The organism is Candidatus Poribacteria bacterium, from assembly GCA_026702755.1.
Lineage (GTDB): Bacteria > Poribacteria > WGA-4E > WGA-4E > WGA-3G > WGA-3G.
This window is the reverse complement of record JAPPBX010000027.1, coordinates 1-57,671: the sequence shown is the minus strand read 5'-3', so window position 1 is coordinate 57,671 and position 57,671 is coordinate 1. Positions and strand designations below refer to the sequence as shown.

Annotated in this window: 48 protein-coding genes (1 of these 48 running past the window's edge); 31 read left to right on the top strand and 17 right to left on the bottom strand. The window is 47.1% G+C overall.

Translation table 11 applies throughout. The features are described from left to right. The 10 genes from OXH39_05265 to OXH39_05220 all read left to right on the top strand — a co-directional run. Window positions 1-75: the 3' end of a YCF48-related protein gene (locus OXH39_05265; protein MCY3549850.1), read on the top strand. 699 nt of this gene lie to the left of the window's left edge; 75 of the gene's 774 nt are visible here — the last part of the coding sequence; the start codon falls outside the window, past its left edge; it ends in the stop codon at window positions 73-75. After that, complete coding sequence (locus OXH39_05260) at window positions 50-1,555, top strand: YCF48-related protein (GenBank protein ID MCY3549849.1); 1,506 nt, start codon at window positions 50-52, stop codon at window positions 1,553-1,555. Before OXH39_05265 ends, OXH39_05260 begins: the two co-directional genes overlap by 26 nt. 66 nt (window positions 1,556-1,621) lie before the next feature. Beyond that, window positions 1,622-2,125, top strand: a complete 504-nt coding sequence (locus tag OXH39_05255) for a YCF48-related protein (protein MCY3549848.1) — start codon at window positions 1,622-1,624, stop codon at window positions 2,123-2,125. A gap of 35 nt (window positions 2,126-2,160) precedes the next feature. Beyond that, window positions 2,161-2,937, top strand: a complete 777-nt coding sequence (locus OXH39_05250; protein ID MCY3549847.1) for a hypothetical protein — start codon at window positions 2,161-2,163, stop codon at window positions 2,935-2,937. Window positions 2,938-3,046: 109 nt separating this feature from the next. After that, window positions 3,047-3,295 carry a hypothetical protein gene (locus OXH39_05245; GenBank protein MCY3549846.1) on the top strand — a complete coding sequence of 83 codons (249 nt, stop codon included), beginning with the start codon at window positions 3,047-3,049 and terminating at the stop codon, window positions 3,293-3,295. Window positions 3,296-3,600: 305 nt separating this feature from the next. Then, entirely contained in the window at window positions 3,601-4,560 is a 960-nt protein-coding gene (locus OXH39_05240) for a DPP IV N-terminal domain-containing protein (GenBank protein ID MCY3549845.1), read from the top strand. Window positions 4,561-4,926: 366 nt separating this feature from the next. Beyond that, window positions 4,927-5,898 (top strand): DPP IV N-terminal domain-containing protein, encoded by a 972-nt coding sequence (locus OXH39_05235; GenBank protein MCY3549844.1) that lies wholly within the window; start codon window positions 4,927-4,929, stop codon window positions 5,896-5,898. Between the two features lie 44 nt (window positions 5,899-5,942). Then, window positions 5,943-6,734 (top strand): LamG domain-containing protein, encoded by a 792-nt coding sequence (locus tag OXH39_05230; protein ID MCY3549843.1) that lies wholly within the window; start codon window positions 5,943-5,945, stop codon window positions 6,732-6,734. A gap of 77 nt (window positions 6,735-6,811) precedes the next feature. Beyond that, a complete protein-coding gene (locus OXH39_05225) occupies window positions 6,812-9,079 on the top strand; it encodes a T9SS type A sorting domain-containing protein (GenBank protein ID MCY3549842.1) in 2,268 nt (755 codons plus the stop codon). A 67-nt stretch (window positions 9,080-9,146) separates the two neighbouring features. Beyond that, complete coding sequence (locus OXH39_05220) at window positions 9,147-12,485, top strand: hypothetical protein (protein MCY3549841.1); 3,339 nt, start codon at window positions 9,147-9,149, stop codon at window positions 12,483-12,485. Here OXH39_05220 and OXH39_05215 read toward each other — a convergent pair. Beyond that, on the bottom strand, window positions 12,482-15,499 hold the full coding sequence (locus OXH39_05215) for a hypothetical protein (protein ID MCY3549840.1): 3,018 nt from the start codon (window positions 15,497-15,499) through the stop codon (window positions 12,482-12,484). The two genes, OXH39_05220 and OXH39_05215, sit on opposite strands and share 4 nt — an antisense overlap. Window positions 15,500-15,739: 240 nt before the next feature. Between OXH39_05215 and OXH39_05210 the strand changes: the two genes are divergently transcribed. From OXH39_05210 to OXH39_05200, 3 genes are all read left to right on the top strand, one after another. Beyond that, window positions 15,740-16,870, top strand: coding sequence for a Gfo/Idh/MocA family oxidoreductase (locus OXH39_05210; protein ID MCY3549839.1), 1,131 nt, complete (start codon window positions 15,740-15,742; stop codon window positions 16,868-16,870). A 57-nt stretch (window positions 16,871-16,927) separates the two neighbouring features. Continuing rightward, window positions 16,928-17,608 (top strand): O-methyltransferase, encoded by a 681-nt coding sequence (locus tag OXH39_05205; GenBank protein MCY3549838.1) that lies wholly within the window; start codon window positions 16,928-16,930, stop codon window positions 17,606-17,608. Between the two features lie 69 nt (window positions 17,609-17,677). Further along, on the top strand, window positions 17,678-18,304 hold the full coding sequence (locus OXH39_05200) for a DUF3137 domain-containing protein (protein MCY3549837.1): 627 nt from the start codon (window positions 17,678-17,680) through the stop codon (window positions 18,302-18,304). 32 nt (window positions 18,305-18,336) lie between these two features. On the opposite strand, the gene OXH39_05195 is transcribed toward OXH39_05200, so the two are convergent. The 4 genes from OXH39_05195 to OXH39_05180 form a co-directional block, all read right to left on the bottom strand. Continuing rightward, complete coding sequence (locus OXH39_05195) at window positions 18,337-19,257, bottom strand: alpha/beta hydrolase (GenBank protein MCY3549836.1); 921 nt, start codon at window positions 19,255-19,257, stop codon at window positions 18,337-18,339. 29 nt (window positions 19,258-19,286) lie between these two features. Further along, window positions 19,287-19,796 (bottom strand): DUF1854 domain-containing protein, encoded by a 510-nt coding sequence (locus OXH39_05190; GenBank protein MCY3549835.1) that lies wholly within the window; start codon window positions 19,794-19,796, stop codon window positions 19,287-19,289. 26 nt (window positions 19,797-19,822) lie between these two features. Continuing rightward, a complete protein-coding gene (locus OXH39_05185) occupies window positions 19,823-22,294 on the bottom strand; it encodes an ABC transporter transmembrane domain-containing protein (GenBank protein MCY3549834.1) in 2,472 nt (823 codons plus the stop codon). Window positions 22,295-22,433: 139 nt separating this feature from the next. Further along, window positions 22,434-22,739 carry a ribbon-helix-helix domain-containing protein gene (locus tag OXH39_05180; GenBank protein ID MCY3549833.1) on the bottom strand — a complete coding sequence of 102 codons (306 nt, stop codon included), beginning with the start codon at window positions 22,737-22,739 and terminating at the stop codon, window positions 22,434-22,436. Window positions 22,740-22,951: 212 nt separating this feature from the next. On the opposite strand from OXH39_05180, the gene OXH39_05175 reads away from it, so the two are divergent. Genes OXH39_05175 through OXH39_05160 form a run of 4 tightly spaced genes read left to right on the top strand, consistent with a single transcriptional unit; the run spans window position 22,952 to window position 28,971 of the window. Continuing rightward, a complete protein-coding gene (locus OXH39_05175; GenBank protein MCY3549832.1) occupies window positions 22,952-24,118 on the top strand; it encodes a tetratricopeptide repeat protein in 1,167 nt (388 codons plus the stop codon). Continuing rightward, window positions 24,084-24,914: a formylglycine-generating enzyme family protein gene (locus OXH39_05170; protein MCY3549831.1), complete on the top strand. Its 831-nt coding sequence runs from the start codon at window positions 24,084-24,086 to the stop codon at window positions 24,912-24,914. The genes OXH39_05175 and OXH39_05170 overlap by 35 nt, the downstream gene beginning before the upstream one ends. Continuing rightward, complete coding sequence (locus tag OXH39_05165; GenBank protein ID MCY3549830.1) at window positions 24,904-27,051, top strand: FG-GAP-like repeat-containing protein; 2,148 nt, start codon at window positions 24,904-24,906, stop codon at window positions 27,049-27,051. The genes OXH39_05170 and OXH39_05165 overlap by 11 nt, the downstream gene beginning before the upstream one ends. Window positions 27,052-27,060: 9 nt before the next feature. After that, complete coding sequence (locus OXH39_05160) at window positions 27,061-28,971, top strand: hypothetical protein (protein ID MCY3549829.1); 1,911 nt, start codon at window positions 27,061-27,063, stop codon at window positions 28,969-28,971. 767 nt (window positions 28,972-29,738) lie between these two features. Here OXH39_05160 and OXH39_05155 read toward each other — a convergent pair. The 7 genes from OXH39_05155 to OXH39_05125 form a co-directional block, all read right to left on the bottom strand. Further along, the gene (locus OXH39_05155) at window positions 29,739-31,082 is read right to left on the bottom strand and encodes a DUF1552 domain-containing protein (protein MCY3549828.1); all 1,344 of its coding nucleotides are present in this window, start codon (window positions 31,080-31,082) and stop codon (window positions 29,739-29,741) included. Window positions 31,083-31,228: 146 nt separating this feature from the next. Next, window positions 31,229-32,269 carry an SMP-30/gluconolactonase/LRE family protein gene (locus OXH39_05150; GenBank protein ID MCY3549827.1) on the bottom strand — a complete coding sequence of 347 codons (1,041 nt, stop codon included), beginning with the start codon at window positions 32,267-32,269 and terminating at the stop codon, window positions 31,229-31,231. Further along, the gene (locus OXH39_05145; protein MCY3549826.1) at window positions 32,266-32,469 is read right to left on the bottom strand and encodes a hypothetical protein; all 204 of its coding nucleotides are present in this window, start codon (window positions 32,467-32,469) and stop codon (window positions 32,266-32,268) included. Before OXH39_05145 ends, OXH39_05150 begins: the two co-directional genes overlap by 4 nt. A 53-nt stretch (window positions 32,470-32,522) precedes the next feature. Then, window positions 32,523-32,924, bottom strand: a complete 402-nt coding sequence (locus OXH39_05140) for a hypothetical protein (GenBank protein ID MCY3549825.1) — start codon at window positions 32,922-32,924, stop codon at window positions 32,523-32,525. Continuing rightward, complete coding sequence (locus tag OXH39_05135; GenBank protein ID MCY3549824.1) at window positions 32,921-33,259, bottom strand: type II toxin-antitoxin system RelE/ParE family toxin; 339 nt, start codon at window positions 33,257-33,259, stop codon at window positions 32,921-32,923. Before OXH39_05135 ends, OXH39_05140 begins: the two co-directional genes overlap by 4 nt. Window positions 33,260-33,385: 126 nt before the next feature. Continuing rightward, window positions 33,386-34,492 carry a hypothetical protein gene (locus OXH39_05130; protein ID MCY3549823.1) on the bottom strand — a complete coding sequence of 369 codons (1,107 nt, stop codon included), beginning with the start codon at window positions 34,490-34,492 and terminating at the stop codon, window positions 33,386-33,388. Next, window positions 34,492-36,930 carry a DUF1592 domain-containing protein gene (locus OXH39_05125; protein MCY3549822.1) on the bottom strand — a complete coding sequence of 813 codons (2,439 nt, stop codon included), beginning with the start codon at window positions 36,928-36,930 and terminating at the stop codon, window positions 34,492-34,494. Before OXH39_05125 ends, OXH39_05130 begins: the two co-directional genes overlap by 1 nt. 244 nt (window positions 36,931-37,174) lie before the next feature. Here OXH39_05125 and OXH39_05120 point away from each other — a divergent pair, with 244 nt between their 5' ends. From OXH39_05120 to OXH39_05110, 3 genes are all read left to right on the top strand, one after another. Then, complete coding sequence (locus OXH39_05120) at window positions 37,175-38,245, top strand: Ldh family oxidoreductase (protein ID MCY3549821.1); 1,071 nt, start codon at window positions 37,175-37,177, stop codon at window positions 38,243-38,245. A gap of 299 nt (window positions 38,246-38,544) precedes the next feature. Further along, a complete protein-coding gene (locus OXH39_05115; protein ID MCY3549820.1) occupies window positions 38,545-39,483 on the top strand; it encodes an ornithine carbamoyltransferase in 939 nt (312 codons plus the stop codon). Between the two features lie 10 nt (window positions 39,484-39,493). Then, window positions 39,494-40,645 (top strand): threonine synthase, encoded by a 1,152-nt coding sequence (locus OXH39_05110; GenBank protein MCY3549819.1) that lies wholly within the window; start codon window positions 39,494-39,496, stop codon window positions 40,643-40,645. Between the two features lie 112 nt (window positions 40,646-40,757). Here the strand turns inward: OXH39_05110 and OXH39_05105 are convergent, their stop codons facing one another. Further along, complete coding sequence (locus OXH39_05105) at window positions 40,758-41,486, bottom strand: hypothetical protein (GenBank protein ID MCY3549818.1); 729 nt, start codon at window positions 41,484-41,486, stop codon at window positions 40,758-40,760. Window positions 41,487-42,217: 731 nt separating this feature from the next. Between OXH39_05105 and OXH39_05100 the strand changes: the two genes are divergently transcribed. From OXH39_05100 to OXH39_05060, 9 genes are all read left to right on the top strand, one after another. Then, window positions 42,218-43,183 (top strand): hypothetical protein, encoded by a 966-nt coding sequence (locus OXH39_05100; protein ID MCY3549817.1) that lies wholly within the window; start codon window positions 42,218-42,220, stop codon window positions 43,181-43,183. A 115-nt stretch (window positions 43,184-43,298) separates the two neighbouring features. Next, window positions 43,299-45,734 carry a YdjY domain-containing protein gene (locus tag OXH39_05095; GenBank protein ID MCY3549816.1) on the top strand — a complete coding sequence of 812 codons (2,436 nt, stop codon included), beginning with the start codon at window positions 43,299-43,301 and terminating at the stop codon, window positions 45,732-45,734. Window positions 45,735-45,745: 11 nt separating this feature from the next. Next, window positions 45,746-45,928, top strand: a complete 183-nt coding sequence (locus OXH39_05090) for a zinc ribbon domain-containing protein (GenBank protein ID MCY3549815.1) — start codon at window positions 45,746-45,748, stop codon at window positions 45,926-45,928. Window positions 45,929-45,957: 29 nt separating this feature from the next. Continuing rightward, window positions 45,958-47,370 (top strand): DNA polymerase III subunit delta, encoded by a 1,413-nt coding sequence (gene holA, locus OXH39_05085; protein ID MCY3549814.1) that lies wholly within the window; start codon window positions 45,958-45,960, stop codon window positions 47,368-47,370. A gap of 80 nt (window positions 47,371-47,450) precedes the next feature. Further along, entirely contained in the window at window positions 47,451-48,221 is a 771-nt protein-coding gene (locus OXH39_05080) for a tyrosine-type recombinase/integrase (GenBank protein MCY3549813.1), read from the top strand. Window positions 48,222-48,377: 156 nt separating this feature from the next. Beyond that, the gene (locus tag OXH39_05075; GenBank protein ID MCY3549812.1) at window positions 48,378-48,590 is read left to right on the top strand and encodes a hypothetical protein; all 213 of its coding nucleotides are present in this window, start codon (window positions 48,378-48,380) and stop codon (window positions 48,588-48,590) included. Between the two features lie 13 nt (window positions 48,591-48,603). Continuing rightward, the gene (locus OXH39_05070) at window positions 48,604-48,966 is read left to right on the top strand and encodes a hypothetical protein (protein MCY3549811.1); all 363 of its coding nucleotides are present in this window, start codon (window positions 48,604-48,606) and stop codon (window positions 48,964-48,966) included. A 157-nt stretch (window positions 48,967-49,123) separates the two neighbouring features. Beyond that, window positions 49,124-49,360, top strand: coding sequence for a hypothetical protein (locus tag OXH39_05065; protein ID MCY3549810.1), 237 nt, complete (start codon window positions 49,124-49,126; stop codon window positions 49,358-49,360). A gap of 14 nt (window positions 49,361-49,374) precedes the next feature. Further along, complete coding sequence (locus OXH39_05060; GenBank protein MCY3549809.1) at window positions 49,375-49,719, top strand: hypothetical protein; 345 nt, start codon at window positions 49,375-49,377, stop codon at window positions 49,717-49,719. Between the two features lie 156 nt (window positions 49,720-49,875). On the opposite strand, the gene OXH39_05055 is transcribed toward OXH39_05060, so the two are convergent. The 4 genes from OXH39_05055 to OXH39_05040 all read right to left on the bottom strand — a co-directional run bounded on the left by OXH39_05055 (window position 49,876) and on the right by OXH39_05040 (window position 54,721). Beyond that, a complete protein-coding gene (locus tag OXH39_05055) occupies window positions 49,876-51,063 on the bottom strand; it encodes a metallophosphoesterase (GenBank protein MCY3549808.1) in 1,188 nt (395 codons plus the stop codon). Window positions 51,064-51,069: 6 nt separating this feature from the next. Next, window positions 51,070-52,401 (bottom strand): histidine--tRNA ligase, encoded by a 1,332-nt coding sequence (gene hisS, locus OXH39_05050; GenBank protein MCY3549807.1) that lies wholly within the window; start codon window positions 52,399-52,401, stop codon window positions 51,070-51,072. Between the two features lie 16 nt (window positions 52,402-52,417). After that, window positions 52,418-53,197, bottom strand: coding sequence for an ATP phosphoribosyltransferase (gene hisG / locus OXH39_05045; GenBank protein MCY3549806.1), 780 nt, complete (start codon window positions 53,195-53,197; stop codon window positions 52,418-52,420). An 87-nt stretch (window positions 53,198-53,284) separates the two neighbouring features. Then, window positions 53,285-54,721 carry an ATP phosphoribosyltransferase regulatory subunit gene (locus OXH39_05040; protein MCY3549805.1) on the bottom strand — a complete coding sequence of 479 codons (1,437 nt, stop codon included), beginning with the start codon at window positions 54,719-54,721 and terminating at the stop codon, window positions 53,285-53,287. A 460-nt stretch (window positions 54,722-55,181) separates the two neighbouring features. Here OXH39_05040 and OXH39_05035 point away from each other — a divergent pair, with 460 nt between their 5' ends. Then, entirely contained in the window at window positions 55,182-56,813 is a 1,632-nt protein-coding gene (locus tag OXH39_05035; protein MCY3549804.1) for a hypothetical protein, read from the top strand. Between the two features lie 5 nt (window positions 56,814-56,818). After that, window positions 56,819-57,671 (top strand): cohesin domain-containing protein (locus OXH39_05030; GenBank protein MCY3549803.1); only part of this gene is annotated, 853 nt, incomplete at its 3' end.

The following is a 57,671-nucleotide window of genomic DNA, read 5'->3' as shown; positions in this document are numbered from 1 at the left end:
GAAACATGGCATCGTGGGGAACCGGGTATTGCGGATACACACGCCATCTATGATCTCTGTTTCCACAGACCCTAAAAAAGGATGGTTGGCAGCACAGGCTGGCGATGTGTTGCACACACAGGACGGTGGACAGACATGGACCGTCCAACAGACGGGTACACGCAGCGATCTGATGGCTGTCCATTCTCCTGATGCTAAACATATCTGGGCAGTTGGCAGCTACGGAACGATGCTGCATTCTACCGATGGCGGAAAAACGTGGACGATTGATGCGGAAAGTAGTGCCGAACCTTTAGCAGGTGTGGAGATAGCAGAAGGTGGACGCGGCTGGGCTGTCGGGCATCGCGGCGCCATCTTTCGGATCGAGAACGAAGGACGCTCTTGGGAACGGCAGGAGAGTGGTCTCTCTGTCGGCTTAAATAAAGTAACCGCAGTGAGCGAAGAAGAGGCGTGGGCGATCGGCGATTCCGGCTATATTCTACATACCAAGGACGGAGAAACATGGGAAATCCAAAAAGGATATGACTGGATCGGCTTGCACGATGTGCAGTTCCTAAATAGCGAGCGTGGCTGGGCGGTCGGTGATATGGGCGGTATCTTCTATACCAACAACGGCGGAGAAAACTGGATCGAACAACGCGGGTATATATTTGAGCTCTTAAAAGGACTCTGCTTCATCTCACCGAACGAAGGGTGGACCATCGGTTGGCCCGGCAAAATCCTACACACTATTGACGGCGGGAAAACGTGGGCACCCCAAGAAAGCGGAACATTTAACGAACTCTACTCGATTTACTTCATAGATGCCGAACACGGTTGGATCTCTGGACAGTATGGCCTCATCCTGCATACCGCTGATGCTGGAAAAACATGGGAGACGCAATACACACGTACACAGGCGAATCTCAACAAAATCTTCTTCGCTTCTCCCACTGTAGGCGTAGCGGTTGGGGACGAAGGAACACTCCTCCTCACACAGGATGGCGGTAAAACTTGGACACGGGAAAATAGCGGAACGGACAAAAATCTTAGCGACATCAGTGTCACAGAGGATAAGATATTCGCTGTCGGTGAAGATGGCATCGCTATCGCCTATACAATTCCCACAATATCAAAATACACGCCGCGTAAGCGATCCTTTGAGGAGATCGAAACTGAACTCCCGAAGGTAGATGCTGGGTGGGATATCTTACGTAACGACGGACCCTTCCGAATAATGGGTGTGGATTCCGACATGAAATCAGCGGATATTTCCTTCATCAATCCTATTGAAGGATGGGCAGTCGGTAATTCCAGTACGATGCTCCGCACCTTAGATGGAGGCAACACTTGGAAGAGTATTGAATCTCCTGTAGATACACCCCTAATCGCTGTTCACTTTGTTTCCTCAGAGATCGGTTGGGTGCTTACCCAAGACGCGAGTTTCCTATCCACGACTGATGGCGGTATGACATGGCAAGTACTAAACGAAATCACCAAACCGATGATGGATGGCTACGATCAAGAGAGTCAGCATATAAAAGAAGCGTGTCAACTTTACGCCGCATATTTTTAAGGCTTCGGCGAAGGATGGGCCGCCGGTAAAGAAGGTGTTATCCTGCACAACAAGGACGGAAATACAATCTGGAGACATCAGGAAAACGAAACTTCGGCATCCTATCGTGACATCCAGATAGTAGAGGAGCGTTACGGTTGGGCTGTCGGATCGTGGGGAAAAGTCCTTTGGACGAATGACCAAGGAGACACGTGGCATCTTCAGACAACCAACACAGGATATGACCTCTACGGTGTGTCTTTCTTAAATCGCCTAAAAGGGTGGACTGTCGGAAGAGACGGCATTGTCCTCCGCACGGCAGACGGAGGTTTGGCATGGTCTGCAGTCAACACGGGCATAAGTACACACCTTTATGATGTTTCTTTCATCAACGAAATGGAAGGTTGGATTGTCGGTGAAGGTGGGCTAATTCTGCACACTAAAGATCGTGGCACAACATGGGAAATCGAGGAATCCGGTACCAGTGAAGATTTGTACCATGTTGACGATGTTGAAGGATTTGGCATAGTTGTGCTGGGTGCGCACGGTACTATCCTAAAGCGAAAGATAGAGCCGCAATCTGAGATTTAGCGTAAAATTCGAGAACAGATAAAGAGGTATTGGACATGCGATGGAGACAAAAACCCTTAGAAACAATCAACCGGTTCTTAGTGCTGCTGCTGTGCGGGCTACTTTTCGGTATCTCATCTGCTGCGCAGGGATTTTTTGCGAGTACATCCAAAGAACTTAACGTATTGATGGACAGAATAGATAAACCGCAGTGGCGTATCGGTTACAATTTCACCGCTGGCTGCCCGGATGAGTTCCGACAAAAAGAAAAGGAACTGAAGGCGTTGATTACCAAGGCTCTGCAGACGTGGTTACAACCGCTGCGGGCGCGCTACCCAAACAAGCAGTTCACCAACGATTTCCTTCTGGTCCGACAGCCGGATGTTGAGAAGTGCGGAGAGGGTGATCAATCTTTGCTTGGGTTGGACATGCGTATCACCTTTGACTGTCCTGGGGAAGGGAATTCCTCTACAATGATAACAATCGGTAAAGCCCCTGATTTGTGTATAAAAGTAGGAGGGAGAGATGTTGCCGATCCATCATTGTTTTACACGCTCCTCCACGAACTGGGACACGCCTTCGGTCTGGCGGATACTCATGCGCGTGAAGATCTGATCAGTATCGGCGGCTTCCTTGCGACGATGGGCAAGCAGCCACGTTCAATCATGTCGGGTTTCTCGAGAGACCTCGGGGGGGACTCGGCAAGGACGACAAAAACGGCATCACTTGGTTCTATAAGTACCTGCCTGAAAATCATCACGTCCGCAACTGTTTTTTTCACGATTACGTCCGTGTCGAGACGGATGGCAGATGTAGTCCTAAGTATCCACTAATTTTTGAGGTAAATTACGGTTCGGTTGAAACTGTGAAACAGATACTGCGCGAGGACCCGAAGCTCAACCTCACTGAGCAGGATGGGAGGGGACTGCGCTACATCATGTAGTGTTACGCGGCATCGACGAGATATCGGTTGCACTTAAGATTGCTGAGGTGCTATTGTTGCAACCGGACACCAGGGTCCACATCAGAAACAGGAATGGACAGCGTCCTATCCAATTGGCACAGCAATTCAAGCTTGCATCTCTTGTCGAACTTATTGAGGCATATACACCCGTGAGGAAGCGATTGTGGTCGGTGGAGCCTGAAAGGTCTTTGACGACGACATGGGGCGCGCTGAAACGTCCAAAATAGATGCAGCGTGACAGGTCGTTAGAGGTAGGAACAACGTTTCCCGCCCATGGTAGGTGCGGTTTCCAACCGCACCGATCACAATGTCTAAAGTAATTGTAAATCTACTATAGTTATACACCTGTCTTCTGGGGCTATAGACACTCTTATAAAAGCACTTAAACCTAATAAAAAACAAATAAATTGGCTTAGGAACAGAGCGATATGATATTATGTGGTAACACCTCAATGTCTTATATCGCTCTATTTTTTCTGACTGCTTGGTGGATAGAGACGCAATTTAAATTCAATCGGGAGAAATTCTATTGATGAAAAAAATGTTATTTTTCTTGGCATTATTGTTCAAGAGTAGCCTGTTGATAATGAACGTTTGGAGCAGCGGAAGAGTTGCCTTCACTTCCAATAGGACAGGTAACCTTGACATCTATATCATAGATATAAACGGTAAGAATCTCGTCAACTTAACGAATCATCCATCTGACGACTCTTCGCCATCATGGTCTCCAGATGGTCGTGCCTTCGCCTATGTCTCAAACAGGGATGGGAATCCAGAGATTTATATCATGGATATGAACACGAAGGAATCTCGGAGACTGACAAACCACCGTGCTACCGATATTGATCCGGCGTGGTCACCGGATGGTAGGTGGATCGCATTTGCATCTAACCAAGCACGCGACCACGCAGCGGACACTGACATCTACACAATGGATGTGAACGGCAAGAAGGTTCAGAGGCTCACAAACAAAGGCGGACACAATTCAACGCCAGCCTGGTCACCAGACGGAGAGTGGATCGCATTTCGTTCCACGCAAGACGGCATCGGTGGCATCCATGTCATGAACGCTGATGGCGAAAAACAACGATCACTCACACAGGTTTCCGCGACACATCCAGCTTGGGCTTCCAACGGGAAACGGATCTACCTTTCCAGCGACGTGCTTGGCGGTGTAAAGGTACCGATACTGTTTGCTGTGGATACTGACGGAGAAAATCCGAAAAAATTAACGAACGCTGGACACGCGTGTGAAGAACCCGCTGCATCGTCCGACGGTCAATGGATCGCCTATGTGTCAATCCAAGGTGCGAACAAAGACATCTATCTAATCCGTGCAGCAGGCGGTGGGCTCCGAAAATTAACACAGGATCCAGGAGAGGAATTTTCCCCCGCATGGGTGCCATCGGCGTTGAGTGTTTCACCGAGCGCGAACACACAGATGGTACTCTGGGGAACACTTAGGCGAACTACGCTCGATTTCGTGCAATAGAATATAAAGAATGCCCTATTTTGTGCAAGCTGCTCTCTATGCCCTATAAAACCCAAAGTATCAATGGGTTTCCAACCGCAGTACCTTCCCAACTTTGAACAAAATTGTCCAGAAATTGAACACTTAAGAATACCCCGTTAAGCAGAATTGTGTGGATTCTGTTTTTAAACACGGTTTCTCGCCTAAATTATCTTTGGCATGAAAATTGCTAATACATTAACAACGCTGAGTAAACCATGGGAGAGCCTTTCTCCTTGGAGAAACACGCATCAATGCGATCGGCTTTCCCCTACGCAATTGCCGCATCGCTTCTATCCATTTAGCGATAGGCAGAAAATCGAAACAAAAAGTAAGGAGAATACAAAGATGAAACGTAAACACTTTGGCATGATATTCGGAGTTGTGTTCTTAGCAAGTAGCATGCTATTCCTGACGAAGGTTTATGCTCAGAAACCCGGCGTTGGATATGTGTCTTTTAACTCTGATCGAACAGGAAATCACGACATCTATATCATTGATACAAATGGTAAGAATCTCCGAAACTTAACGGATCACCCTGCAAAGGATTTTTCTGCGACCTGGGCACCCGATGGAAGGTCTTTCGCTTATGTGTCGGATCGAGACGGAAATTATGAGATTTATGTGATGGATCTGAGTCAGGGGGAAACTCGCCGGTTGACGAACCATCCGGCACGAGACAATAATCCTGCCTGGTCTCCAGACGGACAATGGATCGCTTTTGAATCGGATCGAGAAGAGGGTTACCATATCTACAAAATGAACATTCGTGGTGAAAAACTGCAGCAACTTACAAGCAAGGGTCAATTTAACTCAAAACCAGCGTGGTCTCCCGACGGGAAACACATCGCTTTCAATTCAAATCGGGATACAAGCCACGGTATCTATATAATGCAATCTAACGGGAAAAGACTGAGAAAACTCAGGACTGGAAACGGAGCGAATCCTGCGTGGTCGCCAAATGGAAAACTGATCGTCTTTTCTGAGGCACAAGACAGAGTTTTGAAAAATCATGCGCTTTTCATCGTAAACCGTGATGGCAGCGGTTTACGCCAGGTGAATAATGATCCGCGGTTTCACCACCAACCTGCGTGGTCGCCTGATGGGAAATGGATCGCCTACATTTTATGGCAAGGTCGCGGGAGAGGTACTGATGTTCACGTGATAAATGTGGCGGGTAAACCGATCCAGCGATTGACAAATGATGGGATGAACAAGTATTCCCCTGAGTGGGTACCGGAGGGGTTTCTTGCTGTTTCTCCAATTGCACAGACACAAACAACACTATGGAGCAGATTGAAGAAATCTGACAGCGACTAAATGAAGACGGTATCACCTTTTTCGCATCAGAAAGGATACACAAAATGATATACCGAAAACTTTTTACCTGTTTCATTTTACTTATACTAATTCCGCTGAGTGCTAAAGCACTACCACCCGCTTCACCAGCAGGTGGCGGCATGCTACGACTGGATGAAACCCACGATTTCCTTGCGACTGTCAAGGGATGGTTTCCCAATAAAGAGTTTAAAGAGTTGACTGCTGAAGCATGGATCTATTTTGAAGAACCACCTGGTCGATTGACCTTTTGGTCAATCATCGGTCAGGAAGGGCGATTTAATTTGATTCTTGGCGGTAATCGTGGGGCATTAGGCGCATGGGGCTATCACAAAAAAGCAGATAGAGGAATCATTTCTGGAGGTGAACCACTGCCCAAAGGAGAATGGGTGCATGTCACGGCGATTTACGATGCCTCATCAGGGATAGGATTTAACGGAAAAGGAGGGAATTTATGTTGTCCCGGTGGACGTCTCATCAAATCATACAAAATACTCCGTATCGGTGGAATTGTTCCACAAGACGAGGAACGGAAATACTTCGGAGGGTTGAATGTGAGATTGAAAGGGTATATCGATGAAGTTCGGATTTCCAACGTTGTCCGATATGTCGGACCGGAGTGGGAAGTTCCGAAAGGGAAATTTGAGGTCGATGAACATACGCTTTCGTTATGGCATTTCGATGAAGCACCCGGAGCAAACCGCTTCAAAGACGTATCCGGGAATGGGTATCATCTTTGGAAAAGCGGTTTTATTGACGGTTTAGCCGTCGAAGCACACGGAAAACTCACAACAACATGGGGACAACTGAAGCGATGAACCTTTCACTACGGACCTGACCTGTCACTGGGTACATCATCGTCCCCATTCCACTACGCAAGGACTTGGAGGTTCTCATGAAAATACTTACCCCTTTTTCAAATCGAAACTCACGAATCTCCTATATCACACTAATTGGTATTTTCTGCTGCCCCTGCCTCGTGTTTGCGATTGAACCGATCGGCACGATTGGGCAACCGCGTCCAGAGCAGCACGCTTTTCTTTCCAACGAAGTCATTTTACGAGCTGTCCCGACACACATTCAAATTGTTGATGCACATACCGGTGCAGTCGTCGATGAATTCGGCGAGAGAACGCGTTACAGCGATGTAGTGTTTAGTCCAACTGCTACACATTTAGCGATCCTGAATCATTCTTCTACTGAGCCAAGAACGACAACGATAAATATCTGGGATGTCAATGCCCGTGAACAAGTCATGGAATGGCAGTTTGGAAGCTACGTCAGGTCCGCAGCATTTAGCCCAACAGATTCAGTATTTGCGACATCTTTTAAAGATGGAATTCATCTGTGGAACTGGCAAACCGGAGAATTCATTGGAACGATGGCGCGTGTAAATTTTCCATCAACGCGGGCTATAGTTTTTAGTACCGACGGTCGTCATCTCCTGATAGTCTCACGACATTCAAATGTTGAGTTGTGGAATGTCAAAACACTCCGCTTGGAAGGACGTTTTGATGGACACACTGGGGACTGGAGTGAAGACGTTGCTATCAGTCCAGATGGAGCGTTCATCGCGACGTTTGACAGCAATTCAACTTCAATTCATGTTTGGGATGTAAAGACGCAATGTCCGTTATGGCGAAAAACGAGTGGTAATGGAAGGGTTTCAAGCATGGTATTCAGTCCAGACAGCCAACGTCTGTATGTTGCGACGCAGACATCCCGTCTGAGCAGGACTAATTATGGTCCATGGCTGGGTTGGGATGATCAAGTGCGGGTCTGGGATATCAACTCCGGACAACAGATTGATACGTTCGGCACTGAGTTCACTCGATTGAAATCAATGACACTCTCACCCAATGAAAAAACCGCGCTTTTACACTATACCGATGCTATCGTGCTATGGGATATTGAGAAGAAACAGCCCTTAAACGAATGGGCTGATTTCGTTCACAACGACTGGGGTTGGGATGCAGGGTTGAGTCCTGACGGTCGCACACTGATCAGCGTCTCCCGAGACTTTATCAAGATTTGGGATGTTCCTTCACGGCAGCTGCGACGGCTCGTTTCTGCCGAAAAAGAGTTCTTTGAGGACCTTGTCATCTCGCCTGATAATAAAAAATTTGCTGTTGTTCAAGACCCATGGGTTCAGGTACGCGACCTTCGGACCGGCAGCATTAAAACACAATTTCCACATCGCGTTGGATATTCTCATGAGATCACCTTTAGTTCCTCAGGAAGATGGATTGCAGCGGAGGAAGACTGGGGGAACCTTCTCGTCTTAGACATCAAAAACCCAAAGAAACCTCAGAAACTTAAGCAGGAACAAATCCACATTTATTATGGATTCGCTTTCAGTAAAAACGATGAATACTTGGTAGCTGCTGGTGAGGCGGAAGATGATAACTACTGGATTTTGTTATGGAAACGTGAAAGAAATGCCTTTGTTTTTCAATACAAGTGGCAAGTGCCAGAACTTTATTACAGTTCACACCCAACGTTCGCCTTTGCGACTCATACGATATTAGGGGTATCTATTCGCGGTGCCGTCCAAATCTGGAAACTCTTGCCAAATCGTCCAAAACTTTTGAAAACACTGGATGGAGACGCACCAGTGCATTTCAGCTCAAACACTCGCTATCTCTTCACCAATCGAAACGGCAACCTCCAAATCTGGGACTGGCGGAAAGAGACACCCATGGACTATCCATCTATCCAAACGTATCTTGCTATCAGTCGAGATGGATCCGTGCTACTTTCACAGACCAATACAGGGCAAATCCAGATATGGGATGGAAAGGCACTGCTACCCTCGCAGCACGGCACTGTTGTCCCGCACGGGAAGCAGCTCGTGATATTAGGGGAGGTAAAACGGAATCAACTTCTACAAAACTTTCCTAACCCTTTTAATCCGGAAACTTGGATACCGTTCCGGCTCGCAGACGAAAGCGATGTTACGATTCAGATTTACAACCCGAAGGGGCAGTTGGTGCGCCGCTTATCGCCGGGAACGCTTCCTGCTGGCGATTACTCCTCACAGGCACAAGCCATCTATTGGGATGGACGTAATCAGATGGGTGAGTCTGTGAGTAGTGGTGTCTACCTCTACACGATTAACACAGGCGACTTTTCGGCAACCCGCAAAATGCTTATTCGGAAATGAGACAGTTTGATGGAGGCATAGACTTGAACATCTTCAGGTAATTCGTCCGCAAGGAGGAACATAACCAATGAACACGTTAAAACGAGCGATTAACTTCATGCTTGTAGCGACTTGCGTCCTGAGTGCGTCCGTGTTCTATGGTTGTGGCGCGGACAGTCTCGGACCGTATGTGCCGCTCTTGCCTACTATTGAGAGCGAAGCGAAATTCTCAAGCAGATACCAACTGGACGAAGAACCGCAATTCTTCTATGACCTTTATGGTGCTGAAATCGTTGAAGGCAGCGAACTCAATACATATACCGATCAGAAAAATTTCGATCAGAGCGGTAAATTAATTGTTGGATGGGGCGGTCAGCTGGATACTCTTCGCTTCACAGCGCAACTGGATCGGACAATCTTAGCTGAAGAAACCTTTCTTGGTAGACATACTGAGTTTATTATTGGCGATCACCTGCGGATCAAACCGGCTTCTCTGTTTCCAAACCGATATATTATATACAAAACTGAGTTTGATGGGCTTCGGTGGGATATCTCCTTTGCGCAGGAGCACCATCTTTTTAGCCTCATCCATTCACGTATCTCTAATCCCATTAAAATAACAGATGTGCCAGGACAGGGGGAAAGCCTCGCCGAGGATCTTGGGCGGCGAAACGGATTGAACGCAGTGTCAGGGGTCAGGAACATTGAAAACGCACGACTGGTCGGTTTTCGAGGACAGGGACTTTTAGGTGAGTTTTTCCGCGTAGGGTTTACTTATGTAAATTTGTATAAAGAACATCCTGAACGTCTCATAAACTCATTCATGGGAACCGTCGCCAATACACCGCCTGAAACAATATCCATCGTTTTTCGAGATGACTCGCCTGAGGATAATCACACGAGTGCATTCACAGATTTTCGTTCTTATGATCCAAACTTACACAAGAATAATATCCAAGAGGGGGTCGGTGCAGCTTTCAAAAGCATGAAGATTACGATTGTTACACAAGCACTTGAAAAATTACCCCCTGCAGCTATAGCCGAAGGCATTGAACCCGACCCACTACCAGAAACGACGCACCGATTCGATGTCTTCGCTGATGAATTGGTTCCGGTTGATCACGCCGGAGGTCCTTCCAAAGTCCGAGATTCCGTTGACGGGAAGTGGAAAATTGTCAACGGTTTCAATAAAATGAAATATGATCTTATTTTCGATGATGAGAGGATTAACATTGACCCACGAACAGTCAAATCTGTTGTCCTTGATATGGTCGTGGCGGGCGATTACAATATATCGGTTATCGGCTTTAGTGAAGCAAATAGAACAGAGGAGAACCCCGATCTACAAGAGTGGATTAAAACGACAGATGGTCGCATTCAGATGCCGTATCGCGACATAATTGAGGCACCGGGGAATTACGGTCAATCTCCGGATTACATCAAAAACAGGAAAAAACTTGTAGACAATCCCACACAATGGAAAGCTGAAGGGAGACCTCGAAAAATCCGATACCGCTACGGTGCTGCTCGAGCTGCAGCTCTCTACGGAATTGACCTTGAGGGAACTATTGGCAACGTTTCCATCAGGACACACTACTCTATTAATGGTAAATACAAACAGTACCCGACTATCCCGAAAGATAAAGTCGGATTTAGTCGAACCAAAACGACTATTCAAGGACCAGATGGTGAGGAAGAAACAGGTGTCTCTATTGATTTCAGTAGACGACTTCCAGTAGATGCAAATGGTGTCCCCACGTATTCGGAAACCGAAGGTGAACGTTTTGAAGCGTTTTTAGGCGGGGACGGAACAGATGAAAATGGCAACGGAAAGCTCGGTAGGGAAACCGCCTGGTTCGTCCAACTTAAGTCTCGCTTCGGCAAACTTCATTTAGAAGGTGTCTTGTATCACATTGACCCAGGCTACACAACGAACTATCTGAATTTTGGGGCACATCCGAACAGAGGGCAAATTTACACGCTTGAACGCGGCAGACCGGATAGACCCTTGGAAGAACGAATTGCGGAAGAACAAATTCCGTGGGACGCAGCCAATTATACACTGATTGAGGATGACGATGATGACGATGGCTGGCCCGATGACAGTGACTTTGATGGCGTGATTCCACGTGCTGATGATCGAAACCAGAATGGAGTATTAGACTTCCAAGAAGATTTTCTAATTTTTGAAGCCGACCCACCTGTATTTACCCACATTGTTGATCTGAATAATAATGGTATTGTTGATCCGATTGAGGATGACTTTGAACCTGAATATGAATACGGTATAGACCGTCAGGGATATCACCTCAAAGCGAAATACAATGTGTTTGATAATCTCACTGTCCAAGCAGGTTGGTTAAACGAAAGCGAAATTTCAAGCCGACGGAAAAATAACACTAAATATATACATGTTGCTTATAAACGCGACATTCCGAATTTTGGCAGTTTTCACTTCCAAAACCGATTTGTCCGAGTACGGGATGATATTCCGGATTACGCCGTTGCCTTGCCTGTTGGAGAATTAGAACCGATCCACATTAATGACGAACTTGATTTTCACAACGCACGAGTAAATACAACAACGTTCCAATGCCTCTATACCGCGGTACGAAACTTGACCCTTGAAGCCAAACTCTTGGTTCTCATGCAAAAACAGTTTGAACAGGATAAAGAAAAGGCACTTATCACGGATGTTGAATACGACCCGATATCAGAGAACTTTGAACCCGATGAACGCGTTGATTTTATGGTGCCAATTAATCAGGTACGACTTGGCGCATTCTATCCTGACCATGGCATTAACGCACTTGACCCGACTGACACCGGTTTAATCTATGACCATGCGAATTGGAAAAAACGCCGTTATCCTGAACGGAATATCCGTAATCAACTCACCATTCTGAAGGCGAAATACGAGATCTCACTTGGAGACCTCCCTTATGTCAACAAAATTGCTGCAGATTTAACGCTAACACCTATGGTTAAGTACGTCTGGGACCGCGCCTTTGACCGAAGTGCCGAAGACATTCCAAAAACACTCAACCCAGACCTGTTCCTCCCAACCGACGATCAACCGGTTGAATATTTGCGATTTAACCGTCGAAGCCGAGAGGATATTCTTGGTGTCCGCCTTGATTATCAGTTCACACCGAGATTAAGTGTCCTTGGAGGATTCCAATACCGGAAGTTTTCCAACCGAGATAAAAACTTCAAAAACTACCTACAAACTTTCCCAGTTGATACTGACGTTCCAAACCTATACCGTCCTGACTTGCGAACTCGTATTTTTGAAATCCAAGCTATCAACAGAGGCAATTGGCTCGGCTTCTATATCGTCATTCTCACAGGTCACCGTAGAACCACGAATCTGTTTCAACAGAAGAGGAGTAATACAACGTTCGTTCGAGCGATGATGGGTTTCTAATGCTTCGGAAAAAGCGTCCCTAACAGACGTGTTACCGAACCGTTGACTGTCGGTGCAATGTGCAATTGATCCTGTAGATGTGCACCATAGGGTGTGATAACCCCCAAAATGAATCGGGTGATCGTATCATCATCTGTAGAAAGGCAAATTCCAGTATCTTCCGCGATTTCCTCCGATACACGAATTTCGCCATCTTTAATGATAAGGCTCGCCTGATGTTCCGAACCTTTGATGCTGATTGTCCCTTGCCAGCCCTTGTAATCATCGCTCTTGTTCAGTCGCTTCAAAAGTAGTGGGGAAAGCTCACCAAGTAGCATCGGCAGGTTGACGATCTTAAACATCCATACCCACCCTACATCCCCAGACGTGTACCCAAAGTTGTGGAACAGCGTTCTGATGTAATTCTTGTCACCTTCTGCTTCCGGCTCGTAGCGAATTCGTTTATACTCACGCTTGACCAATCCGTTGTGCAACGCACAGAGTAGTGCAGCACCGACATCCTCAAGGAAACCTTCCGGATGTGTAGAATCTTCGGAAGACAGGGGTTTAAGACAGAATTCGGTGATTCGGACACTCTTTTCCTTCTCATCGCATTGCGCTTGCACATATCCAAGCAGTTCTCCATCCTTCTCTGCGAGATAAATCAATCGAGTTTCAGAAGTTCTGCGCCTTTCAGCGCGTCTCGGTCTGCGTTCCACCCGGTCGGCATAAAATGCATTGAGTCCCCTTGCCATCGCGACCTCATCCCCAGGTGCGTAAGGGCGGATAACTAAGCCCTCTACTACTTTTGCCTGTTCATGCCGCAACGCTTTGGTGAACTCTCGCGTCAATAGCCCATCAACGAACCCAAAATTCCTGTACATCCCATGGGCGTTGTTGTCCGTGCCGGTATGAAGAGAGATACAAGAGTATCGGCGAACCAGTTCATGCGACATTGACGCACCAAATGCCCACCGCGCCAATCCCTTTCGGCGATATTTAGATGTGGTATGCACCCAACTCACATAAGTACCCGAAGCGTGCGTGTTGTGTGGGAAATGGTGTGTATGGAGAATTATGTTGCAAACGGCAACGCGATCGCCGCCGATGATCGGATAGTGATATAATTCCTCATTGCGTTTGACATCCATCGTTAGGAGAGACGCACCATTTTCGTCTGTGAGCTCCTTGTATGAGAACGCTTCGGCTGCCGGGTGTCCAATTTTGGCAAGTAAGTATCCAGTTTCGAGTTGGTATCTATGATCTTGGTGTGGCGCAATCTCCACGAGTTGACCTACGATTTCGCTGCCTCCACCGTTGCGAACCAACATCAGTACCGCCATCGCCACAAGCCCATCATCCGCCGTTTCGACTGTCAACCCTTCGAGCACTTTCACTGCCCGATCATCGCAGCTGTTGATTAGTTTTGCCGCTGCAATCAGGCGTTCGTATCTGTCCGCCGTGTCCAATTTAGCAACTAATGCTGAAACCTGATGCTCAGATTCGTCAGTGATTTCGAGAAGGCTATCAATTGCATCGATTCTGTCGCTTGTATCTATGCTTGTGTCACGAATCATTTCGTTAAGGTATCCACGCACCGCTGCAGCAAATTCGTCGCTGTCATTCGGCAATAATGGGAGTGGATGGATGGTCGTACCGATCTCTTCAAACCATGGAAACAGGTCCTCACCTACCACCCGGCTGAGGTAACAGATTTGTCTATCCACCCGTGAGAAGGTTGTGTCCGGCATATTCTTTTCTGGGTCAATTTGCTTTTCGGAGAATATCTCAGTGAGCCGAACAAACAGGTCGTCACCATATTTTTCGAGGAGTACCTTCAGTATCCAGATCGGCTTGCGAGATTGTTGCTCGTAAACCTTCGCGATGTCAATCAACGCCTCGGCTTCGTCGTCTTCACGAAATTGCGCCTCAAATTCGGAGAGCATCATCGTTGCTTCTCGTCCAAATCCGAGCAATTTCATTGCCCAGATACCAAAGAAAAATTGGAATCCGTCAAAAAGAACATCCGCCGCCTTCTGAAACGGTGTTTTGTCGGCGAGCAACCCACTCGCCTCAAAACCAAGAGAATAGGCGAGTCTTGAGGGACCGGCGCATGCTCCGATTGTCATTACCGAATCCTCCCAACTGAAGCCGTATCCATGATCGCACGACGGAATCAGATCAAGTTTCCATTTAATTTTCTCACCTTCAGGGAATTTTGAGAACATCTCTTTCGTCAGTTTTTTAGCAAATGCCATACAGGTTTCCACCCGGTCCTCGACGAAGTGCGTATAGAAAATCTTGATCTTTCCGTCCTCTCTGACGTGTTCTTCAACCGGAATTTCATCAGGAATCATCTCGGTCTCTGTTGCCGAAGAAAGGTGGTTGATTCCCAACCAATCAATGAATCGCCCAGATACAGGGTGATTTTCATATTGAAAGAGTTGCGTGTTGATCAATAGCACTCGTCCTGATCCAAAATCAAGACAAGCACCTACCGGTTCCTTTGTCTCGCTGTGTTTAAGGAAAACGCCACCCTCCGCGGGGATATCAAGGGGCCCACAATATGTGAGACCCAGGTCGTCAATTCCCAATCCATCGGTAATTTCGTGATTAGTGAGGTGGAGGTCTTTCTTTGTATAACCACGCAAAGGATTCGCGTCGGTATCCATGTCTCCTTGTCCTTCAGGTAACGGAAGAAACCGCGCACCGAAAAGAGAAGCAACGTGATTAATCCCCAATTCAGAGATCGGTTCACGGACATCTCGCTCAAATCGGATCGTGCTGGCGGCTAAAAACAGTCCACCGCCATTTTCCACAAACTCGCGGATCAGTTGGAGTTCTGCTTCGGTGTATTTTAGCGGTGTGTTGCTGCAAATTGTCAGTACATCGTAATTTTTTAACACCGCTTCACTGAGATAATCTCGGTTATTAGTGGTTCGATAGATGTTGTCCGGCTCAATTCGTATCAATCCACTTGACCAGCCGGTATCGCGTGAAGTATCGACTAAAATCCGAATTCCTTCTTTTCTCATCTGTTTATTCCTTATTCATCAGATCGGTGGTTGGAAGGCAAAGAGTGGAAGCGCGGAAGTCCTTACCCTTCCATTCTTCCTTTCTTCCATCCCAATCATCTTTTTTTAAATTTGCCTCTCCTTCTTTTATTCAACTATACCTACAGGATTTTCTTCAACTTTTTTCTTGCACTCCAAAACTGAAGTTGCTATGATAGGGATAAACCAGCACACTCTTTTTGGTAAACTTCGGAGACATGCATGAACAACTATCGTATCGCGATTATCGGCTTGGGTGGCATGGGTGGATCTCATGCCCAAGCAGTAGAATTAGAGACGAATTGTGAACTCGTCGCTGGAGCAGAAATCAACCCAGAACGGGCAAAAGCATGGAGCGAACGATTCGGTGTCAAAGCCATCTATGACGATTACGAAAAGATGCTTGACGAAGAACAACCCGATATCGTCATCGTCCCAACGCAGGCACCGATGCACTATCCCCCAACAATTGCAGCGGCACAGCGCGGCATCCACGTCTTCTGTGAAAAACCGACTGCCCTAAACCTTATTGAAGCCGACGAAATGGTCGAAACCTGCGATCAAAATCACGTCAAGTTTGCTATTAACCACATCAAACGCGCCAGCCCATATAACCGACATACCCTTTCGCTGATTGAGAAAGGCGAAATCGGCGATGTCGTGCTGATGAAGGCAACCGACAAAGGCGGACGCAAGGTCGGCAACTCACTGATGGAGATGGGCACACATCTCTACGATTGGTTGCGCCTCTTCGGCGGCGATGTCGAATGGACGCACGCACACCTCGTGCAGATGGATGGACGTGAGTCAACCGTCGATGACATCAAACATACCCAAGAAGTTCACCCGCATGACCGAGATGCAGGGCTTGTGCTCGGAGAGCGTGGACACGCCGCTTTCCGCTTCAAGAACGGCATCCATGCCGATGTGCAGTTCCTTGCCCAACCACAAACCAACGATAACGCCTACGGCATCGACATCATCGGCACTGAAGGCAGGATTGCCATCCGAGAGAGTGTAGGCACAACGATGTTCATCCACAAAGGACAACATAAGACCCCTGCAGAAGCGTGGGAACCGGTGCACCTTTCCAGCGAGGACCTTGACGAGCAAGGAAACCCGCGAGACAAGGGATCCATACGACTGCTCTTGCAACGCCTTATGCTACGCGATCTTATTGAAGCGATTGAGGAAGACCGATATCCATTTGCAAGCGGCAGAGACGGTCGAGATTGCCTCGAAATGATTCACGCGACATGGGAATCGCATCGTCGTCAGACTCGCGTGCCTATGCCACTCACACCACGTGAACACCCACTTGAAAGGTGGAAAAGAGAGGAAGGCATCCCCTAACTCGGTAGGCACTTTGTAAGCGCACTGATCCATCATCAGACAAAATAGGAGTGATCTATGCAACGTTTGGATATTCTTCACCCGTCGATTGACGACTATTTACTCGATATTATTCCTGAACGCGATGAAGTACTCACCGAGATGGAGGCACATGCACGCGCAAATCGTTTTCCAATCGTGGGACCACTCGTCGGGCGGGTCTTACATCAATTGGTGCTGCTGACCAATCCCACACGGATTTTTGAGATGGGATCGGGTTTCGGGTATTCAGCGTATTGGATGGCGAAAGCACTGCAAAAACCGGAAGCATCTATCATCTGCACCGACGGTTCGCAGGAGAACGCCGATCGCGCAGCAGGCTATCTCGCGCGCGGCGGTATTGCAGATCGCATTGACTATCGTGTTGGTAATGCGCTTGAAATCATCGATGAAACCCAAGGTGATTTCGACATCATCTACAATGACATCGACAAAGACGGATATCCTGAAGCGTTTCATAAGGCGATTCCACGACTTAGAAGTGGGGGATTGTTTATTACGGATAATATGATCTGGGGTGGACGCGTCGTCACGCAGGAACCGGGTAGTCCTCCAGAAGGACTTGATGAGCGGGAACAGTGGTTTCACGCCGCTACGATTGGTGTCAGAGAGTTGACACGTCTCCTCTATAGTTCGCCTGATGTATTTACAACGATTATTCCGCTCCGTGATGGCGTTTCTGTCGCTGTGAAACGTTAACTTACCTCTCCATTGGTTTGATTTTTGCTAAACTTCTATTTTCAAAATCTATACTATGAAGGAAAAAAAATGAATAAACTCAGATCTATTTTCGGTTCTTCCAAGGACAACATTTGGGCACAGATTGCCACGGATATAGGTGGCGAATTTATTGAAGGCGGCTTTTGCAGCACGGATGTTCTCATTTACAAACACGGCGAATGGCAAATTCTATTGGATACCTACACGGATATCGTTTCCACTGGAGCCACAACAACGTCAACGACCTACACCCGGATGCGCGCACCGTTTATAAACAAGGATGGACTCTATTTCAAGATTTCTCGCCAAGGATTCCTTAGTTCGATTGGCAAATTCTTCGGCATGCAGGACATAGAAATAGGAGATCCGTTTTTTGATAAGCAGTTTGTAACCAAATCCAACAATCCGGAAAAAATCAAACTGCTACTTGCTAATAGTAGGATAAAGGAATTATGTCAAAGTCAGCCAAGGATTCACCTCAGTATTAAAGACGATGAGGGTTGGTTTGGCCCCGATTTTCCTGAAGGTGTTGATGAATTGTACTTTGAGCGAGCAGGGGTTATCGAAGAGACAGCACAACTCAAGACACTGTTCGGATTGTTTTGCCTAATCTTAGAGCGTTTGGTTCAGATAGATTCTGCGTATGCGGACGATCCCCAAATTACATTGAAGTAGCCATGTAGCTGCGGTTGAAAACGCACCTATCGCTATTGAGTCGGTTTCAAGTGTTGTTCAAGGAATGCTTTTGTCAATTCTGGGACCTTCGGATCTCTAAACCAACCGTGACCGCCGCCTTCCACCTTATAGAACGTAACCGGTACACCCACCTTCTCCAATGCATCCTTCAACAACACGCTCTGTTGATACGGAACAAGCTTGTCTCGATCTCCGTGAATAATCAGAAAAGGCGAATCATCTTCAGAAACGTAGGTGATTGGATTCGCTTTCGCAACGCGGTCCTTATGCTCCTGAATAGGTCCCCCTACCAGTTGAGACTCTGGAGAGTCAGGCGCATCATGCACCAATCCATCAGGAAGACTTTGCGCGTCCATCTGAAGGAAGTCTGTGGGACCGAAATAATCGACCACGGCTTGCACCCTGCTGGATACCTCCAAGTTTTCACCCACTTCAAATTCATCTACATCGCCTGCTGTACCGAGCATCGCGACAAGGTGTCCACCAGCGGATGAACCCCACGCTGCAAAACGGTTTGGATCAAGGCGATAGGTCTCTGCGTTTGCGCGCAGCCACCGCACAGCGGCTTTCACATCTTCAATCTGGGCGGGAAAAATGGCGTGCTGGCTCAGGCGGTAGTTGAGACTCGCACCCGCATAACCGGCTTTGAGATATTCCCTCCGAATATAATTTTTCTTATCTCCGCCGCGCCAGGCACCCCCGTGTATCCAGATAATAAGCGGTAGGTTTTCCCCTGTTTCTGGCACGTAAAGATCTAATTTCTGACGTTCATGTCCATCCGCAACATAAGCGATGTCTCGATACACTTTTACGCCTTCGGGAACTTTCGTAGACTCGGCAGCACGTCGCCGTTGTCCCAGAACCAAGGTTGCAGCTGCAAAAAATAGCATCAAAACAAGCACGACTATCATCTGCATCATTGGCTTTTTCATTTTCTCCTCCGTACGTACCAGTGGTGTGCCTACATTTGGGTTTCAAGGAGCGCGATGCTTTGCGCGTCCAACTTATTGTAGTTCTCAATTTCATAGCGGTTACCATCTGCATCCTTAATCAGAACGCGTCCGTTTCCAAGTGTGACAATATCGTACCGGCTGCGCAAGCTGAACTGGACATCCCCTTGCGAAGTTTCAACCATCCATTGTGTAATTCCAAACTGCCCTTCAAGCGCGTTGATTTTGATAATCTTCGGCATAAAGTAGCGTCTCTGTAACTCCTCAACGAGAATCTTGCGGGACTCATGTGGCAGATGTTTTATATCCTCAATAATGCCGATCTCGTTAGATTCTTCGTCCATTAAAGCGATATATCGGCTGGTCTCACTTACAGGAAAAGCGTAGACCGGTTCGACCCTCTTCCGAATCGACCCATCTGGAAGTTGGACAACCAACTCTTCAAACGCGTTCCGCTCAAGCCTAACACCGCTTGCATCAAGGAACTTTAATCCATCAGTAACCTTAATCGCTTCCTTCATCAATATGCCCTCCTTTTAGACGCAGATTACCATGCGCGAATTTTTGACAATTCAGTCTGCTTCTCACACAAACCAGCGTATGTGCCGTCTTGGGCAATCAGTTCCTCATGCGTCCCGATTTCGTCTACCGCGCCCTCTCTCAGCACAACAAGCCGGTTGGCGTACTTAAGCGTTGACAACCTGTGTGCAATAGCGAATACTGTTCTGCCTTGGATGAGTCGTTCCAATGCCTCTTGGATCTTTGACTCTGTTTCGGTATCAACAGAGGAAGTCGCTTCATCCAAGATAAGGATGCGCGGATTTTTTAAAATTGCGCGTGCGATAGAAATACGCTGTCGTTCACCACCAGAAACCCGTGCCCCTCTTTCCCCTACCGTTGTATCGTAACCATCGGGGAATTTCATGATAAAATCGTGGGCATTTGCTGCCATCCCAGCAGCAATGATCTCCATCCGAGATGCCCCCGGCTTTGAGTAACCGATATTCTCTGCTATCGTGCCTTGGAACAGGAACGGATCTTGTAAAACTACGCCGATCTGTTGCCGTAACGCCTTAACCTGAATATCACGACTGTCGTAACCATCAATCACTATTTGCCCATCATTCGGGTCGTAGAAACGGGTAATCAGGTTGATGAGCGTACTTTTTCCTGCACCACTGTGCCCAACCAACCCTATCATTTTACCGGGCTCCACTGTAAAATTAACCCCATTGAGCGCGTTTTTTTCGCCATCGTAAGAAAAATAGACATCTCTAAATTCAACAGCACCACGGATATTTCTAAGGGCTACTGCATCGTTTTTATCAGCAACGCTCGGGGGTGTATCCATAATTTCAAACACACGCTCGGCGGAGGTGCCTGCTCGGATAAACCTCTCGTTCATCTGACAGAGAGTAGATACAGGTGAAAAAAACTGCATCATATAACTTTGGAACATAAATAGCGTGCCAAGGGTTATATCGTTTTGGAAGATCTGCCATCCCCCGACTAACCAAATCAAAATAGAACCGGAATAGGTGATAAACTCCATAATCGGACGGTAAAGGCTTCCAAGTTTCGCCGCGTTCATCTCACCCGTAAATACCTGATAGGTCGAATCGTTAAACCGGCTTATCTCGTAGCGTTCGCGGGCAAATGCCTTGACAACGCGGACCCCTGGAATCGTACTCGCGAGAATCGTGCTAATGTTCGCATAACGTTTCCATAAAACATGGTACACCTTGCTCATTTTTTTCCCGAAAAAGATCGTGAAAAAGATAAGACACGGAATAGGTATCAGCGTCCAAAGCGCAAGTTGCCAGTTAAAAGAAAACATGATTATACACATAAAGATGATTGTGAGAGAATCACCAATAATATCTTGTATCCCACTCGCGATGAAATCCCGGAGTCGTGATACATCGTGCGTGATCCTCGACATCAAGTTTCCGGTATCTCGTTCATGGAAAAAATCAATAGAGAGCGCGTTTAAATGTTCATAGGTCTCGTTCTGAAGCCGTCTCGTGATATTCTGACCCACCCATGCCATCATATATCCGCGCACAGATGAAGTTACCAGAGTAAAAACCCTAACCCCTACCATGAGTAGAATAAGCCCAATGAGATGCCCAAAGGTACCGGCAGCCGGTATGTTTTCAAACCACCCGCCCAAAAAATTGACGGTCCCTTGGAGGTGCCCCCACGTCGTTTCGGGAAGAGGCTGTCCCGAACTAACAGCAGTTTCGACCGGTTTCAAAATAGTGTCAACCAATTCTTTACCGAGGATCGGCGGATAGACCCCAACAAACCGGATGAGCATCATCAGCAGAAATGCAGGCACAACGACATACAAAAGCGGAACGGCGTACTTCATGAGTCGAAAGATGAGTTTTCCACTCTGGACGCAATTGACACAGACATCTGACCAACTCGGAATAGGTTGACCGCACTTCTCACAGCGTCCCTTCGCTTCAGAGGACATTCCACCTGGACCCCGTCCACGTCTACCGCGCCCATGTCCACCAGGGGGTCTACCGTCTGAATTCGCTCCCGTTTGTGAAACCAACCCTTCCAGTTCCGAGACAGCACGAGTGAATTTTGGGGTTAACCTTTTTGAGTAGCGCGATAGTTCAAAAGCGTTGTCCGCAGTACTCACTTTGAGAATATTATTCCCGTACATCTCCAGAATTTCGACATCTTTGACGGATGAGAGCGGCACCTCGCGCAGGTCGTGCCCGATAACACCATTCTGATTGAAAGCGATGAGCCGTCTATTCGTAATTAACAACCAATCCTGTCCGTATGTCCCATCAAAACGTAGATCCGTCGAAACAGAAATCTTGATCTCTTCGCCCGTTTCAAGTAGTGCTTCTGCCTGATCTTTCAGGAGTTCAGGTACATCTTCCGTTGTCGACAGAGGTTCATGGTCTAACTTTCGGAAGCGTGGCTTTCCGCCATAATGATGCATCCGCCGCCGAGATGACCTTCCGCTGTCGAAACCTCGCATCGAGTCGCGCATAAATCAATCCTCCACAGATTAAACGTGTATTTTCTATAACTGGACTTACGCAGCACCCTTTGCTGGCGAGGTTTCAAACCTCGTCAGCGGTGTGCGGGAGGTAGATAGTTATCAGAAAATTGCGTAAGTCCTATATAACCTAAGTTTCGGATGGTTTTGTGTCTTCGGCAATCATCGCCCCAAGCTCAGTTTTTAAGTTCTGAATTTGAGAAATTTTTTCCGATATCTTATCGAACATCTCCTGCTTAGACTTGATGCCTTCACTGATGAGAAACGCCGTCGCCTCAGAGCGACTGCTAAATTGCCCGGATTCCACAAGTTCATCAATCCGAGTGAGATCTCCTTCGTCTACTCTGACCATCACGACATTATCCCTTCTGTGCTCTCCTCTTCGGTGTTTTCCACGGTGCTTTTTTCTTCCGTGTTTCGCATCAAATTCTGACATTGAAAATCTCCTTTTCATTAAATACATATAATTTAATTACACGTAATTATTATACACCATTATACATTGTTTTGTCAAGTTAAATTTAAGCGCGCATGGAATTAACGAAAAATCGCATATAGTAAATGACTTTCTTTGAAAACCGTATGTGAAAGACCTTGCAATTAGAAAATTGACACCGGTTGAAATTTAAGATAAAATAGTTTGTGTATATGAAACTATTCAAATTCGCTCTCACGTTTCTCATATTTCTCAACACACTGCTTGCGATTAGCGCGCCGCGGTATCATCCGGAAGCGGCACGGCTGTATGACGTTGGGTTACGCGCACTCACTCACGGAGAGCGGGAAAAAGCACAAACCGCTTTAGAGGAAGCCGTAGCACTGGATGCGTCTTTAGCAGATGCACACTGCGTTTTGGGCTTGATTTATAAAGGTGCCGAGGAGATCCATGCCGCGGCTGAAGCGTTTCGACAGGCGACAATTGCAGATGAAAACTATATTGAGGCGTATTATGAACTTGCTGATGTACTCCTAATTCACTTAGGAGACACTGCGCAGGCTGCACAAATCCTACAGAAAGTAGTAGCCATAGATGTCCATCATGCACGCGCGCGGACACTATTAGGCATTGCCTATTTTCGTGATAATCTAACCGATGCTGCTATCAGTGAACTTCAGCATGCTATTAAGCTCGATCCGACCTCGCTGATGGCGTACTACACGCTCGGTACTGCCTTTCTGCAACAAGAAGCTTGGCAATCTGCTATTAATAGTTTCAAAGAATTGATTGAAATTGATCCGTTCCACGTGAAGGCGTATTTTAGTTTGGGTACTGCGTATCGCCGTATTGGAGAGATAGAAATAGCACGGAAAAGTTTACAACGTTTTGAGGTGCTGTCTATTGAGGAAGAGCAGTTGACCCATCTTAAGCGGTTTGTGCAGCGGAACCCCAACAATTCCGACGCGTGGTACCGACTGGGGAGGATCCAACTGAAGCGGCAGCTGTGGCACGAGGCAACGCAATCTTTGGAACGTTCCGTCACCCTCGCACCACAAGAGACGCGTGGCTATGAAGCACTCGGTTATGTTCACTTTCAGCGACGGGACTATCCAAAAGCGAAAACAATGTATGAGAAGGTAATTGCGCATAAACCGAACGTTGCTACCTACCGCAACAGTCTCGGTGGGGTTTGTCTGATGTTAGAGGCGTATACTGAAGCGATTGCGCAATATGAAATGGCTATCCAGTTAGAACCTGATGAACCGCGTTTCTATTTGAATCTTTCTAAAGCTTATGAGCTCGCTGGCGCACAGTCAGAAGCCGAGAAAACTTATAAAGAATATGAACGTCTTACGTCAAAATCCACTTCTCAATAATAGCAATATTTTCATTCTATTTTATGTTCTTTTTACATTCCTGCCTTACGCCTGGGCTGAATTTGACTTGTGCTTCATCCCTGCTGGTACTTTTACAATGGGGAGTGCGGAGGATTTACCAAATGAAGCACCCGTACATAAAATCTATCTGGATGCCTATTATATCGGTAAAACGGAGGTAACCAACGCCGAATACTATCCATTTTGGGTCGAGAGCGGTGGAACCGATAGTGAACATACGCCTGTCAGTTATGGTGGTGAATTTGGCACCTGGCCCCACATTGCAGAAAAAAGACCAAATCACCCTGTCATCGGAGTCGCTTATGATTCTGCTGTCGCTTATGCGAGATGGCGCGGCATGCGACTGCCCACCGAAGCAGAGTGGGAAAAGGCGGCACGCGGCGTGAAAGCAAGGCGATGGCCCTGGGGGAATACCTTTACACAACGCATCAAAAACGTAACCGTCCACGCGAATGTTTGGAAGCAATCGGGGACGCAGCTGCAACCCGTCGGCACGTATCCCACAGGGGTAAGTCCTTATGGCGCGTATGACATGGCAGGCAATGTTTGGGAGTGGGTATCTGACTGGTATTCAGAAACCTTTTACCGTCGCAGTCCTGATCGGAACCCGAAAGGACCAGCAGTTGGGAGTCGGCGTGTCGTGAAAGGCGGTTCGTGGCTGAATCCGGAAGTGCTTGCGCGATGTTCCACGCGAATCGGTCAACACCCAGCGATCGGCACGAGTTTCATCGGATTCCGACTCGCCAGAGATGCAAATCCCTCACATGAAAAGTAAAAACGTCCGCTACCTGATAGTCCTCTTTGTATGTGCTTTACCGTTGCTGTCATCTGCAGCGATTGAATTCGTTGATGTAACTGAGGAGGCGGGTATCAGTTTCAGACATATCAATGGAGCTGAAGGTGCATACCATCTGCCCGAAACTCTCGGTGCCGGTGGTGCGTTCTTTGATGCCGATAACGACGGTGATTTGGATCTTTATCTCGTTAACAGCGGTTACTGGGAAGAATCACCGCCAGTACATGATGCATTAAGCGCGCTCTATCGCAACAAGGGTGATGGAACTTTCACTGACATCACGACAACTGCAGGCGTTGGCAACCGAGGAAACTATGGGCAGGGTGCAGCGTGCGCGGATTACGACAACGACGGGGATGTCGATCTTTACGTAACTAACTTTGGAGCCAACGTCCTCTATCGCAACGATGGCGACGGCACATTCACCGATGTCACAGCCTCCGCAAACGTCGGTGATCCAGCGTGGAGCAGTAGCGCATGCTTTCTCGATTACAACCGAGACGGGTACCTTGATCTGTTCGTTGTTAATTATCTCGTGTATTCATTAGATGTTCCCTATTTACCTTGTGGAGAGGAAGATGGCGCACAGACCTATTGCCATCCCTCGCTATTTGAAGGGGCACCGGACACACTTTATCGCAATAATGGGGATGGGACGTTTACCGATGTCAGCGAAGAATCTGGTGTTGGCGGTGTTGGTGGGTTGTTTCATGGAAAAGGGTTAGGTGTTGTCTCTGCAGACTTCAATAACGACGGCGCGCCCGATCTTTACGTTGCCAATGACGATACCCGAAACGATTTCTTTTATAATAACGGTGATGGCACGTTCAGTGAAATCTCACTTCTTGCTGGGTGTGCTTATAGTTTCAACGGCGTGGCCCAAGCCGGTATGGGCGTTACCGCTGGTGATTACAACGGGGATGGGTTACAGGATATTTTTGTCACGAACCTCTCTTATGAAACCAACGCACTTTACCGCAACAACGGCGATGGAACGTTCACAGATGTCATTTATGAAGCACGTCTCGGTAAAGAGAGTTATCTGTTCGTCGGGTTCGGTACAGGTTTCCTTGATGCCGATAAGGATGGGTGGCTTGATCTTTTCGTCGCCAATGGACATATCATTAATAACATTGAAGATACGCACGACATCCTAACATATCGTCAACCGGATCAAATGTTCCGTAATCAAGGAGATGGCACATTTCAGGAGGTTTCGCCGCATGCTGGTGCTTATTTTCAAAGTCCAGCGGTAAGCCGCGGTGCACTTTTCGGCGATTACGACAACGATGGCGATGTTGACATGCTTGTCACGCAGTCTAACGGTCCCGTAACCTTACTGCGGAATGAGACCAAAGCACAACACAACTGGATGCGGATTAAGACTGTCGGTGTTATCAGTAACCGAGAGGGAATCGGGACGCGTGTGGCTATAACGGCGGGCGGACACACACAGGTCCGGGAGATCAACCCGGGCGCGAGTTATCTCTCCAGCCATGACGCACGACTTCATTTTGGATTGGGTACCAACACAAAGGTCGATAGACTTGAAGTGCGATGGCAGAGCGGTGTTGTACAGGTCTTTGAGAATCTTCCGGCAAATCGGGAACACGTCATTTCTGAATTTGCGGACACGGCTAAGGATACGCTCTTCAAAGCCGCGTGGACAGGCGATGTTACAGGTATCCGTGGCACAAACACAGATGTAAATTTAAAAGATGCCTTGGGTAGAACACCTTTGGGTATCGCAGCGGAAAAGGGACATGCTGAGGTCATAACGTTTCTGGTTGAAAACGGGGCAGAAGTGAACATAACAGATGCCAACGGCAATACCCCCTTAATTTTCATTGTCCACAAAACAGGAAACTTGCGGATAACCAAAAGATTGCTTGAGAAAGGTGCAATCGTCAATACCCAAAACCGGACAGGTGAAACCGCGTTGATGTATGCGGCGTGGCGCGGACACTCACAAATTGTCCAGCTTCTGCTTGAATATCGCGCAGATGTCACGTTGAAAAATAAGCGGGGTGACACTGCACTAACATTGGCGGAATCAAAACAACATCTGGAAATTATACAGATGCTCCAAGCAGCGATGGAATTGAGGAAACAATAGGAGAACTGAATGCCCCAGGCTTTAACTCGTGGTGTCACGCTAAAATCTGTTGCTTTATCACTGATCCTCATCCCAATCAACTGCTATTGGATTATGTACACGGAAATGGTCTGGTGGGGGCTTTTTCCGACGACGATGTCGCTGTTTTTCAATGCAGTCTTCTTCGTGTTTACGATTACCCTCCTCAATCTACTTGTACGCCGAATAAACCAACAGTGGGCATTAACGCACGGCGAACTGCTTGTCATCTATGTAATGCTTTGTATGGCGAGTGCCATCGCATCCCACGACCACACACAAGTGCTTATCCCGATGATCGGACACGTTTTCTGGTATGATACCCCTGAAAACGAATGGCGGGAACTTCTCTACCGATACATGCCGTCGTGGGGAACAGTCCAAGATAAGGGGATTTTAGAAGGGTTCTATGAAGGACAAACGACGCTCTATCGCACAGAAGTGCTACAAGCTTGGCTCGGCCCGACCTTGTGGTGGACGAGTTTCATCGTCGTGCTTGTGTTTGTGATGCTCTGCATCAACGTTGTGCTTCGGAAGCAGTGGACTGAACGTGAAAAACTCGCCTACCCTATTATTCAGCTCCCTTTAGAAATGACGCGCGACAGCGGTGCAAACTTCTTCAGAAGTAGACCCTTTTGGACGGCGTTTATTCTCGTTTCATTGCTGAATTTAATTAACGGGTTTAGTTACCTCTTCCCGACGATCCCGATCATTGGTGTTCGGTTTCGGAATATCAGCCAATTTTTCACGGAAAAGCCGTGGAACGCTATCGGTTGGACACCGTTTTCTATCTATCCATTCGTCATTGGACTCGGATTCTTTATGCCCTTGGATTTGTCGTTTTCCTGTTGGTTCTTTTATCTATTTCGCAAGATGCAGCGGGTGGGAGGCGCAATCATTGGGGTTCGTGGGTTACCGGGATTTCCTTATGACCGGCAACAATCGTTAGGCGCGTATCTGGGACTCGCAATTTTTGCGGTATGGGCAAGTCGTAAGTACCTCGCTGAAGTCTTTAAACAGATAACCACAGGACGCTCAAGCCTTGATGAATCCGTTGAACCGATGCGGTACCGAACTGCTATCGCTGGTATTGTGTTAGGGTGTATCTATCTCATCGCTTTTTCTGTGAAGATAGGTATCAGTATTTCGCTCGGCATTGCGTTTTTCGCGATGTATTTCGCGTTGTCAACTGGGATCACACGAATGCGCGTAGAATCCGGTGCCCCTGCGCACGATCTTCATTTCATGGGTCCTGATTATGCCTTACCCGCGATTCTGGGGTCGCGCGGCATGGGTGGGTCGAACCTGACAGCACTCTCTTTTCTGTTTTTCTTCAATCGTGCGCACCGCAGCCATCCGATGCCGCATCAGTTAGAAGGGTTCCAACTTGCTTCCCGGGCGCGGTTTAATCCTAAACCTTTGGTGTGGGTGATGCTCCTTGCGGTACTTGTCGGTTCGATCGGTTCTTTCTGGGCATATCTTCACGACGCATATCATTTCGGTACAGGTGGTGGTTTTGCACGCCATCCTTTCAATCGGTTGCAACAACAACTTAACTTTCCAACAGGACCGAATATTCCTGAAGTAACATTTATGGGCATCGGGATGGGATTCACATTTCTCTTGATGTTCTTACGGATGCGTTTCTTTTGGTGGCCCTTCCACGCTGTCGGTTATGCTGTTTCCGGGGCAGCGGATTGGTGTATGAACTGGCTCTGGATTTCGCTCGTGATAAGCACAGTCGCGAAATGGTTGATTATCAAGCAAGGTGGGTTGCAGCTGCATCGGAAAGCAGCTCCGTTCTTCCTCGGTTTAATTCTCGGTGAGTTCGTGGCGGGCAGTCTGTGGAGTTTTTACGGCATGGCAACCGAAACGCGCATATTTCCCTTCAAGGATTGGTAATTCATTTTTCCCGTATCAAAATACGTTCTGCGTCCTATGACATTTTAACCTCATTTGCGAACATACTCCTATTTTGATAATGAAACCCATTATCAAAATAATTTTTCCAAAGTAATGATATTTTACGATAAACCCAGATTATCATTGGGTTTATGGGTTTGAGACTTCGGAAATCTGCTACTCGTATTTTGAATGACTGATAGCACACTTTGAAGTGGATCGAAAGTGGTGGGACCTTGTTATCTTGGATGGGTTGTCGGGAAAATGTTGGTGATGAGGTGAAAATTTGGCGAGAATTCAACGCGATAAAAATTCACAGTATGATAAATTTATACAGACATTAGGTCCGGTTTGGAACTGCACTGTAGGTGTCAATTTTAGAAAAAACTGCGTCGTAGTAGTATCGTAAGTTGGATTGAACGGATTCCATCAAAACCGTAAAAATCAGAGAAAAAACAACTTTTCTCCAGACGTACCGCATTCGCCAGAGACCGAGTGAAACCCAACGCTTTTGTTGTAAAGGGCGACAATTCTGAGGGTATGAAGTTGGGTTTCTATGTCCTTGAGTGTATATCGCAGCCTCTTGGATTTGAGATGTGTTTGGCTCCGCGACATCTGCCCTCTCAACGCCGTTCAACCCAACCTACGAGAGCACAAAACCCCTAAATTGACATCTATGGGTTGAATAGTTGAGGGGTGGCGAGAGATGAAAAATAAAAATGGCGAGGTTGGGAAACCTCGCCAGCCAAATATCGGAAACTGTGGTGTTAGGAGAGATCTGTCAGACTGCCTGTGCTATCGCCTAATTTTGCCAAATTGACATCCAGGCGGTTGAGCATTGACAGCCAGAGGTTATTGAGAGGGGTCTCTTTCGGATAACGGATATGCCGACCCGTTTTAAGCGTGCCACAACCCGACCCAGCAAGTAGAATCGGAAGGTCGTGGTGGCTGTGTCGGTTGCCATCAGCGTTTCCACTGCCATACAAAATCATTGAGTGATCCAGCAGTGAACCATCTCCCTCGACGGTTGCGTCCAGTTTTTCCAAGAAGTATGCCAACTGCTGCGTATGGAAAATATCGATTTTACGGATTTTTTCTATTTTCTCCTCATCACCCTGGTGATGCGACAAATAATGATGCCCATCAGTGACGTTAACAGCCGGATACGACTTATTACTCCCTTCATTTGCTAACGTGAAGGTCACGACACGGGTCACATCTGTCTGGAAGGCGAGTACAATTAGGTCTGTCATGAGGCGGACATGTTCTTGAAAATCTTTGGGTATCTCCTCTGGTGCGGTATAATCGGGGCTTTCGATCGGCGGAAACTTTTCGGCCGCGTCAATTTGCAATTCAATGTCCCGGATGGCGGAGAAGTATTCATCAAGCTTGCGGACATCGTTTCCACTGACTTGACGGATCAGGGCTTCTGAGTCCTGCATGACAAAATCAAGGATACTTTTTCGTTGTTGGTCACGCACTGCCCGTTGGGCATCTGGCAGAGTGGAAAACAGTCGTTCAAAGGCGAGTTTGGGATTAACCTCTTTAGGGAGCGGCTGCGTCGCGGATCGCCACGACAGCGTTGATGAATAGACGCAGCTATAACCAGAGTCGCAATTTCCGGATCTGTAACCCGGATCAATTCCGAGTTCCAGCGATGGGAGACGAGTTTGCTTACCGATATGCGATGCTGCTGCTTGGTCAACAGAAATCCCAGCATGGATATCCGCACCGTCGGTTTTACGGGGTTGCGCGCCTGTCAGGAAGGCTGCCATAGCACGGGCGTGATCGCCGCCGCCATCGCCGTTGGCGCGTGCCTTATCAGCCGTTAGACCACTGAGTACCAGTGTCTTGTCCTTCACATTCTCAATCGGCTTCAGGATTTCTGTGAGCTCATAGCCAACCCCTACCTGTTTCGGTGTCCAATCCTCCATAATCTTTCCGTTAGGCACGTAGAGGAATGCCATCCGATTCGGAGCTGCCTGCGTTGCACTTGTGGGCGCAGCTGCCCACGATGTAACGGGTCCCATCACTTCTAACCAGGGTAGGGCAATACTAACACCTAAACCTCGCAGAAATGTTCGACGTGAAAGTTGCTTTGAAGTGTTCATAATTATTCCTTCGTCAACTCCCCACAGTTAAGGCAGTAGGAAACTTACCAAAATCCTCTGCCGTCACTATATGAATTCTTGCTTCATAACTCCTATAACACAATTATACTGTATTTTATATGACTTGTCAAGTGTTTATGGCGCGCTTAAAAGTACGGTGCCCCTTGCGCTTCCACATAAACTGAGTAGAGAGATTGGCTCCCTGTCATAAAGAGTCTGTTGCGTTTTACACCACCGAAGCAGATGTTGGAACAGATTTCTGGCAGATGAATCTTCCCGATAAGTGTTCCATCTGGGTCAAAGATATGTACGCCATCGTAGCCTTCACCAACCCAGCCTGTCCCCGTCCAGACATTGCCATCAGTATCGCACCGAAGACCGTCAGCGGCACCGGGTGCCATATCGTGGAAGACCTGCTTATTGCTAAGCCGCGCACCGTCTACGACATCGAAAACAACGATATTTTTCGGTGTCCCTGTATCAGCGATATAAAGTTTATCGTAATCAGGCGAAAAGCAGATGCCGTTCGGTTTTTCGAGTTCCTCTGTCACAACGGTCACCTTACCGGTGTCTGGATTGAGACGATAAACGGATGTTGGCAATTCAAACGGTGCTTTATGCCCTTCATAATTGAACATGATACCGTATCCCGGATCAGTGAACCAGATATGTCCATCCGGATGGACGACCACATCGTTCGGGGCGTTGAACCGTTTCCCTTCAAAGTTATCAATCAGGACACTAATCGTGCCATCGTATTCGGTTCGCGTTACGCGTCGTGCGCCGTGTTCGCAGCTGATGAGTCTACCTTGCCGATCGCGCGTGTGACCGTTGGTATGGTTAGAGGGTTTGCGATAGATGCTAACCTTACCAGTTGCTTCCTGCCATTTCAGAATACGGTTGTTCGGAATATCGCTCCAGAGGAGGAATCCACCATCACCGAACCAGACGGGACCCTCAGACCAACGCGCACCTGTCCACAGTCGTTCCACGACAGCGTTCCCAATTTTATATTTCGCAAAACGCGAGTCGATAACTTCAACCGCTGGATCCGGATAACGGGTAATCGGTCCCTCTTTTGAGGGAATGTCTGCCAAAGCAGTCAAGGGATTGAGTAAAGGTAAAACGGCACTGGCACCCAGACTACGTAAAAATGTTCGACGTGAAAGTTGTTTTGATGTGTTCATAGGCGTTTTCCATCGTTGTGGCAGCAAGGTTGAGACTCTCTGCCTTGAGCATTTGCTACGTCTTTGGCTGCAAGCAAAAACGCTTCAATGTTACCATCTTCCTCATATTCCTCAAGTGCTACGGTAAGATATTCCTTCGCATACGCTGAATCTGCCAATCGCACCTTGAGGCCCTCTTCGTAGTTCTTGCATTTTCTCATTACTTTTATGCAATAACTTTCCTTTGGTAAACCGATTTTCTGACTCACAAGACTTATGAGTCAGTGGTGACTGAAAGATGCTCACGCGTAGCCCCCTGCTGCGCAATTGGATGATCCTTATCCTTAACTTCAGGATCTGGGCTCACAGCTGCTATCGGTTCAATCGACAACCGACCCCCCAACGCGTTAGCAATAATGTTGAGCGTATCAATGCAAGGGACATCGTCGCTGGAGAGCACCTCAAAGAGGGCTTCAGGCTTCGTATCCGTTTGCTTCGCAATTTCTGTAACCCCACCAAGTGCCTCTATGATGTTGCGAATCCCTTTTAGAAAGAAGGATGTGTCACCGTCAATTTGGTATTCTTGTAAGGACAAATCAAGATAGTCAATAGCTTCCGCACGGTTGGCAGCGAGATCTGCGATTAAGATTTCGTGCCATGTTCTCGGTTCTGTCATTGTTGTGACTCCTTGTATTGCAACCAATAATTCTTTGCCTGCACAATGTCTCGTTGCTGTGATGACTTGCCCCCGCCACAAAGTAGAAGAACAAGCTTGTTATCAATTTCGGCAAAATAGATCCGATAGCCCGGACCGAAATGGAGACGCAATTCAGAGACACCACTACCGACAGGTTGACAATCACCAAAATTTCCGTCTTCAAGCCGGTCCAGTCGTTTGCGAATTCTGGTTCGCGTTTTTGTATCTTGAATTGCGTAAAACCATTCCGTGAACGGCTGTCGTCCGTTTTGCTCTCGGTAAATTTGTAGTCTTCTCGGTTCTGTGCTATACATTGCTAATCTTTCGTTTTTTGAGAGACATTATCGCGCAATGCTACATGCTAAAAACACAGAAACAAAGACTTTTCAGCAAACAACATCTCTTGTCTGTTCAATTTGGGTTCGTCCTGTTATGTTAATCTACATAATATTAGACGTGCCCCACCGTTTGCCATATAGAAGCATAATCCGATTATGAATAAATTCGTATTTCTCAGGGCAACAGGAACGGAGTTTATCGGGATATACAAAATAATTTGCGATACTTTCCGCCATATCCTCATTTGGATTTTCTGTATAAGCGTAATCTGTTATGAACTCTGATCGTTCTTTAGTTGTTGACCAACCGGATTCACTCGTTGAATCTTGATACCATCCGCCAAGTTTCGCCCAATCTGCTCTAATTTTGTGATTAAAAACGTAAGCCCATAAAAAATGTGCCTTTTCGTGGGCAATGACGCAACGTGTATTATTAACATTATAACGGCCACGACGCTTGAGAGTAGATTCAGCAAGCACTATGGAACCGCGACCTGTCCGGGCATAACTGATTCCTCTGTCTTCATTATCATCGATTCTGCGGACTATATACTTTAATTGCGGTATTTTATGTAATGCCTGAGGGAACTCTTCAAATACTGATATAATAAGCATCAGATCGGCATTTTCAAAATTCGAGTAACGTTCTGATGTTGTGTTTGGTGTGTCCTCGGTTTCCGAGTAGCGTTCTGATGTTGTATTTGGTGTGTCCTCAGTTGATGAAGCATGAGAAGGCACATATATCCCATACCTTTTCTGCAATATTAATTCTATTATGGATCTGTTTGTTCCATTCTCCGTTATGAATTGAACGACAGCATAATAGAGGTACTTGCTTGGTGATAAGACCTCTTGAGATCCTTCTACGGGAAAGATATTTCTACTAATCGTAACGAATTTTAACTTATCTTTAGATTCAATCTTAATACCCTTTTCTAAGTCGTCATCGCTTATATTCCATCTGGAAAATTGTAGATTCAGACCTGACGGCATGGCTTCAAAGACCTTCAAAAGCGCAGCAGCGTCTTTTGTCGTCCATGTCGAATCTAAGTAAACGGAATATTTTTCCTCCAACGCCAAGTGAGAAGCGTATTTTTTCTCCCGCTGTGCAGTGGGATTTTTGTTTTGTGTGTTATAACCAGATATATAACAACTGGGTTGTAGCGTTATGATAGCAAGAAGAATGAAATGACTGAAAATTCGCATCATCAATTATCCTGAGTGCCACGTCGCAGGCGGAACGGATCACTTTTAACAATTTCAGTAATCAGGGCGGAACTTCTGTAACCTTCGACTTCAAGTTGCACTACGATCCGATCAACAGTGGGTCGGTCGTAATATTCCAATCCTCTACCTAACGCATACGTCAACATTTTCTCCGTCAAACAGCGTAAAAATTGTTGTTGTCTATCTATAAGGATCTGCTTCAGGTCTGCTATACCATCAAAAGCGGTACCGTCTGGTAATTCGGCTGTTGTGTCAATCACCAATTCGCCTTCTTTGGTTTGAAACGCTCCGATTGCATTATAGTTTTCGAGTGCGAACCCGATTGGGTCCATTTTGGCGTGGCAGTTGGCACACGCTGGATCCTCTCGGTGTTGCTCGAGGCGTTCTCGCAAGGTAGTGCCGGTAGTAGCTTCATGGTCTTCTTCCAATTCTGGGACATCTGGCGGCGGTGGCGGTGGCGGCGAACCGAGAAGCTGTTCCAAAACCCAACGTCCTCTTTTCACCGGTGAGGTGCGGGTCGGATTAGAAGTCACTGTTAAAACACTGGCATGGGTAAGTATGCCACCGCGGGAAGCCCCTTGCAACGTAACACGCCGAAATTCCTTGCCTTTAATCGCTTCACCACCGAGGACAGTTTTTTTCTGTCCCATCCAATTTCCTTTTGTATCGGTAATACCGTAATGGTTTGCCAATTCTTGGTTGAGGAAAGTGTAATCTGCATCAAGTATATTAAGAATGCTCTGATCCTCGCGGAAAATCGATTCGAGAAAGAATTCCGTCTCTTTCAACATCGCGGCTCGCAACCTACGACCGAAGGTCGGAAAGCGTTCACGATCAGGGGTAACTGTTGCGAGGCGTTGTATCTGTAACCATTGAGATCCAAAGTCGCGTGCCAATTCCGTCGCTTTTGGGTCCGCCAACATCCGTTTAACTTGTGCATCAAGATTGTCAGTCAGTTGGTTTTTCTCTGCAAGTTCAAAGAGTTCATCATCCGGCATACTGCTCCACAAAAAATAGGAAAGTCGCGATGCGAGTTGGAACTCATCAATTGGGTATGGCTCTGGGCTTTGCGGACGGTCGTCTAACTCCAATCGAAATAGGAACTTCGGCGAACAGAGGATAACTTTGAGTGCCTGTTGAATCGCTGCTTCCCACTTTGCACCATCGGCTTGGATTAATTCCACAAACTGCACGAGTTGTTCCACTTCAGTTTCAGTTGGTGGGCGACGGTATCCATCTCGAAGCAGACGGGCCAACACTTCACGCGTCTGTTCTATTTGCGGGATATCCGGTGTACACGCCAAGATTTCAAGTTGGGTGTCGGGGCGGGTATCCAATGGACCTTCAGCCCAGAGTGTACGGATCTGGAGTTTAGCGTTCGGGACACCGTCAGCAGGCTTAACCATCGCAATCCCAGCGTGTTGAATGTGCGGGATTCCGGTAACAAGTACCTCAATCGTCTGTGTCTTTTTTGAGTCGCGGGCGGTAATCTCAAAAGTCTTTAAAATCTTAATCTTGTTGTCTAATGTAGGATCAATGCCTACTAAACGTGCCAATTCATCTGGTGAAGAGACTTCCTCGAGCTCCTCACCTTGAACGAATAGAGCGACTTCAACGGGTGTCTCACTTTCAGTTTCGGCATAAAGTGTTGACTTGTAGATGACCTCTTCATCCGGGAACATATTGAAATATGTTGCGCCCGTTGTAAAGGGGCCTGATTTCCACGTCTCTGTGGCGGTTGGATCAAGTATACGGAAGCGTTCGTCAGGAACATCATCGTGGTGTGGATGGAGGCGGCTGCCTCTCTGATAGCGTTTTAATGGCGGTGGCGGCTCTGCTAAAATTACACGAGTAGTGATGGCTTCTGCCGCTTCAAGGTAGCGTTCCATCAGGAGCGGCGACATCGTCAGTACATCGCCGATGTTATCGAATCCGTGTCCGACATCATCCGCTGGGAAATTTTCGGTGGGGTCGAAATCAGCACCAAGCAGGTCTCGGACAGTATTTTTGTATTCCACTCTATTGAGCCTGCGAACCGTTACTCGACCTGGATCCGGTTTAGCCGTGCGATCTGCGTGTTCAAAGATGCCTTCAATGTATTGAACAAACGACTCCGACGCTTCTATTGAGGGTTGATCGCTATCTGGTGGTGGCATTTGACCTGTTGTTAGCATGTCTAAGACCCGTTCCCAGGCATCACGATTCTCAATCAACGAAAGGTCGTCTGTAAATGAATCGAGCGCAAGTTCAGCAGCGGGTTGGTCACCAGCATGACAACTGAAGCAGTACTGTTTTAAGAATGGAATCGCCCCTTGCGAGAAGCCAGAGGTTGTCTCTTTACCCGGGTTGGCGGTGAAGGCAACAAACACTAACACCAAAATCAGGCAAATGCGTTGTGAGGTGTAATTGGGTAAAATCATTGATATGCTCGCCAAGGGCAGAATTGGAGTCTGCGTTCTTATCGACAATGTTGCGCTTAACTTATGTAGTAATAATATCACAGCGGGAGGTGTGAAGTCAAGTAAAAAGTCCGTTAAATGCCAGCCTATGTGGTTTCCCGAACAAAATTTGCGCTTTAAGATTAGTTTTGCTAAAATAGTGGCAATTGTATACTTGTCCTTCCAATTCGGGCAACTTGAAAATGCTGTAGGGGGACCCATAATCATGAATCGACACGAACAAGAAGCAATTGTTAACGCAGCAGAATTACAAAGTGTGTGTAGCCAGCTTTACCAAGAGGTGGGTGTTGCGCAATCAGATGCAGATACCGTCTCGGAAATGCAGGTACTGATGGATTTACGGGGTGTTCATTCGCATGCGACACGTGCCGTACCCGGTTATGTCCGAGGCATCATTAACGGCAATATAAATCCGACACCGGAGCTCCAGCGGCTTGAAGACAACCCAGCATCTGTCCTATTGGATGGCGACCGAGGATTGGGACATCTTGTCGGTGTTCGTGCAATGAACATTGCCATTGAAAAGGCAAGGTCGGCTTCAATTGGATTGGCTGTCGTTCGGAACAGTAATCACTTCGGGGCTGCCTCCAGCCATGCGATGCGAGCCATGGCGCGCGATATGATCGGTTTCGCGACGACCAATGGACTCGGTGTGAATGTCGCTGTCCACGGTGCCAGAAGCACTTCGATTGGAAACAATGCGTTCTCGTATGCCATCCCTGCGGGTGAAGAACCACCCATCGTGTTGGATATGGCGTGCGGTGCCGCTGCTGCTGGACGGATTGGGACCGCGAGACTGTATCAAGAAAAAATTCCGTTGGGATGGGCACTGGACGCAGATGGCAATGAAACCGAGGACCCATCGAAAGTGGCGGCGATTTTACCAGCTGCAGGTCCCAAAGGTTCCGCCCTCGCAATCGTGATGGATGTTTTATGCGGTCCTTTGAGTGGTGGACTGATGGGCATCAATAAGCACTATCAGCCCGGGGATGCACCACAAGAGAAACGCACATCAGCACATTTTTTTCTTGCTATCAATATTGCCAATTTCACGTCTATTGTGGAATTCAAGGCTGAAATCGACCGGCAAATTCGCATGACCCGACAAGCCACACCACGTAGTGGATTTACGCGCGTCACCCTGCCCGGCGAGATTGAATGGGAATTGACCCAAGAACGTCTCGCAAATGGAATTCCGCTTCACAAGGAACCGTTGCATGAGATTGAGAAACTTGCTGATGAGCTGGGTGTTGAGACCCCGTGGGATCGAACTTAGAAACTCCTCCCACATGTGTTATCAACGTGCTTTGTAAGTGTCCTGTCTTGGGTCGAGGAAATTGTCGAAGTATCGCACCTACGAGAAGAATGCTTGAATAAGAATTCCTTTTCCAGTATCAGGTAGGGACCCTCCTTCTGCCAGAATCGGATACCTTTGTCGAAAACAAAAACATTTGACTTATATCGGGAATTCGGGTATAATTATGGTTTCTTACTTACCACCGGTTGGTAACAGCTGAAAATAAGCCAGTAAAGGTAAACTTTTGTGGTTTGCCAAACCCTACTGTGGAGGTAATCATGCACCTAATTACACTGAACCCATGGTCAGAAACGGACATACTTGAAACCGTTGAAACAAGTCTGAAAATCAAAAACCATCCCGAAAAATATAGACACGCCATAGTTGGAAAGAGTCTCTGTCTGCTTTTCCAAAAGACCTCTACACGAACGCGCTGCGCAGGTGAAGTTGGTGTAACGCAACTCGGCGGACACGCACATTACCTCGACTGGCGCACGACAAACTTCGCGTTAGCCGACCTTGGCGACGAGATGCGCGTCCTATCGGCATACATGGACATCATCTTAGCCAGATTCTTAAAACATACAGAACTCGTTGAGGCAGCCGCTGCCGCAGCCGTACCAGTAATTAACGGGTGTTGTGACAAATACCATCCGACACAGGCACTCGGCGATCTGATGACAATACAGGAACACTTTGGGAGACTGGACGGGATCAAATTATGCTTCATCGGGGTGCATAACAACGTCTGTAATTCGTTGATTGCTGCTGGTATGAAGGTCGGCGTTGAGGTCACTGTCGTTGCGCCGGAGGTGAACCCTGCTGCTGTTGATAAGGAGCTGTGGAATGAAGCCTCTGGGAAAGGGCTCTATAAAACACTTGATACCGATACTACATCAATTGGAAGTTCACTGGAGAAAGTGATTGCTGAAAGCGATGTTGTCTATACAGATACATGGGTGGATATGGAATTCTTCACAGATCCGGCTTTTGCGAAGGAACGGAAACGCAGGTTGGAGAAGATGATGCCGTATCAATTGAATGCCGAACTACTCAAGGAACACGAGTGCCGGGTTATGCACTGTCTCCCGGCGCATCACGGGTATGAAATTTCAGGTGAACTCGTCAACGACGCGCGTTCAATTATCTTTGAGCAGTCCGAGAACCGACTCCATAGCATGAAGGCGATCCTTCTCAAACTGCTTGCGCACGCCTAAGCAAAGTAAAATGAAAAACTACCTCCAGCATCTTGAATGCAGCAAGTGCGGTGAAACCTATCCGCACACGGTGCCACAGAATGTCTGCATCGCTTGTGGGAAACCGCTACTTGCCCGTTACGCGCTTGAACAGATAGCGGAGACGTGGAAAAGCGACACACTTCTGTCAAGACCCGCCTCACTCTGGCGTTATCGGGAACTCCTACCTATATCTGATCCAGCAGACATAGTGACACTTGGGGAAACGATGACACCGCTCATCCATGCGAAAAGATTGGGAGCGAGGTTTGGACTCACACAGGTGTGGGTGAAGGACGAATCTCGGTTACCTACTGGAAGTTTTAAGGCACGAGGCTTAGCAATGGCGGTATCCAAAGCGAAAGTGCTCCGGTTAACCCAGTTAGCCATACCGTCCGCTGGTAACGCAGCGACTGCTCTTGCCCTTTATGCTGCAGCAGCAGGTATAACCGCCCATATCTTTATGCCCCAGGATACCCCAGCCTTTAACAAGGAGACGTGTCAACTCGCCGGTGCAAATGTCACGCTGATCGACGGCTTAATTACTGATGCAGGCAAAATTGTAGCGGAACGGAAAGAGCACGAGGGCTGGTTTGACGTGTCAACGCTTAAGGAGCCGTACCGCGTTGAAGGGAAAAAAACGATGGGATTTGAGCTCGCTGAGCAGCTCGGATGGGAGCTACCGGATGTTATTATCTATCCTACCGGCGGTGGTACGGGTATTGTGGGGATGTGGAAAGGCTTTGCGGAATTAGAAGCGATCGGTTGGATCGGGAAGAAAAGACCACGGTTCATCTCTGTGCAGTCAACAGGATGTGCGCCGATTGTTAAGGCATGGGAAGAAGAGGCTACTGAAGCGGAACCGTGGCACGACGCGGATACCGTTGCGAGCGGTTTACGGGTGCCACAGGCGATCGGCGATTTTCTTATTCTGGAGGCGATTCGTAAAAGCAACGGTGCCGCAATTGCTGTCACAGACGATGCCATCCGTGAATCAATGCAATTGCTCCCCACAACCGAGGGACTCTTGACGTGTCCTGAAGGAGCAGCAACGGTCGCGGCACTCGAACAACTTGTCGCGAACGGGATGATTGAAGCCTCCGAACGCGTTGTACTTTTCAATACAGGTGGTTACCAGTCGTAACCAAAGTAGTAGGCACACACCACTGTGCCGTAACATAACCAAAGTAGTAGGCACACTCCGCTGTGCCGTAACATAACCAAAGTAGTAGGCACACACCACTGTGCCGTAACGCTTACCTTCTTTCAAGATAGTCGTAAGTCGGTTTACCCTTCGTTTCCGTTTCAGGCGCATCTTTCTTAAGGTGATAGCCCACCTCATACTTCTTCACCGATACAATTGGATAGGGACCATCAAATCCTGCGATGATACCCTGCACCTCAACGGGTTTATTGTTATTCGCAGCGTCAATCCGCAGTTGATCAAACTCAGGATTCGCACTGAAAACGAACTTCTGTTCCTCACTGCCAGCAGTCATCGCATGCTGGATATTGGAAGTGTCGGGTCGCCAACGTCGCCATGCTGGAACGTTTCGGAGATAACTTCGGGCGAAACCCGGGTGTGCAAACAGGTCGCCGCGAATCGTCGCCTCGGTTTTTAGCACACGAGATTGTCCGAGTCCATGGCGACCCCGGAAACGGGAGTCATTGAGTTGTCGCATGATGTCATATACATCAAAGGTATGCGTCTCGCTATATTTAGAAATACCTTGTCTCGGCTTGATCTCTACAAGTGTGGTGAAAAGCCGCTTTCTGCCGTGCTTGTCGACAGGTGTACTAAAAGTAATGTCCTCTGAATCTGCCCACGGTTCCAACAACCGTCGAATATGCCGCGCATCGGTATTGCTAACCACATCGGAAATCTCTATTTTCAAAACAGCTACTTCAGCCATGCTTACCATACTGATTCCAACAAGTAAGAGTACCACCACAAAAGTGAGACAGTAGAAATGTGCACGTTTCATCTTGATTTCCTCGCTTAATTTGTAAGTTTACCTTCCTTAATACCTATTAGACACTATTAGATGAAAAAAGTTTCAAAAAAAATGCAGGTTTTCAGTCCCACCGCTTTCGTAGCATAAAATGTGCTTTGATTCGGGTGGTGCATGATGATATTTTTCTTAGCAACATGTATAATGCCCTCTGCCTATTAATGATACAATCGAATGCGAAAAAGGTTGCATAATTTTAGAAAAATTCAAAATCTAAGTTCTATAAAGACTTAAACGGGCTGCACCACAAAGAAGTTTACACGGGTAGCATGTAATTTACAAATTCTAAGCATAAACTACGCCCCATTTCGTGCAATTGCGTGTAAAGAATGCCCCATTTTGTGCAGTGCTTTCTCTGTCCGTTTGTAGAGAACTCCGTCGGTGTAGTATTGTTCAAATTGGCACGGAATTTGCTGGCTAAATGTACATAAGTTCTAATGCCAGTATATAGTGTGGTCTGTGGATACTTGACGAGGTTGATAAGGTTCAAGTTGATAGAAGAAAAAAGAAATAGCCAGAATCGTCCGATTATTTTACTATGCTAAGCACGATAGTTGCATCCCATGTCTACACAAAATTCCTTGCGAATTAAGGGAAACTGTGTTAGGATTTAAACATGGAAGCGTCGCGTATAGCGCGCTCTTAACGAATCATAGATAGCGCGCTTACAAAGCGCACATAAAGCAAAAGAGGAGATATGAATTATGAAGAAGATGTTCTGGGTAGTGGTGCTGTCAATGTTGTGTGTTGCTACCAGTTATGGTCAATACAATGGTGAATGTTGGGTCGTAAGTGGTGGAGAGACGGTTTATAAATTATATGCCGATGGAAATGCCGATCCGCAGGTTATCCCAAATTTACCGCAGGCAAGTGCCGCAGAAGTTAATCCGGCAGATGGCGTTGTCTGGATCGCAGTCTCAGCAGCAAATACTGTTTATCGTTATAATCCAAATACCGGTGATTTTCTTGCGATTCCCGACATCAACCGTCCAAACATGGTAGCTATTAACCCCGCAGACGGCTCTGCATGGATTGCTGGTTATGATGCTGTCAAAAAGGTATCCGGTGATGGCACTACCGTTATAGCTACAATAGAGGCGCATGAACCCGCTGTAGCAGTGAATCCGAAGGACGGTTCTGCTTGGATAACTAACGCTCGCGGACCAATTGCCCGTTACGATGCCGCAGGAAATAAAATAGCAGATGCACCGGCGATGGGTGAACCGAAGGGTGTGACCGTTGACTACGACGGAAACGCTTGGATTGCAGACAGTCAGCACAGCGTTCTGATGCGTGTGTCACCAAGCGGACAGAAATTGGTAGAAATTACTGATATTCCGAATCCTACGTCCCCGCGCATCAATCTTGTAGATGGAAGTGTTTGGGTCGTTTCACAACAATCAACGTTGGTAAACTTGACAGCAGATGGGACAAAAACGACCGAAGTTGTAGAGGCAGATGGTACGGTGTTTCCCGGGTTTCTGGCAGGAAGGACAATAGTTGCAATAAGCGTCTCGCCTACGGACGGTGGTATCTGGGTTGCTGATCTGGTGGGAGGACCAGCATTTCAAGGCGAAATCAGCAAGTGGACAAAGAGCGGGCAACAATTATTTACAAATCCGATCCCGCAACCCTCCTCTGTTTCCGTTGGGCACTGGGCAGGAAACTAATTGGGAACCAGTAGAAATTGAGTCGCCACGTTCGTCTCGTTGGAAGATGAACTAAAATCTGATTGTGGCACTCGCCGGAGCGATTACAATTTTTCTCATAGATGTGAGGTGCATTATGATTAGGTCCCCTCTTTTGGCGCAGCGCGTGAATTTCCAAAACTTGCTGTTAAAATTCGCAATCGGAATGTTTGTTCTTGTCTCGTTTACTACGTCTGGATTCGCACAACTTCCAGATTTCTACGTTGATGCTAACAGTATCACCTTCTCGAATCCGACACCTTTTGAAGGAGAAGAGATTACAATCTGGGTTGAGGTGAAGAACATTGGCGATGGTACCCCGACAATGAACGAAGACCTTGTTGTTGAGCTGTACGAAGGGGATCCAGCGACAAAGCCACTCCAAATCGTCTGTAAGGATGTGATCATAGAACTGAAACCCAAAAAGACCGGCAGAGTGAAAGCGCAGTGGCAGCCACCCCCTGGCAAAACAGAAATTTACGCTATCGTTAACCCCCTCGGTGAAAAACATATTCAGGAAACGGACGCAGGAAATAATATCACACGCGCCGCACTTACCGCTGAAACACGAACGTTCCCTCCCGTTACCTCTGAACAGATACAGAGCGCGATAACGAAGGGTGTCGATTGGATAGAAGCACAACAAGGAAGACATAGTCGGACCTGTTTGCAGTGTGGAACAGAAAACCAACTTATCTTAATCTGTATTACCTGTGGCGCAAGCCTGAAGGGGTTAGCTGAAAATTTTATCCCTGGCAATACTTGGAATTTCGGTGAGGATCAGACACAGGAGACAGCGTTGGCATTGCAAACTTTGTTTGCGACAGGACGGACACCTTCGCATCCGCCAGTGCAAAAGGGCTTGGATTTTCTGTTGGCGGGAGATTGGAATGAATTCGCTGTTTATCAATTTGCCGTAATTGTTCCAGTCTTAGTTGCTACGCAAGATCCAGCATACAGAGAACGCGCCCAATTTGCTGTGAATCAGTTAATCAAAAAACAGCTTCCTATCAGCGGCAGTGAGTTCACAGACGAGCGCGACGATGGTGGTTGGGGATATGGTTACACAGCTGACGGTGCCCACATGAACATGGTTATCTATGCGCTTTATGCTGCAAAGCAGTGGGGGCTTGATATTCCGCCTGACACATGGGCACGTGCTGAGCAGTGGATTCGCCGAAACCAAACGGAGACAGGGGGTTGGCTCTATAATTTAGTTGACGACGGTTCACCGTGGGCAATAGGGGTCTATGGAAGCATGACAGCAACTGGATTGTGGGCACTTCGTGCATGTGGTGTTCCTGTTGATGATCTACAGGTTCAAAAAGGCATTGGATGGGTGAAAAAGCATTGGACCTTAACCCGGAATCCCGGTTCTAACTCATGGCTCTATTACTACTTACTCTCGCTGCAACGGTTCTGCGACATTCCGCCAACTGTAGATATGCTTGCCGGTTACAATTGGTACGATGAAATTTCACGGATGATGGTTTCGCAACAACAATCTGATGGAAGGTGGCGCGGATCCGAGAGCGATTTTCTGTCAACCTGTTTTGCTGTGATGTCTTTGAGTCATGCGTTGGTGGGTCCAACGGAACCGAATATAGGGATTGTTCCGCGAAGCCTCCGATTTTCGCCACCTGCTCCACGTGTTGGCGAAGCGGTTCGCCTAAGTGGGACACTTCGGAACACGGGAACTCCTTTTGACGGGATTCTGAACATGGAGTTCTATGTTGACGACGAAAAGGTCGCCGCAACCGAAGTACTTTGGACACCAAAATTGGGAGAGACTGTCGTCTCAGCCGACTGGGCACCTACTACGGAAGGTGAAATAGAGCTTGTCGCACGTGTGGACATTGCAGATACAGATGAAAGCGACAATACCGCTTCGGAGAAACTCACTGTTCATCCACAATCCACCGGTGCTGCGGATGTTGAGTTAGCAAAGCCGAAGAAAATTGGTGAAAATGTGTATCAACTTGGCAATGTCGTTTTTGATATTGGCAAACGTGAGGTAACAGTGCCGGGTGAAATTAATATTGTGGGTGGAGATGCCAATATTGAATTCTTTGCTTGTGGTAAACTCGGTAAAACGCACGAGAGCATCTTAATTGTAGATGCAGAACCAATTTATATGCTTACAGCACTCGGTGTTTTAGATTTTGAGCCCGGTAGGAACCTCGCCGTTGAAGGCGATCCGCGGCCTCCAATAGGTTCGCCTGTTGACATCTGGGTGGAATGGCAACAAGGTGGCAAGGTCGTTTCGCGTCGTGCACGCGAGTTGGTATGGAATGCCTTTAGGGAACAACCGATGCAAGATACGCCGTGGATCTTCACAGGTGGGCGGATTAAAAATAGGCAATTCACTACCCAACTCTTCCATAACATTATCGCAGTCTACCGCGACCCAGATTCACTTTTCAATCATCCCTTGCCAACGGGTACCGATGACCGGACGTATCGTGTCAATACCGATGTGATTCCGCCTAAGGGAACAAAGGTAAAGGTAATTATTCGGCCCATTGAGGCTTAAAGGAGCAAACGATGCCAATTTTTGAATATCATTGCAATAAATGCACCACTGAATTTGAGGTGCTTCAACGCGTAAGTGATGCTGATACGCCTCCGAAATGTCCCAGTTGTGGTGCGTTGGACCCAACAAAACGCTTCTCTGCGTTCGCTACCGCGGGTACGCAAAGGGAGACCACCAGCGACAACGCAACCTGAGCGGTTCCAGCTGGCGGCAGTTTGCCCCAATGAAACAGAAACCTACACCTCCCCCGAACATCCTTCGCGAAATCCAAGCAAATAAAGTCTTACCGGTCTATCTACTCTGTGGTGAGGAAAATTTCCTCATTGAAGGAACCCTCAAGCAGATGATCGACCATCTGCTCACACCTGAAATGCGTGATTTCAACCTCTCCTTTTTGGAGGGTGCAGATATTCCGATTCGTGAAATTCTCACGCAAGCGGATCTCTACCCAGTCATGTCAAAATGGCGAGTCGTGGTTGTGCGCGATGCGCCATTTTTTAAGACGCAACAACGGACAACACCGATAACACTCCTCCGAAATGCATTCAAAATTGAAATTACAGACGCTCCGAAATGTATCTCTACAATGGCAAAACTCTTAGAGGTGAATCCGCAACAGATCGCGGAACGGCATCTCGACTTCATAAATGCCGTTGACTCACTCGTTGATGAGTTAGGTTCAAGGTTAACCGATGAGGAACGTGGCTTCATAGAGCGTTTGCCGGAAATCGCTCAGAAACTGGAGACCTACGCTACAGAAGCCGGTGCTACTGACGATGTCGCCTTGCTGCTTGAATGGCTTCAAAGTGATCTTCCGAAGAGTAGCGTGCTGATATTCACAGTGCAGGGACCCGTGACCGAACGGAACCGGGTTGCTAAGGCTATCGAGGCTGTGGGACGTTATAGGTCCTTTGATCCCGTAGAAGCCGGTCCGTCGCTGAACCGGGACCCGCTCTATAAGAAAGTCTCGGAGAAATTTGCCGAATTTGGTAAGCAGATAACACCTCGCGCTTTTACGCAACTCCGAACCCGCACCGGCGGCGACATGCACACAATCGCTGAAGCAATAAATAAAATCGTTAGTTTTGTAGGCGACAAACGCCAAATTGACGAACACGATGTCCAGAACGTAGTGACACAGAATACATTTGATAGCATTTTCGATCTCACGGATGCTATCGGAAAGCGTTCAATAGAACAGGCGTTGAAGAGTCTTCACGAGGTGTTAGCAAGTGGACAGGATCCTATCCCGGTTAACTCAATGATTATACGTCAACTCCGATTTGCGCTTCAAGCCAAACTAATTGCTGAAAGAAGAGGACTCCGACCCCTTCGGAGTCGAATGCAGTTCTCCGAATTTACGAAAAACATTTTTCAACCGCTTGTTGAAGAAATGAGAGATTTTTTGCCTAAATCACCCTCTGATAACATTCTAAGGCAGAATCCTTATGTCGCCTACAAAATCTTTCAGACGCTCCATGCTTTCACCGCTGAAGAGTTAATCACTGCGATTGAAAAAACTCTCATAGTGGATACTCAATTGAAAACGAGCGGACAAGATGAAACGGGCATTCTGGAGCAATTGGTATGTGAACTTTGTGCCAGTCCACACGGGAGAAGACCCGCTTCTTTCTAATCTCCAATGCGGTTAAGAAACCAGCAAGGTTTTATTCCGTTTTAAAAATATACGTACTCATAAAATAAGGAGTTTCTTTCATGAAAGGCACAAGACCTTTAGATAATGCTGAAATCCGAAAAGCATCGGAGGCTTTTGACGGTGTATTTGCCGTTAGGAACCGGAGTTTGTTTATATTGGGTGTATCCGTTGGGGGAAGAATTAGTGAGCTGCTTGCCTTGAAGGTAAACGATGTGTGGCAGAATAACAAGCCTGTCAAAGATCTGCTGTTTGATCGGAATATTGTGAAGGGTGGTGAGGTATCGAGAGCGGTGCCTGTGAATGTAGATGGCAGAAAGGCAATTGAGGCACTCATCGCTTGGCATATTGAGTTATATGGGAATGCCGATCCGACCCGTCCATTGTTTCCCTCCCGGAAAGGACAAGGCTTGAAAACGATGACGAGGATAGCAGCACACAACGCACTAAAGGGCGCGTTTGAGGCGGCGGGATTGAACGGAAAACTCGGCACGCATTCTTTGCGGAAGTCTTATGCCCAGCGTCTTTATGAACAGACGAACGATATTTATGCCGTGCAGGAAATGTTAGGGCATAAAAGCGTGGTGACAACACAGCGATATTTGGGTGTAAACTATGCGAGTGTTCGGGATGCGTCGGAGGCGATGTCTATCCATGCCGAACTTAACGTAAGTGGCAAAACGTTAAGTTCGGTGGATGATGCCACGGATGACGTGCTTTTAATTGAATTGCTCCGTAGGGGATATGATGTCGCTCAATTGCTTGAGAAGAAAGACACACCGCAACCATTTCAATTACCTGCTGACGAGGAATCGTCAGTGATTTCCGTGTAATATTGGCATACTACAATACAGTACATTAATATGCGGAATGCTTTCGTATACGAGTACTCATCAAATCAATTTGATGAGTACTTCATTTTTTTCTATCCTTTTACGTTTTGCAGACTCTATCTTGTAACACAACAAAAAACAGGAGGAAATTTGAAAATGGAAATAGCAGCTATCATTGTACTCGGTATTCTTGCATGTACTTGGATGAGCATGTCCTATGCTAAAAAAGCAGCGGGCTTGGAAAAGGGTGCCTCCCAACGTGAGATAGAGGTACTGCAGGAACAAGTAAGCCATATTCAAGAGGAAATGGTTGCCCTCAAAACAGAAGTTAAACGACTCATCCAGATTGCTAAAGGTATTGATGAGTGAAGGAGGGAATGACATGCTATTTTTACAGATTTTATTGGTGCTGGCAGTCTGTTTACTCATTCCCGGGCTGATACTCTTTTTCGTCATCACACATGCAGTTGTGCTTACCACTCTTACAGTGATTATTATCGGTGTGGTAGCAGTTATTATGCTTGTAAGCACTTGCTTGGGAATCTCATATTTCTTTAAAAAATCAGACTACCGTCCCAGCAAGGCGAAGCAAAGTTACCTTCAAGTTGAATCGGACTTGAAGCAAATAGCAGCGGATTTAACCGAGATTCGCTTGCAATTGGATAATGTTGCGCCTTACTTGCGTGAAATGGAATTTTTAAAGTACGCCCGACAAAATCGCGAATCAAAGAAAAATGAAGGATAGGTAGCACAAAGTTACTGCTCATAAACCTGTTACAAGGCTTTGTGTTTTTTGGGTAGGGTTACCATAGCGGAGTATCTTTTGTAGAGGGCTTGTAGAGCATTCTCGAAAGGATTTTTTCAGACAACATTACTTTATTAAAAAGTTGGAGGCATTAAAAATGGCACAAGTCGTTCTGGTTATCGCTATCGTATTTGGAAGTATCACTGTAACAACGCTTGCATGCGTCTGGATGGGAACGTCCTACGCCGCAAAGAAAAAAGGGTTGACAAAGGGCGCATCACAACGTGAGATAGAAGTACTGCATCAGAAAGTAGACGACGTTCAACAAGAAATTGATGTTCTGAAAAATGAGGTGAAACGACTCATCAACATCGCTAAAGGTGTGGATGAATAAGGAGGAGAACAGATATGTGGGCGTTACTACTATTGATTTTTCTTGCATTAGTGTTCTTTCTCATCGTTAAACTCACCACTGGGATTATAGTGACTGTTGTAGCAATAGTTATAGGCACAACAACAGTCACTATAATCGCTTGTGTTTGGCTGGGAACATCGTATTATCTGAAAAAATTAGGGTATGCGGAGGACACAGCACAACAGGCGTATCGTCAAGTAGACTCGGATTTAAACCAGATCGTTGGGGATTTGCAGGAGATCCGCTTGCAATTGGATGATGTTGCACCATACCTGCGCGACATGGAATTTCTAAGGTACGCCCGACAAAATCGCGAATCGAAGAAAAATGGAGAATAGGTAGCACAAAACGACTGCTTATAAATCCCTTACAAGACGGTGTGTTTTTTGGGTAGGGTTGCCACGGAGTATCTTTTACGGAGGGCTTGTAGGGCATTCTCGAAAGAATTTTTTGAAAGAATTTTTTTCAAAGGGATTTTGCGTAAGCCCTAAATACTAAAAAGTCAACCATCGGTGAAATACAACACCGTTACTCTCAGGTTCAACGACTCTTAACAACACCTTCCCATCGCTGCGAAAATCTATCGCCATGAAACCGGTATGTTGATGTGCGAATAGCGTATTATCTCCAGACATCACTGCTGTCACTTTCCGACTCGCCGCAGCCCCACTCACGAGAAGATAATCCGTAACATTGCCTTTTAAGACCTGAAGGGAGTGTTCATGTCCAGAAGCATAGATTAAAAGCGGTGGACCCTGGGGTGGAGATTTTCGAGTCGTAAACGCCCGATTTAGCTGCGCTACCATATTTTTGTTACGCGCACCGTTCATATCTTGGTCGGATCTGTAGAGATGCCATCGCGCATGAGGATACGCGGAACCAACTACCGGAATTGGAATCCAGAGCCATTTTTTCAAAAACCTGATAGGAAAAAGGTGTGCCTTCCAATCATAAAAGCCGCCGTGTGAACCGTAGCTTTCTAACGGATGGTGTCCGACAACGATAACCGGTAATGCCGTATCTAACAGTACTATGAGTTCCTCTATAATTTTTTCAGGTGATTTTTTCGGTTTTTCATGTTGATGGAGCCACCACTGCGTGTCCAGCACGATGAGCCGCAAAACTGGATTAGCTTTCGGGAGTTCAAGCATAACAGGACCGGGCGATCCACCAGATGGCAAGAAATTTTCTTCACCGGCGAGAGCATTGTTAATAAATTCCCCTTGTGCGCGCAACGCGCTATATCCCTCCGCTTTTCCACTCGCCCAATCATGATTTCCGGGGATAAAAAGCCCATGAGCACCCGTCGTTTTGACAACCGCGAGTTGTGGTGTGATCCGCGTTGATGCTTCATGCTTTTTGCGTTCTGTCATCCCTTCTGGATACATGTTGTCCCCTAAAAAAACAATGCTCGTCCTTGCAGCATCTTTTTCCGCCCATTCGGTGAGCGTTTTCAGTACCGGTTCGTCCGGTTTTGGCTCGCCGCCATCACCAAGTAATAAGAGACGGTACTGGAGCGTGCCCTCCGCTTTACGATCCTGTTTCGCACTCTCCAGTATATCCGGATGGTAATACGGTTTTGTGTGACTACACCCCGCAATTGTTAGTTGCACTGCTTGGACAATGCAACAGAGAAGGATAACATAGCGGGTGAAGTTGGGGCGTTGATAAAATTGATTCATCTTTCTTTAACCATCTATCCATTCTTGGATGCATTCAACAAATTCTTCCCGCGGGACAATCTGTTGCTCTCTGTTTGAGAGGTTCCGAATTGCTACTTTACCTGCCTCTAATTCGTCAGAACCGAGGATAACAGCATAAGGGATGCCTTTAGTGTCTGCATACTTTATCTGTGCGCTGATACGCGATGGACGAGAATAGACCTCTGTCCGGATGCCATTTTGACGCAGAAGCGTGGCCAATTTTAGGGATTCTTGGGCGAGTTCGGCATCGAAAACAGTAACCAACACCTGTGTTACTGTCTTGCCAACGGTGGTGGGAAACATATCGAATTCTTCCATCACGTCAATAATCCGCTCAATACCGAAACTGGTACCGGTTGCGGGGTAACCCTGTTTACTGAAACTCCCGATGAGTTCATCGTACCTGCCGCCGCCGGTGATACTTCCAATTCTCGGTTCTTCAACAACAGTCTCATAGATCGGACCGGTATAGTATTCCAAGCCGCGCACCATCGCAACGTTCACTTTGTAGAATTCATCTGGTACACCGAGCGTTGTGAGATAACCGATTAATTCCTCCAATTCCGAGATACCCTCTCGCGCCACTTCAGAGTCGCCAAGTTGCTCACTGAGGGCGTTTAGGACTGTCGCTGCATCGCCTTCAACCTCAAGCAACGCAAGTAGTTTCTCAATAACAGGTTCTGAAATCTGATTTTCTGCTAATTCTTCCCTGACCCCGGCCAACCCAATTTTATCCAATTTATCAATAGAGCGGTAGAGTCCACCGAGTTGTTCGGTAGGCACGCCAGCAAATTGTCCAATTCCAGTAATAAGTTTTCGGTCGTTGATATTAATCTCGAATTGCTGGAAACCGAGGCGAGAAAGCACTTGGTAGATGAGATTGACGTTTTCGGCATCAGCGAGCATGCTATCGCTTCCTACTGTATCTGCATCGCATTGGAAGAATTGACGATAGCGTCCCTTTTGCGGGCGTTCCGCTCGCCAGACGGGATCGATTTGGTATCGCTTGAAAGGTTTCGGGAGCTGCGGGTGCATAGCGACAACTCGGCAGAGTGGCACCGAAAGATCGTAGCGGAGGGAGATGTCCTCCTTTCCACCGGCGTGTCCTGCTTGATAGATGAGTTTCTCTGCGTCCGGTCCATACTTACCTGTAAGTACTTCAGATAATTCGAGGGCAGGTGTTTGTAAAGGTTCAAACCCGAATTCCTCAAAGACATCACGAATCACACTTATGACGTACTGTCTGCGAATCATCTGTTCAGGTAAAATATCTCGCATCCCGCGTGGGACGCGTGGTTTAATGAATGGGGTTGCCATGAGTTCCGCTCCTTAATTAGATGTGTCCGGGGAGTGTCTGACTCCGCCGTCTCCGTAGACCTTTCTGAAGTGCCTGCGTGAATTCTTCAATCTTTTCTCGCTTCCATGAGTCCTTGAGTGCTTTCGGATTGGCAATGAGGGTAGATTCAGATTCGCGTAAGAGTTCAATCTCCTTAAGGGCATTCGCCTTGATTGTACGCCGTGATGCTGTCGAATTGTCAATGATAGCATCCGCTTCTTCAGGCGGTTTTCCCTCGGTCGCACCGAAAGACAGCATGAGCGTGATGGGAGACTGATAAGTGCCACGAGTATTAAGTCGCTTCCACGGTGTTAAGATTGCCGGGGCGACCCTATTTTCTGTCTTTTCAAGAATATATTTCTCGGCGAGATTCAAATATTCGGTAGAGATAAGGATATCTCCATCGGTGAGATTCATCAAATCTTCAAATGTGTTGATGTCTTCTCGTTCTTCACGAACAGCAAGAATGATATCAATGTGACCGTATTCCAGAGGCAAAATTTCTTCAACTTCCGCGTCGGTTTCCTCAACCCAATCTTGACCAGTAATCCCTAAATCGTAGAAATCATCCATACCGACGTAGACAGGTATCTCTTGCGGACGCGAAATTTTGATCTGAAATTCGCTATCGTCGCGGAAAGTTGCGCGATAAGATCTGTCAGTCTCAGTATAACCGTTGAGTTCGTAACCGGCACGCTGAAACAGTTCAAGGGTATCTGATTGTAGACTTCCTTTTGGTAAAAGTAGGTTCAGGGTCCGTTGTGATTCCGTTTGCATTTTTTAATTCTTGTCCTTTCCCTGATCATATTTAGATGTTTCAGAGATAATTGCGTTACACTCCATTTTTTGGCAAGCGCGAAACATCTAAAGAAGATCGTCAACGGTGACCACCTGTGTGTCGCCAGTTTTGACTTGAGTTCGGCGCATCGGTTCATCGGGGACCAAGCAGATAAAATAATCGTAGTTTGCTTGGTTCGCGTAATCCTGTTGTGTTTGTAGATCGCGTTCCATCAAATCTACTTCGACGTTCTTACCTGCTCCCCGCAAGGTTTCAGCGAGTTGTTGCGCTTTTGAAATGTGTTCAGGCGTTTCTGCTGCGATGAAGTAGTCTTTTCTTCCATTAACAGTTACCTTACTTGTATCGGTGAAGGCTTCTACGAGCGCGTCGAACTGAAACGCGAACCCAGCACCAGGTGTTGATGTGCCGCCGAAGGAGGCAATCAGTCTATCATATCTCCCACCGCCACAGAGGGGTAGACGTTTCTCAGAAAATTCAATCTGAAAAACCGTGCCGGTATAGAAATCAAATCCGCGCGTGATGCCTAAATTGATTTCAAAATCTATAGTGCCGTAGTTCTCCAAACATACACAAAGTTCGATCAGTTCCTTGCGTGCTGCTTGCGCGGTGTCGCCGAGATGCGTTTCCCACGCTGCCATTACAGTGTCCTTATCGCCACAAACCTTTGAGACATCTATACAGCACTGAGCAACCTCTTCCGAAATGTTGAAATAACGGTGCCACCTTGCTTTATAGGTTTCCTCAGCAATCATCGGCAGCTTTTCTCTATAAGTGGAGGCAGTATTTTCAGTGAGCTCCTGAATCTCGGCAGTCTCAATCTTGTGGGGACCTTGATAATCGGATCCTTGCGAACGACGCAACATATTGAGTTCATCGCGGAGCATTTCCATATCCCAAAGTTGGCTTTCGTTACGGACGCGGACGAGATGGTCAATGTCCCATATCATTTCTGCTTGGTCTTTGGGATCAAGCGCAATCTGTTCAAAAATTTCTCGGAAGACCCGTGTATTACCAATTCTTAACTTTGTCTGTGAAATGTTGAGTTTCTCAAGAATTCGGATTGGAATCGTAATAATTTCAGCGTCTGCATGGGCGGAAGCCGGTCCGATAAGTTCAACACCTGCTTGTCGAAATTCACGTCTTGCCTCCGACGTGTCCGTGGTTGGTTCCTGTCGGACGCATTGTCCGATGTAGTAAAGCTTATATGGATAAGGGAGATGGTCTAATTGTCCATTGGCAATGAGTCGGCAGACCGGGGCGGTCAACTCAGGTCTTAGGGCATAATCCACCCGATCTGAGCCGACGAACGTAAACATCTTATGACGGATCTCCTCACCAGCTTGTGCAGACAGGAGGGCGAAGGATTCAAACAGTGGTGTTTGAATCTGGTCATATCCATAGGTTTCAAAAGTTTCGCGAACGATATTTTCGACGAAATTTCGCTGAACCATCTGCTCCGGTAGAAAATCGTTCGTTCCAGTAGGTTTATCAAACTTTTCCATATTTTAGTTCTCGATTGTCAGTTTGCCTCGCAGTGAGAGTTATCAGTTAAGAGGATTTTTGGAACCATCTACGCCTGCTTGGTATGTCCCGTGCAGGATGGATTGTTAGGGACAAAACCCTATGAAAAATCAAAAAAAAACCCAGTAAACAGTCTGCTCTTTTTCTCGCGCGTACCGCTAACGCGGCACGGAGGAGAGCGGCTCGTTTACCAGGGTTCAAACAAGTTAAACTTACTTCGTATTATCAGAAATATTTATTCATATTCCCCTCATCCGCTCTACTCAGAAATGGACCGAATGATGGTGATGAATGTTGAGTGTATTAGCGTTACGCATTTTTCAGTGTCGTTTACAAGTTGAGACTTGCTACTAAAAAGTTAGTGATTTTAATTTGCACTTAATGATATTATACCCTATTGAAAGGTAAATGTCAAATTTTTTAGAGACTACCAAATGCACAATGAAGATTAGACCTATTTTCATCATCTCTATACTCGGTGTACTACTGTCGGTACTTCTATGTGGTATCTATTTCCAGTTCTCCTACTTTGAACCGGATACCGTCTCGTATCTATTCCAAGCGAGGTTGTTCGCGGAGGGTAAACTCTCTGTCCCCGCGCCCCCGGAACACGGGTTCTCCTCTTCACCACATATCAACGTACTAAACGGTAAATGGTATTCAAAATACCCATTCGGAAACGCCTTGATGCTGATGTTCGGCGTATTTATCAACGCGCCGTGGCTAATTCCCGCGCTTGCAACGGGCGGTGCGCTGCTGCTTCTCTACCTTTTTGTAAAAGAAATATATGGGAACATCCATCCCGGAATTGCACTTACTGCCGCTGTGCTCGCGCTCATTTCACCAGCAACACTGGGTATGGGTTCGACGTGGTTCAGTGAACCAGTGAGTCGTTTCTACCTTGTGCTTTATCTGCTTGCACTCCTTAGGACCTTGAAGTGCAAAGACGATGCTTCTCCCCTCGCTCGAATCGGCTACCCGCTTCTCTCAGGGTTTGCGTTGGGATACGCGTTCAATACGCGTCCCCTCTCTGCGATAGTCTTTGGTGTCGTCGGCGCGGGACTCACAGTTTATCATCTGTTTACGCAATGGCAGGATAGACAAGTATTGACCGCTACGGTGAAACGGTTAGGGTTCTTCTTTATTCCGTTTGTTGTGATGTTAGGTGTATGTATGGCGTGGAACGCGCATTTCACGGAAGATCCATTCCTGTTCACACACACGGTTGCGCAACCTTATGACAAAATCGGATTCGGTGCTCGGACGGAGGGATACGAACCTAATATTGAACAGGCATTTATTTTTACACCGGCATGGGCAATTGAGAGGACATGGCGACACATTCTGCCGTGTATCAGTTTCAACGCGCTCGGTTGGGGGAGTTATCACCACAATTTATTGAAGGATGCCGAATTTTCATTGACATGGATTGTCGCCTTTGTGCCGCTAATTTTGCCGTGGTGTTTGCTACTGATACCGTTCTTCCACCATTCGCGTAACAGATACGATGTGTTCTGCCTTGCCCTACTTATCGGTAATCTGTTGCTGTACGCCTTTTTTTACTTTGAAGGTTCAACATGGGGGTACACGCCAGTGAACGCACGCTACTACACCGAATCAACATTTCTCGCGTTTATTCCATTGGTAGCGCGTGGGATGTTTATCTGTTATGAACGATTCAAACTGCGTGAGAGGCGCGGACTCGCGATTGCTGTTGGGGTATGCCTTCTGCTACTCAGTGTCAACACTGTGTGGAGTTATGTCCGTATTGGGGAAAGATACCAGAATTGGGGGCATGTCTACCAGAAGCTGCCGCCGATGGTAGCGGAGCAAGACATTCACAACGCCGTTATTTTCGTGTCTCGACATCGAGGCGCGCCGATTGGTGATTATCCGTTTAAGAGTCTACAAGAAGCGGACATCGTCTATTTTAAGCTCGGTCCCGCACCACGATGGAAACTGACAAACAGCGATTGGGAAAACGTGTACGCACAGTATTTCACGGGTAGAAATGCGTATTTGTATGTACCGGGTGAGAACAATCTTACACCCCTATCTTCTGAAGAGAAATAATTTTTATGAAACAACTTTTCGAGAGTAACCTACTTTTTCCACTATTGGTGATTGTGATGTGCTTTGGTTTAACGGTGATGAGTTATGGCCAAGCTATTGTCCATATAGTATTTCCACAAACTGAGCCACTTACAGTCGGTGAGCAGATAATTATGAATGTTCAGATAGCAGATGGTCAGAACATTTCAGGATATGAACTGACCGTAGGTTTTGATCCAACCGCGCTCCGCTATGTCAAGAGTACCAATGCGGATTACTTGCCAGTGAGTGTCTTTGTTATCCCACCTATAATTACTAATGAGGAAGTCCATCTCATAGCCACATCCAAAGCAGGTGCTGCTTCCGAGAATGAAGGCACACTTGCCACGTTAACTTTTGAGGTGATTGAGATCAAAGATTCTACTATTAAATTAATAGATGTAATACTCTCCGATAGTGCAGGAGTGCCATTGGCGGTTGCAACCAGAAATGGAAGAATTGGGACAATCCAGTTACCTTCAATCGGAGATGTCAATGAAGATAGAAAAGTAAACATTCTGGATCTAACATTGGTGGCAAGCAACCTCATGGCAGCTAATCCAAGCCATCCGCGCGTGGATGTCAATGAAGATGGAATTGTTAATATCTTAGACTTAGTGTTGGTGGGGCAACATCTTGATGCTATCGGGGGTAATAGGATACCTGAGATTAGAGTTATCCCTGTTAATTCTGAAGTTAATCTTGAAGAATCAGCAGTTGCTGCGAGACCACCTATCGACTTTGACGCAGAAAAAGCCGCAATTCAAGAACTCTACAGTGCCTTTTACGAAGCCTTTAACGATAACGATATCGGAGCTATCGGCGAAACCTTTGATACCA

Bases quoted from the DNA above. Each gene is read 5' to 3' on its own strand.
- OXH39_05260 (MCY3549849.1), top strand. From the start codon at position 50: ATGATCTCTGTTTCCACAGACCCTAAAAAAGGATGGTTGGCAGCACAG.
- OXH39_05250 (MCY3549847.1), top strand. From the start codon at position 2,161: ATGCGATGGAGACAAAAACCCTTAGAAACAATCAACCGGTTCTTAGTG.
- OXH39_05240 (MCY3549845.1), top strand. From the start codon at position 3,601: ATGAAAAAAATGTTATTTTTCTTGGCATTATTGTTCAAGAGTAGCCTG.
- OXH39_05235 (MCY3549844.1), top strand. From the start codon at position 4,927: ATGAAACGTAAACACTTTGGCATGATATTCGGAGTTGTGTTCTTAGCA.
- OXH39_05230 (MCY3549843.1), top strand. From the start codon at position 5,943: ATGATATACCGAAAACTTTTTACCTGTTTCATTTTACTTATACTAATT.
- OXH39_05225 (MCY3549842.1), top strand. From the start codon at position 6,812: ATGAAAATACTTACCCCTTTTTCAAATCGAAACTCACGAATCTCCTAT.
- OXH39_05220 (MCY3549841.1), top strand. From the start codon at position 9,147: ATGAACACGTTAAAACGAGCGATTAACTTCATGCTTGTAGCGACTTGC.
- OXH39_05215 (MCY3549840.1), bottom strand. From the start codon at position 15,499: ATGAGAAAAGAAGGAATTCGGATTTTAGTCGATACTTCACGCGATACC.
- OXH39_05210 (MCY3549839.1), top strand. From the start codon at position 15,740: ATGAACAACTATCGTATCGCGATTATCGGCTTGGGTGGCATGGGTGGA.
- OXH39_05205 (MCY3549838.1), top strand. From the start codon at position 16,928: ATGCAACGTTTGGATATTCTTCACCCGTCGATTGACGACTATTTACTC.
- OXH39_05200 (MCY3549837.1), top strand. From the start codon at position 17,678: ATGAATAAACTCAGATCTATTTTCGGTTCTTCCAAGGACAACATTTGG.
- OXH39_05195 (MCY3549836.1), bottom strand. From the start codon at position 19,257: ATGAAAAAGCCAATGATGCAGATGATAGTCGTGCTTGTTTTGATGCTA.
- OXH39_05190 (MCY3549835.1), bottom strand. From the start codon at position 19,796: ATGAAGGAAGCGATTAAGGTTACTGATGGATTAAAGTTCCTTGATGCA.
- OXH39_05185 (MCY3549834.1), bottom strand. From the start codon at position 22,294: ATGCGCGACTCGATGCGAGGTTTCGACAGCGGAAGGTCATCTCGGCGG.
- OXH39_05180 (MCY3549833.1), bottom strand. From the start codon at position 22,739: ATGTCAGAATTTGATGCGAAACACGGAAGAAAAAAGCACCGTGGAAAA.
- OXH39_05175 (MCY3549832.1), top strand. From the start codon at position 22,952: ATGAAACTATTCAAATTCGCTCTCACGTTTCTCATATTTCTCAACACA.
- OXH39_05170 (MCY3549831.1), top strand. From the start codon at position 24,084: ATGAACGTCTTACGTCAAAATCCACTTCTCAATAATAGCAATATTTTC.
- OXH39_05165 (MCY3549830.1), top strand. From the start codon at position 24,904: ATGAAAAGTAAAAACGTCCGCTACCTGATAGTCCTCTTTGTATGTGCT.
- OXH39_05160 (MCY3549829.1), top strand. From the start codon at position 27,061: ATGCCCCAGGCTTTAACTCGTGGTGTCACGCTAAAATCTGTTGCTTTA.
- OXH39_05155 (MCY3549828.1), bottom strand. From the start codon at position 31,082: ATGAACACTTCAAAGCAACTTTCACGTCGAACATTTCTGCGAGGTTTA.
- OXH39_05150 (MCY3549827.1), bottom strand. From the start codon at position 32,269: ATGAACACATCAAAACAACTTTCACGTCGAACATTTTTACGTAGTCTG.
- OXH39_05145 (MCY3549826.1), bottom strand. From the start codon at position 32,469: ATGAGAAAATGCAAGAACTACGAAGAGGGCCTCAAGGTGCGATTGGCA.
- OXH39_05140 (MCY3549825.1), bottom strand. From the start codon at position 32,924: ATGACAGAACCGAGAACATGGCACGAAATCTTAATCGCAGATCTCGCT.
- OXH39_05135 (MCY3549824.1), bottom strand. From the start codon at position 33,259: ATGTATAGCACAGAACCGAGAAGACTACAAATTTACCGAGAGCAAAAC.
- OXH39_05130 (MCY3549823.1), bottom strand. From the start codon at position 34,492: ATGATGCGAATTTTCAGTCATTTCATTCTTCTTGCTATCATAACGCTA.
- OXH39_05125 (MCY3549822.1), bottom strand. From the start codon at position 36,930: ATGATTTTACCCAATTACACCTCACAACGCATTTGCCTGATTTTGGTG.
- OXH39_05120 (MCY3549821.1), top strand. From the start codon at position 37,175: ATGAATCGACACGAACAAGAAGCAATTGTTAACGCAGCAGAATTACAA.
- OXH39_05115 (MCY3549820.1), top strand. From the start codon at position 38,545: ATGCACCTAATTACACTGAACCCATGGTCAGAAACGGACATACTTGAA.
- OXH39_05110 (MCY3549819.1), top strand. From the start codon at position 39,494: ATGAAAAACTACCTCCAGCATCTTGAATGCAGCAAGTGCGGTGAAACC.
- OXH39_05105 (MCY3549818.1), bottom strand. From the start codon at position 41,486: ATGAAACGTGCACATTTCTACTGTCTCACTTTTGTGGTGGTACTCTTA.
- OXH39_05100 (MCY3549817.1), top strand. From the start codon at position 42,218: ATGAAGAAGATGTTCTGGGTAGTGGTGCTGTCAATGTTGTGTGTTGCT.
- OXH39_05095 (MCY3549816.1), top strand. From the start codon at position 43,299: ATGATTAGGTCCCCTCTTTTGGCGCAGCGCGTGAATTTCCAAAACTTG.
- OXH39_05090 (MCY3549815.1), top strand. From the start codon at position 45,746: ATGCCAATTTTTGAATATCATTGCAATAAATGCACCACTGAATTTGAG.
- holA (MCY3549814.1), top strand. From the start codon at position 45,958: ATGAAACAGAAACCTACACCTCCCCCGAACATCCTTCGCGAAATCCAA.
- OXH39_05080 (MCY3549813.1), top strand. From the start codon at position 47,451: ATGAAAGGCACAAGACCTTTAGATAATGCTGAAATCCGAAAAGCATCG.
- OXH39_05075 (MCY3549812.1), top strand. From the start codon at position 48,378: ATGGAAATAGCAGCTATCATTGTACTCGGTATTCTTGCATGTACTTGG.
- OXH39_05070 (MCY3549811.1), top strand. From the start codon at position 48,604: ATGCTATTTTTACAGATTTTATTGGTGCTGGCAGTCTGTTTACTCATT.
- OXH39_05065 (MCY3549810.1), top strand. From the start codon at position 49,124: ATGGCACAAGTCGTTCTGGTTATCGCTATCGTATTTGGAAGTATCACT.
- OXH39_05060 (MCY3549809.1), top strand. From the start codon at position 49,375: ATGTGGGCGTTACTACTATTGATTTTTCTTGCATTAGTGTTCTTTCTC.
- OXH39_05055 (MCY3549808.1), bottom strand. From the start codon at position 51,063: ATGAATCAATTTTATCAACGCCCCAACTTCACCCGCTATGTTATCCTT.
- hisS (MCY3549807.1), bottom strand. From the start codon at position 52,401: ATGGCAACCCCATTCATTAAACCACGCGTCCCACGCGGGATGCGAGAT.
- hisG (MCY3549806.1), bottom strand. From the start codon at position 53,197: ATGCAAACGGAATCACAACGGACCCTGAACCTACTTTTACCAAAAGGA.
- OXH39_05040 (MCY3549805.1), bottom strand. From the start codon at position 54,721: ATGGAAAAGTTTGATAAACCTACTGGAACGAACGATTTTCTACCGGAG.
- OXH39_05035 (MCY3549804.1), top strand. From the start codon at position 55,182: ATGAAGATTAGACCTATTTTCATCATCTCTATACTCGGTGTACTACTG.